Consider the following 57226-nt stretch of genomic DNA (forward strand, 5'->3'; position numbering starts at 1 on the left):
GAGTCTTGCTCAAACGCGCACCGAACGCACACTGAACGAATTCTTCCGGTCACTCTTGGCGATTGCGGAGTTGGCCGATTGTGGCGCCCCGATGGCTGGTGCCTCTCCGTATAACGCCAGGGAACCGAGGGTTACATGACGTGGACCTGGCGTCCTGCTGGTGAGGAGATGTCCGTCGTGCGGCCGAGTGTGCCGGAAAGGGCGCGGCTCGGTCGCGGCGTCTCGACCGGAAACCGCCGCTTCCGGCGGGCGTGCCCGGGCTGTCGGCGCTCGGGAAATGTCTGAGATGTCATGGCTTGTCGGATCGGACGGGCGGCGGCGGGGCGGCGGTGCGACCCCGCGGGCGTCACAGATGCGGGCTGCCGTGCACCGGCGGCGACAGATCCGCGCCGCGACTCGGGCGGCGGCCGCGCAGTACCGCGGCCACCATGGTGATCACCGTGCCCGCGACCGCCCAGGCGGAGAGCACCAGCAGCGGGCCGGTCACCCCGTTGCCCCGGAAGTACGCGATCGAGCGCGCGGTCCAGGTGCCCGCGCCCGGCGGCAGCGCCGGCCCGATGGTCCGCCAGAACTCCGGCAGCAGCGGATAGGGGTACGCGCCGCCCGCGCTCGGATTGCCGAGCACGACCACGAGCAGGATCGCCAGGCCGATGCCGACCACCCCCGCGATCCCCTGGCAGGCGAGCGTCGCCGCCCCGACCGCGAAGACCACCAGCGTGCCCAACCCCCACAACCCCCAGACGCTGCCGGGCAGGGCGTCCAGCAGCGGACCGGCGATGACCGCGCCACCCAGCCCGGTGACCGCCGAGTACAGCGCGAGCGTGCCGAGCCGGAGCGCCGCCCGGCGGGGGTTGGCCGGCCGCGCGCCCGCGCTGACCGCCAGGGCCGCCGCGCACAGGTAGCCGCCGACGCACCAGCCGACCACCAGGTAGAACGAGGTCAGGCCGCGCGCGTCGCCCTGGCTCACCCGGGCGACGTCGAGGGTGCGCACGGTGCGCCCCCGGGCCTTCTCCGCCGCGCCGACGGTCGCCTGGACCGCCACCGAGAGGGAGGCGCCCGACCCGCTCGCGACGAACAGCCGGTCGGTGGTGCCGCCGGGGTCGGCGACCAGCGCCGCGTCGAGTTCCCGGTGCCTGATCTTCCGCACTGCCGTCTCCGGAGTGCCGACCACGCGCGCGTCGAACGGCTCGCCCGGCAGCGCGTTGAGGTCGCGCGCCAGCCGGGCGGCCGCCGGGCCGGGCGCCACGGCGGCGATGTCGACGCGGTGCGGCTTCGGGTGGTGGAAGGCGCCCACGTAGGAGGTGATGAAGGCCAGCTGGAGCAGGAGCACGCCCAGCACCAGCAGGGCGGCGCGCGGCGTCACCCCGCTGCCGTCGTCGGCGTGCCGCCAGGAGCGATGGGTCGCGTGGTTCGTGGGGATCATCCGTCGCTCCTCGCCGGGCGCCGACCTGTGTGGTCTCCACATCGTGTGCAGCCGGAGGCGGGCCCCGCAGGTGGCGCGGGCCGTTCAGGCGACGCCCGACCGCGCGTATCGTACGAACGTTCGAAACTTGGTCTATGGTGGAGACGGGGACACGGACAGGGCCGGTCAGGGGGTGGACAGGGCAAGGAGCGGGAGGCGCGGATGCCGGACTTCACACATCTGCACACCGCCTCCGGGTTCTCCCTGCGCTACGGCGCCGCGCACCCGGAGCGGCTGGTGGGGCGCGCCGCCGAGCGGGGCATGGACGCGCTCGCGCTGACCGACCGCGACAGCCTCGCCGGGGCGGTCCGCTTCGCCAAGGCGGCCGCCACCGCCGGGATCCGGCCGCTGTTCGGCGTGGAGCTGGCGGTGGCCGAGCCGCCGGCGCCGGACGGCGCCCAGCGCCGCCGCACCCCGGTGCGCGGCGGCGCGTTCATCGACGAGTCCACGCAGCGGGTGACCTTCCTGGCCCGCGACGGCGCGCCCGCCTGGGCCGCGCTGTGCGGACTGGTCTCCGCCGCGCACGCCAGCCCGGACGCCGACCCGCATCCCGGCCCGTACCCGGGCTCCGGCGGCACCGGGGTCGAGGGCGCCCGCCAGGACGGTGGCCGCCCCGGCGCACCCGGCCGCCGGACCGACGCCGACCACACCCGCGCCCGCGCGGCGGCTCCCGCCCGTACCCGCGCGGCGGCTCCCGCCCGTACCCGCCCCGCGGATCCCGCGCGCTGGTCCGCCGACGGGCACCGCGCCGCCTCCGCCCCGCGCACCGGGGCGACCGGTGCCCGCCCCGAGCTGCGCCGGGAGGACCTCGAAAGCGCGGCGGCCGGCGCGCTGGCGCCGCTGACCGTGCTGCTCGGCGCGGACTCCGACGTCGGCCGGGCGCTCGCCGCCGGGCGGCCCGACCGGGCGGAGCGGCTGCTGGCCCCCTGGCGGGATCTCTTCGGTGACGCGCTGCGGCTGGAGGCGTTCTGGCACGGCCGCACCGGCACCGGCCCCGGCTCGCTGCGGCTGGCCGCCCGTACCGTCGGCTTCGCCGCCGACCAGGGCGTACCGGCCGTGCTGAGCAATGCCGTCCGCTACGCCGACCCAGGTCAGGGCCGGGTCGCCGATGTACTGGACGCCGCCCGCCGGCTCGTGCCCATCGACCCGCGCAAGCCCGAGGCGCTCGACAGCGGCGAGGGCTGGCTCAAGGGCGCCGTCGACATGGCGCGGATCGCCGAGCGCGTCGCGGAGGCGGCCGGATTCCGCCGGGACACCGCGCACCGGCTGCTGACCGAGACCGAACGCACCGCCGCCGCCTGCCGGGTCGACCCCGAGGACGACCTCGGCATCGGCAGCATCCACTTCCCCGAGGCCCACCTGGTCGGCGCGGGCCCCGGCGGAGGCGGCCCGGGCGGCTGGGGGAGGACCGCCGAGCGGGTGCTGCGCTCCCGGTGCGCCGCCGCCATGGTGCTGCGCGGCTACGACCGCGACGAGCGGCGCTGGCAGCGGCTGGAGGACGAGCTGCGCACCGTCGAACGGCTCGGCTTCGCCTCGTACTTCCTCACCGTCGCCCAGGTCGTCGACGACACCCGGGCGCTGGGCATCCGGGTCACCGCGCGTGGCTCCGGCGCCGGCTCCCTGATCAACCACCTGCTCGGCATCGCGCACGCCGACCCGGTCGAGCACGGGCTGCTGATGGAGCGCTTCCTGTCGGTGCGCCGCCGAGCGCTGCCCGACATCGACATCGACGTGGAGTCCGCGCGCCGCCTGGACGTCTACCGCGCGATCTTCGACCGCTTCGGTGCGGCGCGGGTCGCGACGGTCGCGATGCCGGAGACCTACCGGGTGCGCCACGCGGTGCGCGACGTGGGCGCGGCCCTGGGGATGGACCCGGCCGAGGTGGACCGGATCGCCAAGTCCTTCCCGCACATCCGCGCCCGGGACGCGCGGGCGGCCATCGCCGAACTGCCCGAGCTGCGCGAGTTGCGGCGGCCGGACGGCTCACCGGCCCTGCCGGGGTCCGCGGGGAGCTCCGGGAACCCTGCGCAGAATCGTTTCGCCGGGTTCTGGGAACTGGTGGAGTCGCTGGACGGGCTGCCGCGCGGCATCGCCATGCACCCCTGCGGCGTGCTGCTGTCGGACGCCGGGCTGCTGGGCCGCACCCCCGTCGTGCCGACCAGCGGCGAGGGCTTCGCCATGTCGCAGTTCGACAAGGACGACGTCGAGGAGCTCGGGCTGCTCAAGCTGGACGTGCTCGGAGTGCGGATGCAGTCCGCCATGGCCCACGCCGCCCAGGAGGTCGAACGCGTCACCGGCCACCCGCTGGACCTCGACGACCCCGCGCAGGTGCCGCCGGGCGACCGCGCGACGTACGAGCTGATCCGGTCCACCGAGACCCTCGGCTGCTTCCAGATCGAGTCGCCCGGCCAGCGCGACCTGGTCGGCCGGCTGCAACCCGAGACCTTCCACGACCTGGTGGTCGACATCTCGCTCTTCCGGCCCGGCCCGGTCGCCGCCGACATGGTCCGCCCCTTCATCGCCGCCCGGCACGGCCACACCCGCCCGCACTACCCGCACCCGCACCTGGCGGAGGCCCTGCGCGAGACCTACGGCGTGGTCGTCTTCCACGAGCAGATCATCCAGATCCTCTCGATCATGACCGGTTGCGAACGGGACATGGCGGACGAGGCGCGCCGCGCGCTCTCCGACCCCGAACGGCAGGGGCGGGTCCGGGCCTGGTTCCACGCGGAGGCCGCGGGGCGCGGCTACTCGCCGGAGGTGCTGGCGCAGACCTGGGAGATCGTCGAGGCGTTCGGCTCCTACGGCTTCTGCAAGGCGCACGCGGTCGCTTTCGCCGTGCCGACGTACCAGTCCGCCTGGCTCAAGGCCCACCACCCGGCGGCCTTCTACGCCGGGCTGCTCACCCACGACCCCGGGATGTACCCCAAGCGGCTGCTGCTGGCGGACGCCCGGCGGCGGGGGGTGCCGATCCTGCCGCTGGATGTGAACCGCTCGGACACCGCTTATCGAATCGAACTGGTGTCTGGTGGAGGGGGTGGGGCTGGTGGATCCGGTGGGCTTGGTGGTTCTGGCAGGCCTGGTGGATCTGGTGGTTCTGGCGGGCCTGGTGGATCCGGTGGGCCTGGCGGGCCTGGTGGGTCGGGCGGCGCGGGCTTCGGGCTGCGGATGGCGCTGTGTGACGTGCATGGCATCAGCGAGGCGGAGGCCGCCCGGATCGCCGCCGGACGACCGTACTCCTCGCTCCAGGACCTGTGGCTGCGCGCCCATCCGGGCCGGCCGGTCGCCGAACGGCTCGCCCAGGTCGGCGCGCTGGACGGCTTCGGCGCCAACCGGCGCGACCTGCTGCTGCACATCGCCGAACTGCACCGCCGGACCTCCTCGCGCGCGGGCGGGGCGCACAGTGGCCAGCTGCCGCTCGCCGAGGGCGGCCCGGCCGCGCCCGCCGGACTCCCCGACCTCGACCCGGCCGAACGCCTCAGCGCCGAGCTCGGGGTCCTCGGCATGGACGTCTCCCGCCACCTCATGGGCGATCACCTGGTCTTCCTGGAGGAGCTGGGCGTCGTCCCGGCGAGGCGGCTGCGTACGGCCCGCAACGGCGAGGCCGTGCTGGTCGCCGGGGCCAAGGCGGCCACCCAGACCCCGCCGATCCGCTCCGGGCGGCGCGTCATCTTCACCACCCTCGACGACGGCACCGGCCTGGTCGACCTCGCCTTCTTCGACGACAGCCACGCCGCCTGCGCGCACACCGTCTTCCACTCCTGGCTGCTGCTGGTGCGGGGTGTGGTCCAGCGGCGCGGCCCGCGCAGCCTGAGCGTGGTCGGCTCGACCGCGTGGAACCTCGCGGAGCTGGTCGAACTGCGGCGCACCGGCGGTCTGGAGGCGGTCGCCGCCCGTCTCGCGGCCCCGGGCTTGGCGGGCGGCCCGGCGGCGGATGGGGAACCGGCCGCCGGCTCCGGCGACGAAGCGGCAGCGGCGGGTACGGGCACGACGGCGCGGCGGATCCATCTGCCTACGGGGTACGAGATGCACCCCTGGGCCGACCTCCGGCCGGCGGGTGAGGGCGCCGCGACGGGGCGCAAGCTGTGGCACTCGAGTCCGGGGAGCGCGGGGCGATGACGTACGGACCAGTTCGGACGGTGCCGGGGCCGGTGCCGGGGCCGGGGCCGTCGGGGGTCGGTCCCACCGGGGCGTCTCCTCGCGCGGTGAAGAACACGGGCCGATCGCTGGATGCGGCTTCGATTACTTCACCGCGCTGCGGGGAGCGCCCCGGTGTCCCCTTCCGCCGGTCCCAGACGGCGGCGCCGGTGGGCCGGTCGGATCTGCCGGAGCCGGCGACCTCGTTGGCTCCGGGGGGTCGTTCGGTACCGCGTCGTGGCCGGCTCAGTGCTGTTCCGGAATCCAGTGGGCCTGGGGCGCGGCTGCCGGTGCGTGGGCGGGGCGATGAGCGGGGGCGCGAGCCGGGGGTGCTGTATGTGCGCTTCCACGCCGCCGACGGGGGCGAGCCCGGGGCGGACACCTATGAGGGGCTGCTCGGGCTGCTCGCCGAGCTGACGCCCGTCGTCGAGGCGCTGCCGCCCGATGCCGCGCTCGCCGATGTCCGGGGCGCGCTGCGCTACTTCGGCCGGGACGCGGCCGGACTGGCCCAGCTGGTGCGGGTCCGGGCCCTGGCCCGGTACGGCGTCGACTGCACGGTGGGGGTGGCCACCAACCCGCTGCTGGCCCGGATGGCCGCCACCGCGCACCTCGCGGAGGGCGGTACGTCGGCGCGCGGCGCGGTCCGTACCGTCCCCGGTGACCCGGAGGCGGTCGCCGCCTTCCTCGCGCGCAAGCCCGCGGCCGCCCTGCACGGGGTGGGGCCGGCGACCGCCCGCGCTCTGTCCGCGTACGGTCTGGACACCGTCGACCGGATCGCGGCGGCGCCGCTGTCCACCCTCCAGCGGATCCTGGGCGCGGCGGTCGGGCGGCGGGTCCACGACCAGGCGCGCGGTATCGACCCCGGTCCCGTCGTGCCCAACGCCCCGGCCCGCTCCATCGCCGCCGAACACCGCTTCGACCACGACGAACTGGACCCCGACCGCCGGCGCCGCGCACTGCTCACCCTCGCCGACCAGCTCGGCACCCGGCTGCGGAGCAGCGGCCGGATCGCCCGTACCCTCACCCTCACCGTCCGCTACGCGGACCGTTCGGCGACCACCCGCTCCCGGGCCCTGCCCGAGCCGACCGCGCACACCCCCGACCTGATCACCGCCGCCTACGCGCTGCACGCCGCGCTCGCTCTTCAGCGAGCCCGGGTGCGGTCGGTGTCCCTGCGCGCGGAGGGGCTCACCGACGCCGGGCGGGCCGCCCACCAACTGGCCTTCGACACCGCCGATGACAAGGCGCGCCGTGTCGAGGCCGCGGCCGACCGCGCCCGCGCGCGCTTCGGCCCCTCCGCGGTCCGCCCCGCCTCCTTCCTGGACGTGGCCTGAGAAACGGGTGTGCCCCCGCTCGCCGTCAGGGCTTCAGGCGGGGGCGGGGGCACCGGAACCGATGACCCGGTTCCTCGATTCCTCGGTTACTCGACGACGAGCTCGACCGGGATGTTGCCGCGGGTGGCCTTGGAGTACGGGCACACCTGGTGGGCCTGCTCGACCAGGCCCTGGCCGGTCGGGCCCTGGAGGTCCTGCGGCAGCTCGACGCGGAGCGTGACCGCGATGCCGAAGCCGGTCTCGTCCTTGCCGATGCCGACCTCGGCGGTGACCGAGATGTCCTTGGTGTCGATCTTCGCCTGGCGGCCGACGACGCCGAGGGCCCCGGCGAAGCAGGCGGCGTAACCGGCGGCGAACAGCTGCTCGGGGTTGGTGCCCTGGCCGTTGCCGCCCAGAGCCGGCGGCGGGGCCAGCGGCAGGTCCAGCTGACCGTCGGAGCTCACGGCCCGACCTTCGCGACCGTTGGCCGTGGCGACCGCGGTGTACAGCGTGTCCATGAAAACCATCCCTTGCGTGCGTCGTCGGATGCGCGTCGTTCTTCGGTGTTCTTCGGTGTTCTGCCGGTCGTGCCCGGGCGGGCCGTGCGGGGTCCGCGGGCTCGCCTCACCAGAAGAGTAGTGCACAACTGAATTGTGCACAACCAAAAGGTAGGCTGGTGGCATGGCACGCCCCTCGGACCCCCTGGCGCACACCCCCGCCCCCTCGCCCGACGACGAGCAGGACCTGCTCCGACTCGACCTGCAGATCTGCTTCGCGCTGCACGCCGCCTCCCGCGCCTTCGGCGGCGTCTACCGCCAGGTGCTGCGCGAGACCGAGCTGACCTATCCGCAGTACCTGGCACTGCTGGTGCTGTGGGAGCACGGCGAGATGCCGGTCAAGCGGCTGGGGGACTTCCTGCGGCTGGACTCCGGGACCCTCTCGCCGCTGCTCAAGCGGATGGAGGCGGCCGGCCTGGTGCAGCGGGAGCGCAGCGCGCACGACGAGCGGTCGGTGACCGTGCGGCTGACCGCGGACGGCGCGGCCCTCAAGGCGGAGGCTCAGGAGATCCCCCGGAAGGTGATCGCGGCGAGTGGCCTGGACCCGCGGGAGCTGATCGACCTGCGGACCCGGCTGCACCGGCTCACCCAGGCGCTCGACTCCGCTCTCGGCTCTCCTCCCGGGTGACGAACGTCGCCCGGTGGTGACGGAATCGGGCCGCGACCGCGGGCGGGGCCCCGTGGGAAGGTGGGCACATGACCGGAGCGAACACCCGTACGTCCGCGCTTCAGCTGATCGAGACCGTCGTCGACCCCGGTACCTGGCGCTCCTGGGACGAACCCGTCGCGATCACCACGGAGGACCCCGACTACCGCGCTGACCTGGAGCGGGCCCGCGAGCGCACCGGGCTGGACGAGTCCGTGCTGACGGGTGAGGGGCGGATCGAGGGCCGCCGGGTGGCGGTCGTCGCCTGCGAATTCCGCTTCCTCGCCGGATCGATCGGGGTCGCGGCGGGGGAGCGGCTGGTACGGGCCGTGGAGCGGGCCACCCGGGAGCGGCTGCCGCTGCTCGCCGCACCCGCCTCCGGCGGCACCCGTATGCAGGAGGGCACCATCGCGTTCCTGCAGATGGTGAAGGTGGCGGCGGCGATCACCGAGCACAAGGCCGCCGGGCTGCCGTATCTGGTGCATCTGCGCCACCCCACGACCGGCGGGGTGCTGGCGTCCTGGGGATCGCTCGGCCATGTGACCGCGGCCGAACCCGGTGCGCTGATCGGCTTCCTGGGGCCGCGGGTGCATCAGGCGCTGTACGGCGAGGAGTTCCCGTCCGGGGTGCAGCTCGCGGAGAATCTGCTGGCCCATGGCCTGGTCGACGCGGTGCTCTCGCCGCGGCAGTTGGCCGACGTGGCGGCCCGGGTGCTGCGCGTGCTCTGCGCGGACGGCGCCGACCGGACGCCGGGGGACGCGGCGCTGCCCGCCATCCCGACGGAGGCGGATCGGCCCGCTGGGGCGGCGGAGGCGGACGCGCCCGCCGGGGAGGCGGCCGGCGACGGGGGAGTGCCGTCCGCGGAGGAGTCGATCCGGCGATCGCGGCGGCCCGAACGCCCTGGGGTGCGCGCCCTGTTGCGTGCCGCCGCCGAGGACGTCACCCCGCTCAGCGGCACCGGCGCGGGGGAGCACGACCCCGGGCTGCTGCTCGCCCTGGCCCGCGTCGGCGGGACCCCCTGCGTGGTGCTCGGACACGACCGCGAGAGCCACGCCACGGACGGCCCCGGCCAGGCGCTGGGCCCCGCGGGGCTGCGCACCGCCCGACGCGGGATGCGGATCGCCGCCGAGCTCGGCCTGCCCCTGCTCACCGTCATCGACACCGCGGGCGCGGCGCTGAGCCAGGAGGCCGAGGAGGGCGGACTGGCCGGGGAGATCGCCCGCTGCCTGGCCGACATGGTGACCCTGCCCGCGCCGACGCTCTGCCTGCTGCTCGGGCAGGGCGCGGGCGGCGCCGCACTGGCCCTGCTGCCCGCCGACCGGGTGCTGGCGGCCCGGCACGCCTGGCTGTCTCCGCTGCCGCCCGAGGGCGCCTCGGCGATCCTCTACCGGACGACGGACCGGGCGTACGAGATCGCCGGACGGCAGGGGGTCCGCTCCGCCGACCTGTTCGACCACGGCATCGTGGACCGGATCATCGAGGAGGACGACACTCCACGCCGCTTCCTGGTCCGTCTCGGCGAGATCCTGGGCGCCGAACTCGCCGCCCTGCGCGCCAGGGACGAGGGCGAACGGCTCGCCGCCCGCCGCGCCCGGCACCGCGGCATGGGCCTTCCGCTGTGACGCATTGACGCGAGGGGGTGAGCTGGGGCGAGATGGAGGGCGACGAAGGGCAGCGGGGTGACCCGGTGGCGGGTGCCGGGGTGACGGAGATTGACGAAGAAGGGCGGGCAAGTTGACGGCGAACCGGGGTCAAACGGGCGCTTGGAACAGACGAATTGACAGAATTAGGCTTGCCTAACCTAGTGTCTGCCCGTGCACGAGAATGATCTCGACTCGGCCCGCCCCCACTCGCCCGCCGCGCCGCGGCGGCTCCATCTCCTCGCACTCAACCCCACCGACTCCGTCACCGAGGGCTTCCTGCCGGCCGCCGCACGACTCGGTCTGGCCGTCACCCTCCTCACCGATCAGCCCGCCGCGCAGACGCGGGCCTGCCGGCGCCACGCCGCCGCCGGTGGGCGCCTCCCCGAACTCGCCATCGAGCACTGCGCGGTACGCGACTTCCGCGCGGTCGTCGACCACCTGGCCGCCGACCCCGGCGGGCCGCCCGACGCGGTGTTCACCAACAGCGACCACCTGCAGACCCAGGCCGCACTGGCCGCGGCCTTCTTCGGCCTGCCGGGCAAGGACTGGCGGGCCGCGCTGCGCACCAAGAACAAGGCCCAGATGCGCCGCACCCTCGCCTTGTGCGGCGCCGACACCATCTGGTGTGCCGAACTCCCGCCCGCCCGGGATCCGGCCGAGCTGATCGCCCTCGGCCCGCCCTTCCCCTGCGTCGTCAAACCCCGCGAGGGCGTCGCCAGCGAGGACGTCCACCTGGTCGCCGACGCCGCCGAACTCACCGCCCGCTGCCAGGAGATCCGCACCCGCCGGCCCAACGAGGCACTCGTCGTCGAGGAGTATCTGGAGGGGCCGCTGCAGACCCTGGAGACCCTCGGCGACGGCCGCACCCTGCACGCCGTCGCCGCCTTCCGCACCGAACTCTCCCCGCCCCCGCACTTCATCGAGGAACGTCTGGTGCTGCTCCCCGAACCACCGCAGCCGCACACCGGGCAGGTGCTCGCCCAGTTACGCGCCCTGGGTGTGGGCTTCGGCGCCTGCCACACCGAGTACGTCGTCCAGGGCGAACGGGCCCGGCTCATCGAGGTCAACTACCGGGCCATAGGAGACCAGTGCGACCTGGTGCTGGCCGAGCTGCTCGGCGTACCGCTCTTCGAGCACATCCTCCGCACCCACCTGGGCGAGCCGCTGCCCGCCGCCCTCGGCGCGCGCACCGGCGTCCGGGCCCGCCTGGAGTACATCACCGCCGACCGTCCCGGCCGGCTCGTCTCGTCACCCGCCGCGAGCGTGCGGGAGACCGGCGGGGTGCGGCTGGACTACCGACCGCTGCGGGAGGCCGGGACCGAGGAGCCGCTCCACCACACCAACCGCGACTTCCTCGGCGTGCTGCGCGCCACCGGCACCGATCAGCAGCGGATCGACCGGGCCGTCGCGGAGTTCCTGGCCGCGAACCGATGGGAGATCGCGCCATGAGCCACCACCCGCCGCCCGCTCCCCGCGTGCCCGCCGTACCCGGTGGGTCTGCCGCTCCCCGCGTGCCCGTCGCTCCCGGCGTACCCGCCGCTCCTCGTGCGTCCGTCGTGCCCGGCGTGTCCGCCGTACCCGACGCGTCCGCTGGTCCCCGCGTGCCCGCTGCCCCCGGTGCGTCCGCCGTACCCGGCACGCGCGCCGCTCGCGGCGCGCCCGACGGCCATGAACGCGCCCTGCTCCGACGGGTCCTGACCGCCCTGCTGCGCGAGGACGCCTACGGGTTGCGCGGCCGCGCCGGAGCCGCGTCGCGCCCGGACGGCGACTGGCTCCGGGTGCCGTTGGACGGCGGCGCCGGGCAGTTGCTGCTGCCGGTCGGCCCGGACGGCTTCCAGAGTGACCTCGCCGTGCGGCGACCGCTCGCCGAGCACCAGCCCGCCGACGGCTCACCCGCCACCACGCTCACCACCCTCGACTCACTCCTCGGGGTGCTGCGGCGCCTCGCGGCACCCGGCGAGCAGGGCCTGTTCGACGCCTTCGCCGGGGAGTGCCGTGCCGAACTCGCCGCCTTACGCAGCCAGGACCGCATCCGCCCCGAGGTGCTGCGCGGGCTCGCCGCGACCTACGGCGACCGGCCCGCGGAGCAGTGGACCGGACCGGCCGGCGCCCTCGCCTACGACACCCTCGCCGCCTTCGCCGGCCACCCCGTCCACCCCACCGGCCGCGTGCGCTCCACCCTCGCCGAGGACCGGCTGGCCGGGTACGCCCCCGAGTTCCACCCCGCCTTCCCCCTGCGCTGGGTCGCGCTGCCGCGCGGCGCGGTCACCCGCGGCCCCGGCCCACTGCCCGAGTGGTGGCCCACCCCCGGCGAGCTGGGCCTGCCCGCCCTGGACCGCGGCCACATCGCGCTGCCGGTGCACCCGCTGACCGTCGACCGCGCGCTCCCGGCGGCGCTGCGCGCGGCCGGGCTCGACACCGCCGCCCACCTCGCCGAGCGGGCCTGGCCCACGGTGCGGCCCACCCTGTCGATGCGGACCGTGGCCCTCGTCCACGACCCGGGCACCCACCTCAAGCTGCCGCTGCCCACCGCGACCCTCGGCGCCCTCAACCGGCGCACCATCAAACCCGGCACGCTCACCGACGGCACGGTGACCCAGCGCCTGCTGGAGACGGTGGCGGCCCGCGAACCCACCCTGGCCCGCAGCCTGCTGCCCGCCGACGAGACCACCTGGCTCCACGCGGGCCAGGAGTTCCTGGCCGCCCTGGTCCGCCGCCACCCGGCCGGAGTCGACCACTGCCGGATCGTCCCCGTCGCCGCGCTGGCCGCCCCGGCGCCCGGCGGCCGGCCGGTCGCCGAAGCACTCGCCGACCACTTCTTCGACGGCGACCCGACCGCCTTCTGGGACGCCTACCTCACCGTGCTGTTCGACGTCCACACCACCCTCTTCGGCTACGGCATCGCCCTGGAGGCCCACCAGCAGAACACCTCCCTGGTCCTGGACCGCACCACCTCCGGCCACCCCCGGCTGCGGCTGCTGGTCAAGGACCACGACGGGCCGCGCGTCCACCCCGGCCGGCTCGCCGCCGCGCTCGGCACCGGCGGCACACGACGGGCCGCCGCGCTCTGCGGATTCGACGACCCCCGGATCCTGGTGGACCGGGACGGACCGCTGGCGGACGTCTTCACCACCATCACGGTGCATCTGTGCGCCGCCGCCCCCGTCCTCGGGCTCGCCACCCCGTCCCGGCTCTCGCCCACCGCCTGGCTGCCGCTGCTCCGCCGCCGGCTCACCGAAGCGGTCGACCGGCTCGACGGCAGGCCCGGCGACCCCGGTGCGGTACTCCGCGCCCGAGTGCTGGACGCGCCGCGGCTGCCGGTCAAGGCGATGGTGACCGCGGGCACCCTCTACCCCAAGCGGCGCTCCGGCGCCGCCGACATCAACAAGCACTACACCAGCGGGCCGAACTACCTGCGGACGGCCGCCCCGTGACGGCCCCCGCGACCAGCCCTCCGCAGGCAACGCCGCCGCTGGCAACGCCCCCGCCCCCGCAGGAGCCCCGTATGCCCTCCTCCCGCACGGCCGTGGCGCACGCCGACCACGTCGTCGCCCACACCCTCCTCAACTGCCTGCTCCGCGAGGTGTCGGGACGGGAACACCAGACGGCCGTCACCGACGGGCATCTGCTGCTGCGTATGCCCTGCACCGGCGTCGTACTCCGCGTCGCGCTGCGCCGCACCTCGCTGATCGGCGCGCACCGGTTCGCCGGGCCGGTGACCGAACAGCGCGCGGACGGCTGGGCCGAGGTGCCCTGGCGGACCCTGGCCGGACACATCCACCGCGAACTGCGGGCGCGCACCGGCGTACCCAACGACGAGTTCCTGGCCCAGGTCGCCTCCAGCCACGCCGGGATCAGCGCCGCCCTGGCCGTGCGGGACGCGCCCCGCGTACCCCGCGCGCCCCGCCGCAGGGCGCCGCACCGGGAGCGCTCCCACACGGGCGGGGCCGCGCCGTCCTCACTGCCGCACGCCGACGCCTACCTCGCCTCCGAGCAGTCGCTCATCTTCGGCCACCGCTTCCACCCCACCCCCAAGGCCCGCACCGGCAGCCCCGAGCAGTGGCGGACCTACGCCCCCGAGTCCGGCGCCCGCTTCCCGCTCCACCACCTCGCGGTGCGCCCCGAGCTCATCCGGGAGGAGGCCGCCACCGATGACGCGCTCGCGGTACTCGACCGGCAGGGCCCGGTGCCGAGCGGCTACCGGCTGCTGCCCGCCCACCCCTGGCAGTACGCCATGCTGCGCGACCACCCCGCGCTGTGCGCGGCGCTCGCCCGCGGCGACATCCTCGACCTGGGGCCCGGCGGCCGCGCCTTCGCCCCCACCGCCTCCGTGCGCACCCTCTACGACGGCCGGGACTTCCTGAAGTTCAGCCTCCAGGTACGCATCACCAACTGCCTGCGGAAGAACGCCGATTACGAACTGACCGGCGCGGTCGCGCTGACCCGCCTGCTGGAGCCGCTGGCCGCCCGCCTCGCCGCACGCTTCGACGGCTGCGAGCTGCTGCGCGAACCCGCCTACCGCACACTCGACCTGGGCACCCGCCAACTCGTCGAGGGCTTCGGCGTCATCGTCCGCGAAGGACTCGCCGTCCGCCTGCGGCCCGGCCTGACCGGGCTGCTCGCCGCCGCGGTGGCCGACGAGTACCCGACCGGGCCGGCCCATGTCTCCCGGCTGCTGGACGGCGCCGGCCCCGAGGAGGCGCTCGCCTGGTGGGCGGCGTACCTGAGGCTGCTGCTGCCGCCCGTGCTGGCCGCCTACTTCGACCACGGTGTGGTCCTCGAACCCCATCTGCAGAACGTGATCCTGGGCGTCGACGCGGCAGGCGCCCCGCGGCAGATCCTCCTCCGCGATCTGGAAGGCACCAAGCTGCTCGCCGGCCACCACGCGGCCGCGCTCGCCGAGCTGCCCGCCGCGGTGGCCGGCCCGCTCACCTACGACCCCGCCCGCGGCTGGAACCGGATCGCCTACTGCCTGCTGGTCAACCATGTCGCCGAACTGCTCGCCGCCCTCGCCGACCTGCACCCGTGCCTGGAGCCCGCGCTGTGGTCCGCGGTCCGCCGGGTGCTGGCCGAGCGCGCCGCGGCCCACGGCGGGCCGGCCGAGCTGACCTCGCTGCTCGCCGGGGCACCGCTGCCGGCCAAGGCCAACCTGCTCACCCGCTGGAGCCGCAAGGCCGACCGCGACGCCGGGTACGTCCGGATCGCCAACCCCTTGGCGCCGGACCTGCTTCGCGAGGCCGCACGGTCCCGCCCCCTGATTCCTTGCCCCTCTCCCACCCCCACCCGTACGCCGAGGAGCACTCAGTGATCACCGAGCCGGTCTCCGCACTCGCCACCACCCTCACCGACGAGCAACTCCCCGCCTACGTCTACGACCTGGCGCACCTGTCCGAGCACGCCCAGGCCGTCCGGGCCGCGCTGCCGCCGCGCGTGGAGCTGATGTACGCGGCGAAGGCCAACCCGGCCCCGGAGATCCTGCGCACCCTCGCGCCCCAGGTCTGCGGCTTCGAGGTCGCCTCCGGCGGAGAGCTGGACCATGTGCGCCGTGCCGCGCCGGAGATCCCCCTCGTCCTCGGCGGCCCCGGCAAGACCGAGGCCGAGCTGCGGCGCGCCCTGGAGCTGGGCGTGCACCGCATCCATGTGGAGAGCGAGTCCGAACTGCGGCTGCTGGACGACCTGGCCCGGCGGCTGCCGGACGGCCGCGGCGCCGATGTACTGCTCCGGGTCAACCTGCCCGCCGACGGTCCCGCCCTGGACGGGGCCGCGCTCACCATGGGCGGCCGGCCCAGCCCCTTCGGGCTCGACCCGGAGCGGCTCGCCGCCTGCCTGCCGCTGCTCGCCGGGCGGCCCCTGCGGCTGCGCGGCATCCACGCCCATCTGGCCAGCGGCCTGGGCGCCACCGCGCAGCTCGCGGTGGCCGAGCGGATCACCGCCTTCGCCCGCGAGATGTCCGACCGGCACGGCCTGGCGCTCGAGGAGGTGAACGTCGGCGGCGGGATGCACGTCGACTACACCCGCCCCGAGGAGCGCTTCGACTGGGCGGCGTACGGCGCCGGGCTGGCCGCGCTGGCCGACCGCCACCCGGAACTGACCCTGCGCATCGAACCCGGCAGGTCACTGACGGCCTACTGCGGCTGGTACGTCACCGAGGTGCTGGACGTGCGGCGCAGCGGCGGCGAGGCCTTCGCGGTGGTGCGCGGCGGCACCCACCACCTGCGCACCCCCGCGGCCAAGCAGCACGACCAGCCCTTCACCGTGCTGCCGCGCGAGGGCTGGACACGGCCCTGGCCCCGACCCGGCGCGCACGGTGAACCGGTCACCCTGACCGGCCAGTTGTGCACGCCGAAGGACGTGCTGGCCCGCCGGGAGCCGGTCACCCGGATGCGGGCCGGCGATCGGGTCGCCTTCGCGCTGGCCGGCGCCTATGCCTGGAACATCTCGCACCACACGTTCCTGATGCACCCGGCGCCCGACTTCTACTTCCTGGGTTAGAGGGGGTCCGGTGGGCCGGTGGCTCACCGGGGAGGCCGGTCAGACGGCCAGCTCGCGCACGTACCGCCACTCCGCGGCCGCGGGACGGAAGCCGAGCCGCTGGTTGATCGTCAGCATCGGGGCGTTGCCGGTGTCATTGCCCGCGAACGCCTCGGTGCAGCCGACGGCCCGGGCCCGGTGCAGGGTGTGGATCTTGGCCAGGGTGGCCAGCCCGCGCCCGCGATGGGCGGGCACGGTGCCCGTCCCGCCCGACATCAGCCGCCCCCGGTCGTCGGTGCGGGCGATGCTGTAGGCGGCGATCACCCCCTCGACCAGCACGAAGGAGGTGAGCTCGTGGTCGCGGTCAGGCCGCCCCCAACTCGTCGCCAGCCACCGCTGGTACGAGCCGGCCTCGGCGCTGACATCGCCCGGCTCGTCCCGCCCGGCCTCGGCCTCGGCGGCGTGACACACCCGCGGGTCGTCGGCGAAGTCGGTCCCCGGGCGCACCTCGACCCCGGCCGGCAGCGGTTCCAGCGGCGGCAGCCGGTCCGCCGTCAGGTCCAGCCGCAGGAAGCGCGAGGCGCGACCGCGCCGGTATCCGCGCCGCTCCGCGAAGGTGGTGCTCGGCCTCTCGTCGAGCGTCCGGGTGTAGACGGTGTGCGCGCCCAGCCCGGCGAGGTGCTCCTCGGCACTGTGCAGCAGGGCGGTGCCCACGCCCTTCCCCCGGTGCGCGGGGTGCACCTGCACCTCGGCGAAGGACTGGCCGGGCACACTGCTCCCGGTGAAGACTCCCGTGGGCGCGGAGCCGACGACGACCCCGTCGGCCTCGGCGACGAGCAGCCGGTGACGCTGCTCGGCGGGTGCCGTGTCCACCTCCCAGGCGACGCCCTCCGCGGTGGTCACCAGATACGGCCAGGCCGCGCGGCGCGCCTCGGCGACCGCTTCGGCGTCCGACGCGCGGAAATCGCGCACGATCAACGTCATGACGTCGGAGATTACGGGCTGGTACGGCCCGGCGCCGCTCGTTTTCCGCCAACGGTGATCGCTTCGGCCAACGGGCCGCCGCGCGCCCGGGCGTGTCCCGGCCGAGCCGGTCCCGGAGCGGTCGCGCGGGGGGAGACAATGGGTGGGACAGAACCGCACGTCGTTGGAGTGCCCGTGGCTGTGCAGATCACCGTCGACCCGCGGTCGGCGACCGCGCCGTTCGAGCAGATCCGTGCCCAGATCGCCGAGCAGGCCAGGTCCGGCGCGCTTCCGGTGGGCCACAAACTGCCCACCGTCCGCGGCTTCGCCGAGGAACTCGGGCTCGCCGCGAACACCGTCGCCAAGGCCTACCGGGCGCTGGAGGCGGACGGGGTGATCGAGACCCGCGGACGGCACGGCACCTTCGTCGCGGCCGCGGGGGACGCCGCCGCGCGTCAGGCCGCGGAAGCGGCGGCGGCGTACGCGCAGCGCGTCCGGCGGCTCGGTCTGGACCGGTCCGCCGCGCTCGCCGCCGTGCAGGACGCGCTGCGCGCCGCCTACGAGGACGCGGCCGACTGAGCGTGCTCAGTGCCGCGGCCCAGCGGGCGCAGGCCGCCGCGGCCCGGTCCGCTCCAGGAAGCGCAGCAGCACGGCGTTGAACTCCTCGGGCCGCTCCAGGTTGGGCATATGGGCCGCCCCCTCGATCACCGCCAGCTCGGCGCCCCGGAGCAGCCGCCGCATGGTCTCGGCGTCCCGCGGCGGGGTGAACTCGTCGTCCCGGCCGACCACGATCAGCGCGGGTGCCGCGGCCTGCGCCAGCACCGGCCGGTAGTCGGGCCGGGCCGCGCGCCCGCGCAGCGCCGCGGCGGCGCCCTCCGGCGAGGCGGAGCCCATCATCAGCCGCACATGGGTGGCGACATCCGGCAGCTCCTCGATGGTGGCGGGCGCGACCATCCGGGCCAGCACCTCATCGGCGTACGGGGCCATGCCCTCCCGTAGCAGCCGGTCGGCCATGGCATGGCGCGCGGCCCGGCCCTCCTCGGTCTCCGGCTCGGCGGAGGTGTCCGCCAGCAGCAGCCCGCGCACCCGGCCGGGGAAGAGGCGCTGGAACTCCATCACGATCTGACCGCCCATCGACAGACCGCCGATGACCACGCCGTCGATGCCGAGGTGGTCGAGCAGCGCGGCGAGGTCGGTCGCGAAGACCGACAGCGGGGTGGTGCCGGGCACCACCTCGGACTCGCCGTAACCGCGCAGGTCGGGGGCGATCACCCGGCGCCCGGCGCGGGCGGCCTCGGCGATCTGCGGCCGCCACATGGACCGGTCGAAGGGGTGCCCGTGCACCAGCAGCAGGGGTACGGCGTCACCCGTCGGCCCCTCGTCGTCGTAGCCGATCGTGATGCCGTTCACCAGCGCAGTGCTCATCAGATCCCCGTTTCTCCGGCCCTGTTGATCGCGATGCTAGGTCGGTGCATCATGCGAGTGCAATAAAAACATTGCCCTCGGTGCAATGTGGGGTGTGCCCGCGAAGCGCCGCGGGGGAGCGGACGGTGGAGGACCGACGATGGAGGATTACCGACGGACGGCGGACGCGGTGGCCGCGGACATCGCGGGCGGCCGGCTGCGGCCCGGTGACCGGCTGCCCACCCAGCGCGCGTTCGCCCGCGCGCACGGTATCGCCAACTCCACCGCGAGCCGCGTCTACCGCGAACTCGCCCGGCGCGGACTGGTCACCGGTGAGGTCGGCCGCGGCACCTTCGTCCGCGCCGACCCACCGGCACCGGGCCCCGCCCTCGCCGAGCCCGCCGCACAGCGGATCGACCTGGAGCTCAACTACCCGGCCGCCGACGGCCAGTTCGACCTGCTCGCCGCGGGGCTCGCGCCGCTGCTGCGCCCCGATGTCCTGGCCGCGTCACTGCGCCCGGTCGGCGCGACCGGCACCCCGGCGGCCCGCGAGGCCACAGCCGACCTGCTGGCCCGGCCCGGCTGGCGGCCCGACCCGGACCGGGTGCTGTTCGCGGGCGGCGGCCGCCAGGCCATCGCCGCCGCCCTCTCCGCACTCGTCCCGGCCGGCGGCCGGCTGGGCGTCGAGGAGCTGACCTACCCCGTGGTCAAGGCCGTCGCGGACCGGCTCGGCGTCACGCTCGTCCCGCTGGCCACCGACACCGAGGGCCTGCGCCCCGACGCCCTCGCCGCCGCACACCGCTCCGCCCCGCTGCACGCCGTCTACGTCCAGCCGACCCTGCACAACCCGCTCGCCGTGACCATGCCCGCCGACCGCCGCGCCGAGCTCGCCGACACCCTGCGCCGGCTCCGGCTGACCGCCGTCGAGGACACCATCTGGGCCTTCCTGCACGACGGTCCGCCACCCCTGGCCGCGTTCGCCCCCGACCGGACCGTGCTGGTCGACAGCCTCTCCAAGCGGCTCGCCCCGGGCCTGAGCACCGGCTTCGCGGTCGTCCCGCCCGGTCTTACCGACGAGGTCGCCGCCGCCCTGCGCTCGGGGGCGTGGGGCGCCACCCGCTTCGCGCTGGACGCCGCGACCCGCTGGATCGGCGACGGGACCGTGGCTCGCACGGTGGCGGCCAAGCGCGCCGACGCCGCCGACCGGCAGCGGCTCGCCGCCGGCCGGCTCACCGGATTCCCGCTCCGCGCCGACCCGCACTCCTACTTCTGCTGGTGGGAGCTGCCCGCGCCCTGGCGTGCCGAGACCTTCGTCGCCGCGGCCGCCCGCCACGGCATCGCCGTCACCCCGGCCGCGGCGTTCGTGGTCGGCACCGGCCGCGCCCCCTCGGCCGTGCGCGTCGGACTGGCCTCACCGCCGCGCGAGGTGCTCCGCTCCGCGCTGGACACCCTCGCCGCACTGGCCCGCCGCACCCCGGAGGACACCGCCCCGGACTGACGGCGGCCGAACTGGGATGCTGAGGGAGCCCGGACCGATCCGCGGATCGCCGCCCCCGTCCCCGCAGTCCCTCAAGGAGCACCATGACCAGCAGGAAAGCCCTCGTCCGGCGGCCCAGCCCGCACCTGGCCGAAGGACTGGTCACCCATATCGAGCGCACCCCGGTCGACGCCGCGCTGGCGCTGCGTCAGTGGCGGGAGTACGTGGCGGCGCTGCACGCGCACGGCTGGGAGACCGTGGAGGTGGCCCCGGCGGACAACTGCCCGGACAGCGTCTTCATCGAGGACACCATGGTCGTGTACCGGAACGTGGCGCTGATCGCCCGTCCCGGCGCCGCGTCCCGCCGGGCGGAGACGGCCGACGCGGAGGAGGCCGTGACCGCCCTGGGCTGCTCGGTCAACCGCGTCCGGGAGCCGGGCACCCTGGACGGCGGCGACATCCTCAAGATCGGCGACACGATCTACGTGGGACGCGGCGGGCGCACCAACGCCGAAGGGGTGCGCCAGCTGCGCGCGGCCTTCGAGCCGCTCGGCGCCCGCGTGGTCGCCGTCCCCGTGAGCCGGGTCCTGCATCTGAAGTCGGCGGTCACCGCCCTCCCGGACGGCACGGTCGTCGGCCATCCGGCGCTGGTCGACGACCCCGGTGCCTTCCCCCGCTTCCTGCCCGTGCCGGAGGAGTCCGGCGCCCATGTGGTGCTGCTGGGCGGCGGCCGGCTGCTGATGGCCGCGAGCGCCCCGCGCAGCGCGGAGATGTTCGCCGACCTCGGCTACACGCCGGTGCCGGTGGACATCGGCGAGTTCGAGAAGCTGGAGGGCTGTGTGACCTGCCTGTCGGTGCGGCTGCGGCACCTGTACGCGTAGGGAGACCCCCTGGGGGCACCCCCCCTGACCGGTGACCGCCGGCTGTGGGCGGTCACCGGCGGCCGGGCCAGGGGCCCGTCCCGGTCACTGGTGGCCGGGTCGGACGGGGCAGTGCACGGCCTTGTTCCACATCGCCAGCAGACCACCCGGATTCTTCTTCCAGATCCAGGCGTGCAGGTCGTAGTGGACCGGCATGGTGGGGCTGTGGCCCGGCATCGGGCCGTCGAGGCCGCGGCCGAAGACGTGCGGGCGGTCGTCATCGGTGTTGACGTTGTTGTCCCGGTCCAGGACGACCCACTCCACGGCCGCCAGCTGCTCCTTTCCGTTCTTGTCCGGGGCGTAGACGAGCATCGCGGGCTTGGTCAGGTCGGTGGAGCCGAAGTACTCGTCCTTGATGTAGTGGTAGCCCATGTCGCCATCCATCGAGCGCGTGCACAGGGAGTTGCGCACATAGCCCTCCGCGATGGCCCGCTTCGGGTCGCGGAAGCGGGCGGACGCCTTGCGCGCCACGGCCATGTCGTGCTTGACGCGGTCGTGGTGGTGACCGGTGTACTCCCGGTCCCCGTGGTGCGGGCCAGGCGTGGCATGTGTCGCCGGGCCGGTGACGAGCGTCAGCGAGGCGAGGGCGGTCACGGCGAGCGGGGCAGCCAGGTGGCGTGCGCGCATGTGCGGCTCCTGTTCCGGTGAGGTGTCGAACAGCAGCAGCCTCTCCGCGCCGCCGCCGCCCCGCACCCGGGAATGGGCCGTTGGCGTGCACGATCGTCCGGCCTCAGAGGTAGAGCCCGGCGTCCGCGTGCCCAGGCTGCGGCGGCACCGAGGCCGGGCCGGTGCCGCGCCGCAGCGCGAACAGCTCGGCGAGCGTGGCGCCGTCGCGGCCGATGCCCTCCTCGTGACCCAGCCAGCCGACCGCCTCGGCGCGGGTCAGGGAGCCCACCTCGATCCGGGCCAGACAGCGGCCCGGGCGGACCACGGCCGGGTGCAGCCGCTCCAGGTCCTCATTGGTCGTCACCCCCACCAGCACATTGCGCCCCTGTCCCAGCAGCCCGTCGGTGAGGTTGAGCAGCCGGGACAGCGCCTGCCCCGCCGTGTGCCGGGCCTCGCCGCGGATCAGCTCGTCGCAGTCCTCCAGCAGCAGCAGGCGCCAGCGACCACCGCCGCTGCCCCCCTCGTCCTCGCCGATGGCGATGTCCATGAGGTAGCCGACGTCGTTGAACAGCCGCTCCGGGTCCAGCACGCAGTCGACCTGGCACCAGTCCCGCCAGGAACGGGCCAGGGTGCGCAGCGCGGAGGTCTTGCCGGTGCCGGGCGGGCCGTGCAGGAGAAGCAGCCGGCCCGCGATGTCGTCCGGGGTGACCTTCATCAGCCGGTCCATGGCATCGGCGACCGGCGCGGTGTAATTGCCGCGGATCTCCTCCCAGGTGCCGGCCGAGATCTGCCGGGTGGTGCGGTACGGGCCGCGGCGCGGGGAGACGTACCAGAAGCCCATCGGGACGCTGGAGGGCTGCGGCTCCGGCTCGTCCTCGGCGCCGTCCACGGCCTGGTTGAGCACCTGCTCGGCGAGCTCCTCGCCCACCGCGGTCACGGTCACGTCCGCGCCGCGGTTCCAGCGCGACACCAGCACCGTCCAGCCGTCCCCCTCGGCCAGGGTGGCGCTGCGGTCGTCGTCGCGGGCCGAGCGCAGCACCTGGGCGCCGGGCGGCAGCAAGGTCAGCCCGGACTTGACGCGGTCGACGGAGTGGCTGCGGGCGTAGGGCTGCTCACCGGTGGCGAAGCGCCCCAGGAAGAGGGCGTCGACGACATCGGACGGCGAGTCGCTGTCGTCCATGGAGAGCCGGATCGGGAGGGACTTCTCGGCCGGGGTGCTGGGCAGGGTCTGCCTCCTGGGGTCGGATCCGCGGTCGGCGCACATACCCGCCATGATCCGTCAACCGGTCCGCCCGCGTACATCTTTTTACGGCCCGATGGCTCACTCGGCGTACCCACGGGCACACCGTGCGTCCGCCGGCGGCCGGGCTGGGCCGGGCCGGCCGGGAGCCGGCCGGGCCGGGACACGCCGCAGGGCCGTACGGAACGGGGGCCCTCCGCTCCGTACGGCCCGCCGCGCGCGGCTGCTCAGACCGTCAGGCCAGCCATCCGGCCGGGCGTCAGGGGACGATCTTCAGCAGCTTGTTGGGCGAGCCGCTGCCGGGGTTGCTGACCTTCCCCGAGGTCGCGCCGTTCACCAGCGCCGACGCCACCTGGGCCGGCGTGGCGGTGGGGTGCCCGGCCAGGTAGACCGCGGCCGCGCCGGTGACGTGCGGGGTGGCCATCGAGGTGCCGGAGATGGTGTTGGTCGCCGTGTCCGAGGTGCGCCAGGCCCCCGTGATGCCGGAACCGGGCGCGAAGAGGTCCAGCCGCGATCCGTAGTTCGAGTAGCTGGCACGGGCGTCGCTGCTGGTCGTGGCGCCGACGGTGATCGCCTCGGGGACGCGGGCGGGGGAGTAGTTGTTCGCGTCCGCTCCGGAATTGCCGGCCGCCACCGCGTAGGTGACGCCGCTGGCGATGGAGTTCTTCACCGCGTTGTCGAGGGCGGTGCTGGCGCCGCCGCCCAGCGACATGTTGGCCACCGACGGGCCGCTGTGGTTGCGGGTGACCCAGTCGATGCCCGCGACCACCTGCGCGGTGGTGCCCGAGCCGCTGTTGTTCAGCACCCGGACGGCGACGATCTTCGCCTTCTTGGCGACGCCGTAGCTGGTACCCGCGGAGGTCGAGGCGACGTGCGTGCCGTGGCCGTTGCCGTCCTGGGCCACGCTGTCGTTGTCCACCGCGTCGTAGCCGTTGACCGCCCGGCCGCCGAAGTCGCTGTGGCTGATCCGGACGCCGGTGTCGATGACGTAGACCGTGGCCCCGCTGCCCGCGCTGTCGGGGTAGGTGTACTTGCTGTCCAGTGGCAGGCTGGTCTGGTCGATCCGGTCCAGGCCCCAGGACGGCGGGTTGGTCTGGGTCGCGGTGGCCCGGACCCGGGTGTCCTGGATGACCTGGTCCACCGCCGGGTCGGCGGCGAGTCTGCGGGCCTGCTCCTCGGAGAGGTGGACCGCGTAGCCGTTCAGCGCGGCACGGTAGGTGCGCTCCACCGTGCCCCCGTATCGGGATATCAGGTCGCGGCCCGCGGCCGAAGCGGACTTCAGACCTGCGCTCTTGCTCAGCGTGACGATGTAACTGCCCTGGACGGCGTCGGGGGAGCCGGCGCCGACGATCGTGCCCCGCGCGGGCGCGGCGGCGTCCGCGGGAAGCGCGGTGACCGCGCCCAGCACGGTGGCCGCGGCGACCGCGACCAGCGCCGCGGACCGCCGGGCGGTACCGGCCTTCGTGCCCTTGGTGCCCTTGGTGTTACGCAACACTGTCATCGCGAGGGTCCTCCTCCTCGGTGACGCGCCGTGGTGCGCGCGTATGTGGGGGGCTGGTCGCGCACCGGTCGTGCGCGTGTCGTGTACATGTCCAGGATTCCTCAAGTCGCGGACCGCCAGACCTGATTGGTTCAAGATTTTCCAATCAACCCGCATAGATCAATGGATTCGGCGGGATGACATAGCCATGTCATGTCGTCGCAACACCGATGCGACATGACGCGCACAAAGAACCGAAATGCCCAGGTGTGCCGGGCAATCCGCCCGCAACACAGCCAGCAGAGACCCTGATCAGGGAGGTTCGATGAAACTGCCCCGCATCATGCCGCGGCTCATGGCCGTGGCCAGTTCTCTCATCCTCGGTTCCGCCCTCGCCCTCACCGGAGCGAGCACCGCCCAGGCGTCGGAGACGAGCGCGGGACCCGCGTACGTGGCGCTCGGTGACTCCTACTCATCCGGCGTCGGCGCCGGCAGCTACGACAGCTCCAGCGGCGACTGCAAGCGCAGCACCAAGGCGTATCCCGCGCTGTGGGCCGCCGCGCACGCCCCGTCCAGCTTCAGCTTCACCGCCTGCTCGGGGGCGAAGACCGGTGACGTGCAGGCCAAGCAGCTCGGCCCGCTCAACACCGGCACCGGGCTCGTCAGCATCAGCATCGGCGGCAACGACGCGGGCTTCTCCGACGTCATGACGACCTGCGTGCTCAGCTCCGACAGCGGCTGCATCGACCGCATCAACCAGGCCCGCGAGTTCGTCAGCACCACGCTGCCCGGCAAGCTGGACACCACCTACGACGCCATCCACGGCAAGGCGCCCAACGCCCGGGTGGTGGTGCTGGGTTACCCGCGCTTCTACAAGCTCGGCGGCAGCTGTGTGGCGGGCCTGAGCGAGACCAAGCGGGCCGCCATCAACGACGCCTCGGACTACCTCAACTCCGTCATCGCCAAGCGCGCCGCGGACCACGGCTTCACCTTCGCGGGCGTCACCTCGTCCTTCACCGACCATGAGATCTGCTCCGGCGACGCCTGGCTGCACAGCCTCAACTGGCTGAACATCGGTGACTCGTACCACCCCACCGCGACCGGCCAGGCCAAGGGCTATCTGCCGGTCTTCACCTCCGCCGCCTGAAGTTCCACCTCACTTCCACCTCACTTCCGATCGAGTCCGAACCGCCCACGCGACCAGCACCAGCCCGCCGTGAGGCCCCGTACGTCGGCACCGGGGCCTCCTCACCGGCACACCTGTCCGTGGGACGTGCGGTCAACGCCCTTGACCGCGCGGTGAATCCACCACCTTGGATGCGCGGGTGACGATTCGGGGAGGTAGGGTTACTCTGCCCGGGGCGGGTGCCCTCGACGGGTGGGGAGTGTCATGGAGCAGATAACGATTCGGAGCAGGCCGAGAGTGCCTGCCGTCAACTGCGGGAGCGGTGCGTCCAGCGCGCGCCTCGACCGCCATCTCGCGGTGCTGGGCGGCCCTGCCGTCCCGCGGCGGGAGGCGGAGGGGGCCACCGTGCTGATGCAGGAGCTCACCGCCCGCGACCACAAGCGCATCACGGAGAGCCGTAGCGCCAGGGTCTCGCTCTTCGCACCGCTGCGGCGGCTGCGGCGTTCCCTGTTCGGCAACCACGGCTGAGGCCGGCGGCCCCACCGCCGGCGCGACGGATTCCCGACCCCACCGCCGTCCTCACTCTCCCGCGGCGGACAGCCGCCGGAGAGTGAGGACGGACACCCGCCACCCCCTCAGTGCGCGTCCACCGTCACCGTGAAGGAGAAGCGGTCCCCCCGGTACCGGATCCGGGCCACGTCCACCGCCCGCCCGCTCTCGTCGTAGGTCACGCCCGTGTAGTGCAGGATCGGGCTGAGCAGCGGGATCTCCAGTAGCCGGGCCGTCTCCGGATCGGCCAGCCGGGCCTCCACGGTGTCCGTGATCCGGCTGATCCGCACCCCCACCTCGTCCCGCAGCACCTTGGTCATCGGCCAGCGCGCCAGATCGGCCAGGTCGATGCGGTCGGCCAGCTCGGGACGGACCAGGTTCTCCGCCCAGTTGGTCGGCTCGCCGCTGCGCTCGTCGGACCGCAGCCGCCGGAAGGACATCGCCTCCTCCAGGTCGGGGAAGTGCTCCGCCAGCTCGGCCGGGACCGGCCGCGGCCCGTGGCCGAGGATCTCGGTGCGCTCGCCCGACTGCTGGGCCACGATGGCGTCCACCGAGCCCAGCAGCCGTACCGGGGAGCCGCGCCGCGCGCTCGGCTCGATGAACGTGCCTCGCCGCCGGTGCCGGCTGATCAGGCCCTCGCTCTCCAGCTCCTTCAGCGCCTGGCGCATGGTGAGCACGCTGACCCCGTAATGCTCCGCCAGCCGGTCCTCGGTCGGCAGCCGCAGCGGCTCGTGCGGCCGGCGGCCCAGTATCGAGGCGCGCAGCGACTGCGAGACCTGGTACCACAGCGGCAGCTTGCGGTTGAGCGCGAGTGAGTCGGGGGCGAAGGTGGTCACGGCGGCCTCCGGTCACGGATCAGGGACGGAAATGGCGCTCCAGACCCTGCCACACGTCGTCGTAACGCGCCTGGAGATGGTCGGCTTCCGCCGCCTGGCGGGTCAGCGCCACCGGCCAGCGGGTCTCGAACATGAACGCCAGTCCGTCGTCGATCTTATGCGGCGCCAGCTCCGCCGCACTGGCCCGCTCGAAGGTCTCCCGGTCGGGCCCGTGCGCCGACATCATGTTGTGCAGCGAGCCGCCGCCGGGGACGAAACCTCCCTTGCCGGCCGTCTTGGCGTCGTACGCCCCCTCGATCAGGCCCATGTACTCGCTCATCACGTTGCGGTGGAAGTACGGCGGCCGGAAGGTGTCCTCGCCCACCAGCCAGCGCGGCGCGAAGACCACGAAGTCCACGCCCGCCAGACCCGGGGTGTCCGAGGGCGAGGTGAGGACGGTGAAGATCGACGGGTCCGGGTGGTCGTAGCTGATGGACCCGATGACGTTGAAGCGGCGCAGGTCGTAGACGTACGGCACGTGGTTGCCGTGCCAGGCGACGACGTCCAGCGGGGAGTGGTCGTAGGTCGCCGACCACAGGTTGCCGCAGTACTTGTTGATCACCTCCACCGGGCGCTCCACGTCCTCGTAGGCGGCGACCGGCGCGAGGAAGTCACGGGCGTTGGCCAGGCCGTTGGCGCCGATCGGGCCGAGGTCGGGGAGGACGAAGGGCTGGCCGTAGTTCTCGCAGACATAGCCGCGGGCGAACCCGTCCAGCAGCTCGACGCGGAACCGCACACCGCGCGGGATGAGCGCCATCTGGCCCGGTTCGGCGCTCAGCACGCCCAGCTCGGTGCGGAGCAGCAGCCCGCCGCGCTCGGGCACGATCAGCAGCTCGCCGTCGGCGTCGCTGAAGACGCGGTCGGTCATGTCGGCGTTGGCGGCGTAGAGGTGGATGGCCATGCCGGTGCGCTGGGTGGCGTCGCCGTTGCCGCCCAGCGTCCACAGCCCGGCGAGGAAGTCGGTGGACTCGGCCGGCTCCGGCAGCGGGTCCCAGCGCAGCCGGTTGGGGTCGGCGACGCACTCGGTGAAGGGGGCGCCGCCCAGCTCGCCGTTGGCGACCCGGGTGAACGGCGGGTGCGCGGCGGACGGGCGGATCCGGTACAGCCAGGAGCGGCGGTTGTGGCTGCGCGGCTCGGTGAACGCGCTGCCGCTCAACTGCTCGGCGTAGAGGCCCAGCGGGGCGCGCTGCGGCGAGTTGCGCCCGATCGGCAGCGCGCCGGGAACGGCCTCGCTGCTGTGCTCGTTGCCGAACCCGGAGAGGTATTCCAGCGCCTTCGCCGTCTGCCTCGCCTGCTCGTTCCCGCTGCCCGTGCCGCTCATCGCGTACTCCCGCCGCTCCAACGATTCCTATAGAAGACCATAGGAATAGCGGAGCCGCGCGTCAACGATTCCGCCGGGACCAGGCAGGATGGGGGGCGTGTCCACGCCCACATCGCACCTCCGCCGCGTGCCGGTCCAGCGGCGCAGCGCAGAACGCCTCGGCCGGATCCTCGACGCCTGTGCCGAACTCCTCGACGAACTGGGGTACGAGGAGCTGACGACCAGGGCCGTCGCCGAGCGCGCCGCCGTGCCCATCGGCTCCGTCTACCGCTTCTTCGACAACAAACGCGCCATGACCGAGGCGCTCGCCCGCCGCAACCTCGACGAGTACACGGCCCGGATCGAGGCCCGGCTCGACGCCGCCGAGGCGGCCGGTGAGCCGGCCGACTGGCGCGCGGTCATGGAGGTGGTGGTCGACGAGTACCTGGCCATGAAGCGCGGTGCGCCGGGCTTCGGCCTGGTCGAATTCGGCATGCCGCTGCCCACCACCGCGCCGCCGGACCAGCCCAACCACCTGGTCGCGGACCGGCTGCTCGGCCTGCTCGCCGCCCGCCTGGGGCTGGACGAGTCCGAGGAGCACCGCGACCGGGTGCGGGTGACCATGCTGATCGCGGTCGAGACCGCCGACGCGCTGCTGCGGCTGGCGTTCCGGATGGCTCCCGACGGTGACCCGGTGGTGGTGGCCGAGGCCAAGGAGATGCTCCGCGGCTATCTGGCGCGCGTGCTGGACTGAGACGGGCCCGGGGCGGGTCCGGCGGGGCTGCGGCGGTGCGCGCCGCCGGCCGGTTCCGGCGCGGCATACCGCGCGGTATGGTCGGGGCGATCGCGCGTCACCGTTGCCGTCACCGTCCCCGGGAGGGACCGATGAGCCGTACCGCCCTGCGCATCTGCCCGCTCTGCGAGGCCACCTGCGGGCTCACCCTGACCATCGAGGCGGACCAGGTCACCGGCGCCCGCGGGGACCGCGAGGACGTGTTCAGCCAGGGCTTCATCTGCCCCAAGGGAGCGGCCTTCGGAGAGCTCGACGGCGACCCGGACCGGCTGCGCGGGCCGCTGGTGCGCCGCGACGGCCGGCTGAGGGAGGCGGGCTGGGACGAGGCGTTCGCCGCGGTCCAGGCGGGGCTGCGGCCGGTGCTCGCCGAGCACGGGCCGCAGGCGACCGGGGTGGTGCTCGGCAATCCCAACGTGCACACCATGGCAGGCGGCCTCTACCCCGCCCTGCTGATCGGCGCCCTGGGCACCCGGAACGTCTTCACCGCCAGCACCCTGGACCAGATGCCCAAACACGTCTCCAGCGGACTGCTCTACGGCGACGCGAACGCCCTGCCGGTGCCCGACCTGGACCGCACCGACCACCTGCTGGTCATCGGCGCCAACCCGCTCGACTCCAACGGCAGCCTGTGCACCGCGCCGGACTTCCCCGGCCGCCTCAAGGCACTCAAGCGGCGCGGCGGCCGGCTCACCGTGATCGACCCGCGCCGCACCCGCACCGCCCGGCTGGCCGACCGGCATGTGGCCGTCCGGCCCGGCTCCGACGCGCTGCTGCTCTTCGCCATGGTGCAGGTGCTCTTCGCCGAGGGCCTGGCCGACCCGGGCGAGGCGGCCGGCCACCTCACCGGCGTCGAGGAGGTCCGGCGGCTGGCCGCCGACTTCACCCCCGAGGCGGTCGCGGACGCCTGCGACGTGCCCGCCGAGGAGATCCGCACCCTCGCCCGCGAGCTGGCCGCGGCCCGAAGTGCCGCGGTCTACGGGCGGATCGGCAGCTGCACGGTGGAGTTCGGCACCCTCACCAGCTGGCTGGTGGACGTGCTGGCCATCCTCACCGGCAACCTCGACCGGCCCGGCGGCATCATGTTCCCGCTGTCGGCCACCGCCCGCGCCGAGCGGCCGCCGCGGCCCGGCAAGGGCTTCGCGCTCGGCCGCTGGCACAGCCGGGTCAGCGGCCACCCGGAGGTGAAGTCCGAACTGCCCTGCGTCGCGCTGGCCGAGGAGATCGACACCCCCGGCCCGGGCCGCATCCGGGCGCTGGTGGTCGCCGCCGCCAACCCGGTGCTCTCCGCGCCCGACGGCGACCGGCTCGATCGCGCCCTGGCCGGACTCGACTTCATGGTCAGCGTCGACCCGTACCTCAACGAGACCTCCCGGCACGCGCACGTCGTCCTGCCGCCGCCCCCGCCCGCCCAGAGCCCGCACTTCGACTTCGCCTTCAACGCGCTGGCCGTCCGCAACCAGGTCCGCTACACCCGCGCCGCCGTCCCTCTCCCCGACGGCCGGCCGGACGAGGCGGAGATCCTCGCCCGGCTGGTGCTGTGCGCCGCCGGACAGGACGGCGCCGACCCCGGGCTCGTCGACGCCGGGGTGATCGACCACACCCTTGCCAAGGCCGTCGCCGACCCGCTCTCCCCGGTGCACGGCCGCGACCCGGAGGAACTGCGCGCCGCGCTCACCGGGGCGGACGGCGCCGAGCGGCGGCTGGACCTGATGCTGCGGCTCGGCCCCTACGGCGACGGCTTCGGCGCCGCCCCCGAGGGGCTCGGCCTGGAGCGGGTCCTCGCCCACCCGCACGGCATCGACCTCGGGCCGCTGCGCCCCCGGATCCCCGCGCTGCTGAAGACCCGCAGCGGGACCGTCGAGCTGTGCCCGGAGCCGATCGCGGCAGACGTGCCCCGGCTGCTCGCGGCCCTGGACGCGCGGGCCGCCGGGCCGGTCCTCATCGGCCGCCGGCATCTGCGCTCCAACAACTCCTGGCTGCACAACGTCCCGGCGCTGCGGGGTGGCACCAACCGCTGCACCCTCCAGGTGCACCCCGACGACGCCGCCCGGCTCGGCCTGACCGACGGCGGCCGGGCCCGGGTCAAGGGCGACGGAGGCGAGCTGGAGGTCCCCGTGGAGGTCACCGACACGGTGCGCACCGGAGTGGTGAGCCTGCCGCACGGCTGGGGGCACGACCGGCCCGGCACCCGGACCCGGGTCGCCGCGAGTGACCCGGGCGTGAACGTCAATCAGCTGCTGGACGGTTCACGGATCGACCCGCTGTCGGGTACCGCGGTGCTCAGCGGCTACCCCGTCCAGCTCTCGCCCGTCCCCTGACCGACGCGCCGCCCCGATCCTTTGACCCCTCGCCTGAGCTGGGGTTTTGCGCTTATTGCTCACGCGTCAAGGTCTTGTTGCGCCCACATCGAGGCCCCTAACGTCGCCCCGACCGCCGCCCCCCGGTGGAGTTCAAGGGTGAACGTGAGGTAACCGTGATGCTGACAATCCTCGGATTCGTCATGATCGCCACCTTTCTGGTGCTGATCATGATGAAGAAGATGTCCCCGATGGCGGCGCTGGTGCTCGTCCCCGCGCTGTTCTGCGTCCTGGTCGGCAAGGGAGCACACCTCGGGGACTACGTCCTCGACGGTGTCGGCAGCCTCGCGCCGACCGCCGCGATGCTGATGTTCGCCATCATCTACTTCGGCGTGATGATCGACGTCGGGCTCTTCGATCCGGTCGTCCGCGGCATCCTGCGGTTCTGCAAGGCCGACCCGATGCGGATCGTGGTGGGCACCGCCGTACTCGCCGCGATCGTCTCGCTCGACGGCGACGGTTCCACCACCTTCATGATCACCGTCTCGGCGATGTACCCGCTCTACCGCCGGCTGAACATGAGCCTGGTGGTGATGACCGGCGTCGCCGCCATGGCCAACGGCGTGATGAACACCCTGCCGTGGGGCGGTCCCACCGCCCGCGCCGCCACCGCGCTGAAGCTCGACGCCAGCGACATCTTCGTGCCGATGATCCCGGCGCTCGCGGTCGGTCTGCTCTTCGTCTTCGTCCTCGCCTACGTCCTCGGCCTCCGCGAGCGGCGGCGGCTGGGCCTGATCGACGTCGACGAGGTGACCCTCGGGACCGGTCAGGTGCCGGTGCGGGCCGGCTCGGGCGCCGCGCGGGGCGGTGCCGCCCTGGCCGGTGGCGGCGCGGGCGGCGCGGTGCCGGACGGCCCCGCGTCCGGCGGCGGCCGGACCGGCACCGATGAGGGTGCGGACGGGGTCCTTGAGGGCGGGGCCGGTGACGACGACGGCTTCCAGGGCCTGGACCCCCACCGCCCCACGCTGCGCCCCCGGCTCTACTGGTTCAACGCCGCGCTGACCGCCGCCCTGCTCACCCTGATGATCACCGAGACGCTGCCGATCCCGGTGCTCTTCCTGCTCGGCGCCGCCATCGCGCTCACCGTCAACTTCCCCCACATGCCGGAGCAGAAGGCGCGGATCGCCGCTCACGCCGAGAATGTCGTCAATGTCTCGGGTATGGTCTTCGCCGCCGCCGTCTTCACCGGAGTGCTCACCGGCACCGGCATGGTCGAGCACATGGCCCGCTGGCTGGTCGACGGCATCCCGGACGGGCTCGGTCCGCACATGGGCATCGTCACCGGCGTACTGAGCATCCCGCTGACCTACTTCATGTCCAATGACGGCTTCTACTTCGGCATCCTGCCGATCCTCGCCGAGGCGGGCGCCGCGCACGGCGTCGACTCGATGGAGATCGCCCGCGCCTCACTCGTCGGCCAGGCGCTGCACATGTCCAGCCCCCTGGTCCCGGCGGTGTACGTGCTCGTCGGCATGGCCAAGGTCGAGTTCGGGGACCATACCCGCTTCACCGTCAAGTGGGCGGCGCTCACCTCGCTGGTGGTGCTCGGCGCCGGGCTGCTGTTCGGCATCATCTGAATTCGCCCGGATGGTCGCCCGAGGGTGCGCGGCGCTATGCGCTGATTGAGGGATAATCGGGTATTTATTCCGTTCGACCGTTTCCGCTCCCTGCCCGCGTGACACCTAGTCAGTGCAGTGCGGTACGCCGCACCGCACCGACGACACCCCCACGGGCTTGAAGGAGCACTCGCGTGTCCACCTCAGTACCCCTTCCCATCCTCGGTGCCCGTCCGGGCGCGGCGGTCCTCGCCGCTCTGGCCTGTTCCGGCGCCGCCCTGATCGCCGCTCCGGCCGCGGTCGCCACACCGGGTGATCACGGCGACGTCAAAGTACGCAGCGTCGGCACCCCGATCTCGTCCCCGCGGAACGAGACCCGGGTCTGCGACTTCTACCTGGCCGGGAACGACTTCGACTCGGTGCAGGAGCTCACCTGGGCGATCGTCCCGCAGGGGCGGAGTGCCGAGACCAGTGGCCTGTCGGGCGGCATCAGCCTGGCCGGCGGCCTCGGCCGCACCGAGGAGCTGTCGCTGCCGAACGGGCTGTACAAGCTCACCTGGAACATCGAGGGTGCGGGGGGCGCGGGCAAGCAGAAGCTGTTCACCGTGGACTGCAGCAGCAAGGGCGCCCCGGGCGCCAGCTCGGCCCCGGCGGCTCCGTCCGACGACGCGGAGGTCAACCCGGAGGCCGGCCGGGAGCCCACCGACGAGGCGCAGAGCGCGCCCCGGGCCCCCGACGAGGCCGAGACCGACGACCAGCGGACCCATGACGCCGAGGACATCCCGGGCGCCGACGGACCGGAGACCTCCGGCACCGACCGCGCCGCCGACGACGAGGTCGTGGCGGAGGACCAGCAGGCCCAGGCCGCGGCCGACGAACGGGCCGCGAGCCGCGACCGGGCCGAGGCGCCGAGTGGCGCGGTGGGCGCCGGCGGTGGTGGTGTGGCGGACCACGACAAGGACGACGGCGGCCTGTCGGGAGCCGTGATCACCGGAGCGGTGGCGGCCGGTGCGGCGGGCGCGGCCGGGCTGTTCCTGGTGCGCCGAGCCCGTCGTCGCAACCATGGCACCGTCTGACCGGGGGCCTGCCCCGCGCTTGAAGGATCGCGCCCTCCGTCTGCTGCTGACGGTGGGCGCGATCCTGGCACTGGCGGCGGGCGGCTGGACGCTCTACCACGCCTCCTCCGAGGGCGCGCCGGCCGACGCCCGTCCCGTCCTGCCCGCCCATCCACCGATGCCGTACTCGCCCGCGATCACCATCTCCATCCCCGACCTCGCCCTGGAGGCGCCGGTCACCGGCGTCGGCGTGGACCCGCAGGGCCATCTGGAGCCACCGCCGGTGAACGATCCGCGGCTGGCCGGCTGGTACGAGCGCGGACCGGCGCCCGGTGAGCGGGGCACGGCGGTGATCGTGGGGCACCGGGACACCCTCACCGGGCCCGCGGTCTTCCTCAATCTGGGGCAGCTCGATCCCGGAGACGTGGTCAAGGTGGCCCGCGAGGACCACCGGACGGCCGTCTTCACCGTCGACGCGGTGCGCACCTTCGCCAAGGAGGCGTTCCCCGACTCTCGGGTCTACGGCCCGACCGAGCGCCCCGAACTGCGGCTGCTCACCTGTGGCGGCACCTTCGACCGGGCACACGGCTACGCGGCCAACATCGTGGTGTTCGCGCATCTCACCCGCGACGAACCCACCGCCGGGGTGACGTGATCGAGGGCACCCCGGCGCCCTCTGGCACCAGAAAACTACCGGCGTTAGTTTGGCCGGTGACACAGGTGTCGCGCGGGAGGGGGACCATGAGCGTCCACGACGGGATGTACATCGACGGGCAGTGGCGGAAGGCCGCCGGCCCGGACACGATCGAGGTCGTCAACCCCGCCGACGAGCAGGTCATCGGCCGGGTCCCGGCCGGCACCGAGAGGGACGTCGACGCCGCCGTGCGCGCGGCGCGTGCGGCCTTCCCCGGCTGGGCGGCCACTGCGCCCGCCGAGCGCGCCGCCCGCCTCACCGCGCTCCGCGAACGCCTCGCCGCCCGGCGCGAGGAGATCGCCGAGACCGTGAGCGCCGAGCTCGGCGCCACCCTGGCCTTCGCCCAGGCCGTCCACGCCGACCTGCCGATCGCGGTCACCGGTTCGTACGCCGAGATCGCGGCCACCCACTCCTTCGAGGAGAAGATCGGCAACTCCACCGTGCTGCACGAGCCGGTGGGCGTGGTCGCGGCCATCACCCCCTGGAACTACCCGCTGCACCAGATCGTCGCCAAGGTCGCCCCGGCGCTCGCGGCCGGCTGCACCGTCGTCCTCAAGCCCGCCGAGGACACCCCGCTGGTCGCCCGGATCTTCGCCGAGGCGGTGCACGAGGCCGGCCTGCCGGCCGGGGTGTTCAACCTCGTCACCGGCCTCGGCCCGGTCGCCGGCCAAGCGCTGGCCGAGCACGACGGCGTCGACCTGGTCTCCTTCACCGGCTCCACCGCGGTCGGCAAGCGCATCGGCGCGATCGCCGGCGGCGCGGTCAAGCGGGTGGCGCTCGAACTGGGCGGCAAGTCCGCGAACGTGATCCTCCCGGACGCCGACCTGGAGCGCGCGGTCAACACCGGCGTCGCCAACGTCTTCCGCAACTCCGGCCAGTCCTGCAACGCCTGGACCCGGATGCTGGTGGACGCCGACCGCTACGAGGAGGCGGTCGAGCTCGCCGTGCGGGCGACCGCGAAGTTCCGGCCCGGCGACCCGCGCGATCCGCAGACCCGGCTCGGCCCCGTCGTCAACGCCGGCCAGCGCGACCGGGTGCGCGGCTACATCGAGCGCGGTGTCGCCGAGGGCGCCCGGCTGGTGGCGGGCGGACCGGAGGCCCCCGAGGGCCTGGAGCGCGGCTACTACGTCCGGCCCACGGTCTTCGCGGACGTCACGCCCGAGATGACGATCGCTCAGGAGGAGATCTTCGGGCCGGTCGTCGCGATCATGAAGTACACCGACGAGGACGACGCGCTGCGGATCGCCAACGGGACCGTGTACGGACTGGCGGGCGCCGTCTGGTCGGCGGACGAGTCGGCCGCGGTCGCCTTCGCCCGCCGCCTGCACGCCGGCCAGGTCGACATCAACGGCGGACGCTTCAACCTGCTCGCCCCCTTCGGCGGCTACAAGCAGTCCGGCGTGGGCCGGGAGCTCGGCGTCCACGGGCTGACCGAGTACCTCCAGACCAAGTCCCTCCAGCTCTGAGGAGAAGCACATGGTCCGCGCCGCCGTCCTGCCCGCCGTGGGCGCCCCGCTGAGGATCGCCGAGATCGAGCTGCCCGCCCCCGGCCCCGGCCAGGTCCGGATCCGGCTGGCCGCCGCCGGCGTCTGCCACTCCGACCTGTCCCTGTCCAACGGCACGCTCCGCCAGCCGGCCCCCGCCGTCCTCGGACACGAGGGCTCGGGCACCGTGACCGCCGTCGGCGCGGGGGTGACCTCGGTGTCGCCGGGCGACCAGGTCGTCCTCAACTGGGCACCCGCCTGCGGCGCCTGCCACTTCTGCGGACTGGCGGAGCCCTGGCTGTGCGCCGAGTCGGGTGCCGCCGCCGAGCATCCGTACGCCCGCCTCGCCGAGGACGGCAGCGATCTCTACCCGGGCCTGGGCACCGCGGTCTTCGCCGAGGAGACCGTCGTCCCGGAGCGTGCGGTGCTGCCGCTGCCCGACGGGGTGCCGCTCGCCGACGCCGCGCTGCTGGGCTGCGCGGTGCTCACCGGATACGGGGCGGTCCACCACTCCGCCCGGGTGCGCCCCGGCGAGTCGGTGGCGGTCTTCGGCGTCGGCGGGGTGGGCCTGGCGGTGCTCCAGTCGGCCCGGATCGCCGGTGCGGACACGATCGTCGCGGTGGACGTCTCCCCGGCCAAGGAGGAGCTGGCCCGTGCCGCCGGCGCCACCGAGTTCCTGGTCGCCGGCGAGGACTTCGCCAAGGAGGGCCCCAAGCGGATCCGCCGGCTCACCGGCGGCCACGGCGCCGATGTGGCCATCGAGTGCGTCGGCCGGGCGGAGACGATCCGGACCGCCTGGTCCTCCACCCGCCGCGGCGGGCGGACCACGGTGGTCGGCATCGGCGGCAAGGACCAGCAGGTCGCCTTCTCGGCGCTGGAGCTGTTCTACTTCGGCCGCACGCTGGCCGGCTGCGTCTACGGCGACAGCGACCCGGCCAGGGACCTGCCCGCCATCGCCGGGCACGTCCGCGCCGGACGGCTGGACCTCGGCGCGATGGTCACCACCCGGATCGGCCTGGACGGCATCCCGGCCGCCTTCGACGCCATGCTGGCCGGGCGCGGCGGCCGCGCGCTGGTGGTCTTCTAGAGGGTTTCCGGCCGGGTCCGTGCCACGCGCTCGAACTGCAGCGCCAGCCCGTCCAGCAGGGCGGTCAGCCCGGTCTCGAAGGCGCCCTGGTCCACCTGCCGCTCACGCTCCGCGAGCAGGTGGGCCCGGCCCAGATGCGGGTAGTCGGCGGGGTCGTAGGCCGTCGGGTCGTCGACGAATCCGCGCGCGAACGAGCCGAGCGCCGAGCCGGCGACGAAGTAGCGCATCAGCGCGCCGATCCGGGTGGCGTGGGCGGGTGGCCAGCCCGCGTCGACCATGCCGCCGAAGACCGCGTCGGCCATCCGGAGTCCGGCCGGGCGACGGCCGGGCCCCTGGGCCAGGAACGGCACGATGTGCGGGTGCTCGGCGAGCGCCGCCCGGTAGGAGCGGGCCCACTCCAGCAGCGCGGCGCGCCACTGGGTGCCCCCGTCGAACATCGACAGGTCGACCTGGGCCACCACGGTGTCCGCGACCGCGTCGAGGATCTCGTCCTTGGTCGTGAAGTGGTTGTACAGGGACGGGCCGCTCACCCCCAGCTCGGCGGCGAGCCGCCGGGTGGAGACCGCCTGCAGCCCCTCCGCGTCCACCAGGGCGAGCGCCGCCCGGACGATGCGGTCCCGGCTGAGCAGGGGCTTTCGGGGGCGTGCCATGCGCGACATGGTAAGGGCTCACGGCCGAAAACTAACGGCGCTCGTTTACGGCCGAACCGCTGCGGGAAAGCCAGCGGGTCTAAGCGCTTGCTCACCCTCCGTGTAGGGTGTCCGCCATGAGTGCGGAGGCGAACAAGACCGAGGACACCGGGTCGTGGGCCGACATCACCCCTGACGCGGCCCGGCGGCTGGTGATCGCCGCCGTCGCCGCCTTCGCCGAGCGCGGCTATCACGCCACCACCACCCGGGACATCGCGGGCCGCGCCGGGATGAGCCCCGCGGCCCTGTACATCCACTACAAGACCAAGGAAGAGCTGCTCTTCCAGATCAGCGGCGTCGGCCACCAGCTCGCCCTGGGCATCGTCCGGGAGGCGGCGGACGGCGGCGGCAGCCCGGCCGAGCGGCTCGCCGCCGTGGTGCGCTCCTTCGTGCGCTGGCATGCCGAGCACCACACCACCGCGCGAGTGGTCCAGTACGAGCTGGGCGCGCTCAGCGAGGAGCACTACACCGAGATCGTCGCGCGGCGGCGGGAGATCGACGGGGCGGTGCGCGCCATCCTGGAAGAGGGTGTGCGCGCCGGGGACTTCGACGTCCCGGACGTGCCCGGCACCACCCTCGCGGTGCTGTCGCTCTGCATCGACGTGGCGCGCTGGTTCACCGCCGAGGGCCGCCGCACCCCCGACGAGGTCGGCCGGCTCTACGCCGACCTGGTGCTGCGCATGGTCGGCGCGAGCGCGGCCTGACGCGCGGTCGCGTTCCCGGCGTTGGTCAGAGCGTGAAGCGGCTGACGGACTCGGCCACGCACACCGGCTTCTCGCCGCCCTCCCGCTCCAGCGTGACCACGGTCGTCAGCTGGACGCCGTCGCGTACCTCCGCGACCTCCGCGATCCGCGCGGTGGCCCGCAGCCGGGAGCCGACCGGCACCGGGGCGGGGAAACGCACCTTGTTCACCCCGTAGTTGACGCCCATCCGCACCCCCTCTACGCGGACCAGCTGGGGGGTGAAGAGCGGCAGCAGGGAGAGCGTCAGATAGCCGTGCGCGATGGTGGTGCCGAACGGGCCCGCGGCCGCCTTCTCCGGGTCGACGTGGATCCACTGGTGGTCCCCGGTCGCCTCGGCGAACAGATCGATCCGCCGCTGGTCGATCTCCAGCCAGTCGCTGGGGCCGATCTCCTGGCCCACCGCGGACCGCAGGTCGTCGAGCGAGTGGAAGATCCTGGGCTCTGCCATGTGGTGCCTCCCCGGCGGATTCTCACTAAGCGCTTGCTCAGGATGCTGAGGAGTCGCCCGCCTGTCAACGCCGCAACGGCCGTTCACGTCACAACGGCCGCTGAGGAGTCCCGATCGTGCGCTGGGCCGCCGCCCCGCCGCGTCCACCGTCGGCAAGCGGCGGGGCGTGGCGGCCGGTCAGATGGTCGCGTAGCCAGTCGCGTAACCGGGCGCGAACCTGGCGGCGGTCAGCGCCGCGGGCGTCAGCAGCGCGAGCGGCACCACGATGCCGCAGCCGGTGCACACCGGACCGGCCGCCGGGCAGCGGTCCAGGTCCTCGCGCCAGATGATGCGGTCCTCCGCGCAGATCGGGCACGCGGTGTCCGGCCCGGACTCCATCGCCGCGACCATGCGCCGCAGCACGGCGGCCAGCCGGCCGCGGGGGTGTGCCACCGGGCTCTCGCAGGGGACGATGTCACAGCCGCCCCAGGTGTGCAGGTGCCATTCGTCGACGGCGTTCGGCTGCCGGATGCCCAGGTGCTTCTCCTGCCGGCGGCGCGCGGCGAACTCCGCCTCGTACTCCAGCCACACCGCGCGGGCTTCTTCCAACTCCTCCAGCGCGTGCACCAGTCGCGCCGGATCGGGGTCCCGGTCCTCCGGGGATATCCCGGCCCGGGTGCACAGATGGTGCCAGGTCGCCCGATGCCCGTAAGGCGCGAACTTCTCCAGGCACTTGCGCAATGCCGTGCGCCGCTGGGCGACATGTCTGTGCGGATCGCGTACCTCTCGCGCGAGCGCTCTGAAACCGGCCACTGCATCCCACCTCCGCTGGTGCGGATCCGACTTCTTACGGAATGGACGTAAGGCACCGCCCGAAGGATCCCTCGCCACTCAGGGCTGTCTCATGCGCACCGGTTTCCGGCGGATTCGTGTCGGACGCTCCCGCCCGGGCTCCGCACGAGGTCCGGCCGAGACCCGCACCGAGCTCCGGCCGGGGTCCGCGCCGAGGTCCACACCGAGGTCCACGCCCCCTTCCCCGGTACATACCGACCGCTTAGTATGCGTCGGCAGTGGAGTCCAGGCAGGGGAGAGCCGACAGATGAAGACCTTGCGCGGTGCGGGAGTCGTCGTGACCGGAGCGGGCGGCGGCATCGGGGCCGCCCTCGCCCGCCGCTTCGCGGCCGAGGGTGCCCGGGTCGTGGTGAACGACCTCGACGCGGCGAAGGCCCGCGAGGTCGCCGACGAGATCGGCGGCACCGCCGTCCCCGGCGACGCCTCCCGCATCGTCCCCGAGGCCCGCGACGCGCTCGACGGCACCATCGACGTCTACTGCGCCAACGCCGGGGTCGCGCCCGTCGGCGGACCGGAGGCCGCCGAGGAGGTCTGGGCGAGCGCCTGGGACGTCAACGTCATGGCCCATGTGCGCGCCGCGCACCAGCTGCTGCCCGCCTGGCTGGAGCGCGGCGAGGGCCGCTTCGTCGCCACCGTCTCGGCGGCCGGCCTGCTCACCATGGTCGGCTCCGCGCCGTACAGCGTCTCCAAGCACGCCGCCCTCGCCTTCGCCGAGTGGCTCTCCGTGACCTACCGGCACCGCGGCATCCAGGTGCACGCGATCTGCCCGCAAGGGGTCCGCACCGACATGCTGCGCGCCACCGGCGCCACCGGTGAGCTGGTGCTCGCGCCGACCGCCATCGAACCCAAGGACGTCGCCGAGGCGCTCTTCGCCGGCATGGCGAAGGACCGCTTCCTGATCCTTCCGCACCCCGAGGCGGGCCACTTCTACCAGGCCCGCGCCACCGACACCGACCGCTGGCTGACCAGCATGAACCGCATCCAGCAGAAGCTGGAGGAGGATGCCGGGTGACCGGGAGTACCGGCCGCTCAATCCTCTGACGGACGTCCGTACCATCGCACCCGCCACCACGTCGCGGCCGAAGGGCCGGACCCGCACCGCGGCGCACCTACGGCAGACAGGGGCCCACCGTGACGTCGTACCAGGACAAGCCCTGGCTCGCGCAGCTCAACGCGGCGCAGCGCGAGCCGGTCCAGGCGCGCCCGAGCGTGCTGCACGCCTTCCGGGACGCGGTCCGCGCGGTGCCCGACCGCACCGCGATCGCCTACTTCGACGGACGGCTGAGCTATGCCGAGGTCGACGCCCTCACCGACGCGGTGGCAGGGCATCTGGCGACGCGCGGCTTCCGGCCCGGCGACCGGCTCGCCCTCATGCTGCAGAACACCCCGCACTACGTCCTCGCCCTGCTCGGCACCTGGAAGGCCGGCGGCACGGTGGTGCCGGTCAACCCGATGTACAAGGCCGGCGAGCTGCGCCATGTGCTGCACGACGCCGGCGCCACCGCGCTGGTCTGCTCCGACCACGCCTGGCGGGAGTACGTGGGTCAGGTGGCGGCCGGTTCACCGGTGCGGCTGGCCTTCACCGCCCGCGACCGCGATTTCCAGACCCGGGACGACGAGCGGGTACTGCGGCCCCGGACACCCGACGCCACCGACGAGGGCGCCCAGGCCCGGGATGCACAGAACGGCGCTGCGGAGGCGGGTGCCGGGGCCCGGGTCACGGAGGCCCGGGTCGGCAAGGCCGGCGAGCCCGAGGATCTGCTCACCGTCGCCCGTGGCACCGCCCGCCCGCCGGCCGACTCCGCGGTCTCCGCCGACGGCATCGCCCTGATCAGCTACACCTCGGGGACCAGCGGCGTCCCGAAGGGCGCCACCAACACCCACGCCAACCTGGCCTACAACGCCGACCGGCAGTGGGTGGGCCACGCCCTGCCGGACGGCTCGACCTACTTCGGCCTCGCCCCGCTCTTCCACATCACCGGCATGGTCTGCCAGCTCGGCACCTGCTTCGCCGCCGCCGGCACCCTCGCGCTGGCCCACCGCTTCGAGCCCGGCGTCGTCCTCGACGCCTTCCTGGAGCACCGCCCCGCCTACACCGTCGGCCCGTCCACCGCCTTCATGGCCCTGCTGGCCCAAGCGCACGCCGGGCCGGACCACTTCGCCTCCTTCCGGATCATCTCCTCCGGCGGCGCACCGCTGCCGCCCGCCCTGGTGGAGCGGTTCCGCGAGCGGTTCGGCCGCTACCTCCACAACGGCTACGGCCTCACCGAGTGCTCGGCACCCTGCGCGAGCGTGCCACCGGGCGTCGAGGCCCCCGTCGACCCGGTCTCCGGCACCCTGGCGGTCGGCGTGCCCGGGCCGGACACCCTCGTGCGGATCATCGACGAGGCGGGGGCGGACGTGCCGATCGGCGAAACCGGCGAGATCGCCGTCCGCGGCCCCATGGTGGTGCCCGGCTACTGGCGGCGCCCGGAGGACACCGCGGCCGCCATGCCGGGCGGGGAGCTGCGCACCGGCGACGTCGGCTTCATGGACCAGGGCGGCTGGCTGTACGTCGTCGACCGCAAGAAGGACATGATCAACGCCTCCGGCTTCAAGGTCTGGCCGCGCGAGGTCGAGGACGTCCTCTACACCCACCCGGCGGTCCGGGAGGCCGCGGTCGTCGGGGTCCCCGACCCGTACCGCGGCGAGACCGTCAAGGCGTACGTCAGCCTGCGGCCGGGGGCCCACGCGGCGCCCGAGGAGCTCAGCGCCTACTGCCGGGACCGGCTGGCGGCGTACAAGTACCCGCGGGTGGTCGACGTCCTCCCGGAGCTGCCGAAGACGACCAGTGGGAAGATCCTCCGACGGGAACTGCGTTCCCGAGAGTGACCAGACGGAACGAGAGAAGAGGTGGCGACGATGGCCAGAACGACGGAGCGCGGTCCCACACCGGTGCCGCAACGGCTGCTGGCCGCCGCCACCCGCCTCTTCGCCGAGCAGGGCTACGACCGCACCTCCGTGCAGGAGATCGTCGAGGCGGCCGGAGTCACCAAGGGCGCCCTCTACCACTACTTCGGTTCCAAGGACGACCTGCTGCACGAGGTGTACGGCCGGGTGCTGCGCCTCCAGCAGGAGCGGCTGGACTCCTTCGCGGACGCGGACGCCCCGGTCGAGGAGCGGTTGCGCGCTGCGGCCGCCGACGTCGTCGTCACCACGATCGAGAACCTCGACGACGCGATGATCTTCTTCCGCTCCATGCACCACCTCAGCCCCGAGAAGCACAAGCAGGTGCGGGCCGAGCGGCGGCGCTACCACGAGCGCTTCCGGGAGCTGATCGAGGAGGGCCAGCGCTCCGGGGTGTTCAGCGACGCCACCCCGGCCGACCTGGTGGTGGACTACCACTTCGGGTCGGTCCACCACCTGGGCACCTGGTACCGCCCGGACGGCCCGCTCACCCCGCAGCAACTGGCCGACCACCTGGCCGACCTCCTCCTCCGCGCCCTCCGCCCGTAAAAAATCCAGCCCCTCCGGCGAGGAGCGGGTCCGGCAAATCCGGTGGGTCCGGCAAATCCAGCCCCTCCTGGGGGCACCTCCCAGCGGTAGCTGGGGGAGTTTGAGGAGCGGGGTCCGGGGCGGAGCCCCGAAAGCCCGCCGCAGGCGGCCCAAAGCAGCCCAGCCGGCCCACCCCGCCCCGCTCCGCCACACCCCTACGCGTACCGCCGAAGCTCCCGCCGCGCCAGCGACCGCTGATGCACCTCGTCCGGCCCGTCCGCGATCCGCAGCGTGCGGGCCGCCGCCCATAGCTCGGCCAGCGGGAAGTCCTGGCTGACCCCACCCGCGCCGTGCAACTGCACGGCGCGGTCCAGGATGCCCACCACGGTCCGCGGCGTGGCGATCTTGATGGCCTGGATCTCCGTGTGCGCGGCCCGGTTGCCGACCGTGTCCATCAGCCAGGCCGTCTTGAGCACCAGCAGCCGCAGCTGCTCGACGGCGACGCGGGCGTCCGCGATCCACTCCTGGACCACGCCCTGGGCGGCCAGCGGCTTGCCGAAGGCGGTACGGGCCACCGCGCGGCGGCACATCAGCTCGATCGCGCGCTCGGCCATGCCGATCAGCCGCATGCAGTGGTGGATCCGGCCCGGTCCGAGCCGGGCCTGGGCGATGGCGAACCCGCCGCCCTCCTCACCGATCAGGTTGGTGGCCGGGACCCTGACCCGGTCGAAGACCACCTCGGCATGGCCGCCGTGGTAGTGGTCCTCGTAGCCGTAGACCCGCATGGCCCGGCGCACCTCGACGCCCGGGGTGTCGCGCGGGACCAGGATCATCGACTGCTGGCGGCGCGGGTCGGCGCCCTCGGGGTCGGTCTTGCCCATCACGATGAAGATCGCGCAGTCCGGGTTCATCGCGCCGGAGATGTACCACTTGCGGCCGGTGATGACATAACTGTCGCCGTCCCGCTCGATCCGGGTCTCGACGTTGGTCGCGTCGGAGGAGGCCACGTCCGGCTCGGTCATCGCGAACGCGGACCGGATCTCGCCCGCGAGCAGCGGCTCCAGCCACTGCTTGCGCTGCTGCTCGGAGCCGAACTCGGCGAGCAGCTCCATGTTCCCGGTGTCCGGCGCGGCGCAGTTGAGGGCGGTGGGTGCCAGCTGCGGGCTGCGCCCGGTGATCTCGGCGAGCGGGGCGTACTGCAGGTTGGTCAGTCCGGCTCCGTACTCCCGGTCCGGGAGGAAGAGGTTCCACAGGCCCTGGCGGCGGGCCTCGGCCTTGAGCTCCTCGACGACGGGCGGGGTGTCCCAGGGGGAGCCCAGCGCCGCGCGCTGCTCCTCGGCGATCGCCTCGGCCGGGTGGACGTGCTCGTCCATATAGGCCAGCAGCCTGGCGCGCAGCTCCTCGGTGCGGGCGTCGAATGCGAAGTCCATGGGGGCGTCAGCTCTCCTGAAGGGTGGTGAGACCGTTGCGGATGAACACCGGGACGAGGGCACCGATGCGGTCGAATCCCGCGCCGACGGTCTGGCCGAGCGTGAAGCGGTAGTGGATGCCCTCCAGGATCACCGCGAGCTTGAACCAGGCGAAGGCGGTGTACCAGGCGATGTCCGAGACGTCCCGGCCCGAGCCGGCGGCGTACCGCTCGATCAGCTCGGCGGGGCTGGGGTGGCCGGGTGCGCCGGCGGTGGTGGAGACCGGCGACTCGGGGAGGTCGAGGGGCCGGCTGTACATCACCAGCAGGCCGAGGTCGGTCAGCGGGTCGCCGAGGGTGGACATCTCCCAGTCGAGGATCGCCTGGATCCGGTCCCCGGCGCCGACCAGCACGTTGTCCAGCCGGTAGTCGCCGTGGATGACGGTGGGCGCCGGGGACTTCGGCAGGGCCGCGCCCAGTGCGGCGTGCAGCTCGTCGATGCCCGGCAGCTCGCGGTTCCTCGAGGCCGTCAGCTGCTTGCCCCAGCGGCGCAGCTGCCGCTCCAGGAAGCCCTCGGGCCGCCCGAAATCGGCGAGACCGGCCGCGGCCGGATCGACCGCGTGCAGTGCGACCAGGGTGTCCACCAGTCCCAGCACCACGCCCCGGGTGCGCTCCGCGCCCAGCGGGGCGAGCTGATCGGCCGTGCGGTACGGCGTGCCCTCGACGAACTCCATGACGTAGAAGGGCGAGCCCAGGACGGAGTCGTCCTCGCACAGCAGCACCGGCTCCGGTACCGGCACCGGCGTCGGGTGCAGCGCGCTGATGACCCGGTGCTCACGCGCCATGTCGTGCGCGGTGGCCAGCACATGCCCGAGCGGGGGGCGGCGCACCACCCAGCGGCCGGTGCCGTCGGTGACCCGGTAGGTGAGGTTGGACCGGCCGCCCTCGATCAGCTCGGCGGTCAGCGGCCCGCTCAGCAGCCCCGGACGCTCCCGGTCCAGATGGTCGCGGAGCCGCTGGGGATCGAGACCGGGGGTCTGACGTGCCGGGGCCGGTGCGTCAGGGGTGCCATGGTTCATCGAGTTCTTCCTCCGGACGGAGTGGGACGACGGCTCAGCACATGATGCCGACCAGTCGGTATGTCCGTCCAGTGGGTCTCCGGTCACCTGCCGCACGGAACGTCGGCGGCCGTCCGGCGGAGATCCGGCCGCACCCCGGCACGGTCAGGGCGCGGCTCGGCGCGGCCCGGCTCGGTCCGGTGCGGGAGAGGGGTGCGCGGGGCGCCGGGCGGTGGTCAGACGGTGCGCTCCATGGACGGGCGGAGCCGGCTGAGCAGCGCGAACAGGGTCGCCCGCTCCTCGTCGTCCAGGCTGTCCAGCGCGGTGTGCGTCGCCTGCATCTCGGTGCGCACCTCCAGGATCGTCTCGCGCCCCTTGTCGGTGATGACCACGTTCTTCACCCGGCGGTCGGCGGGCGAGGGCTCGCGGCGCACCAGGCCGCGGTCCTCCAACCGGTCGACGATGCCGGTGATGTTGGAGGCGTCGCAGGCCAGCCGCTCGGCCAGGCCGCGCATGGCCACCGGCCCGCCGCGCACCTCGACGAGCACCTTGGCCTGGGTAACGGTCAGACCGTGCGGTGTCGCCGCGGCAGCGAAGTCACGCCACTGGGCGATGCCGATCGCGGCGAGCAGCTCAAGGAGCTCGAGCTTGGCGGGGGCATGCGGGGTGCTGGCGCTCATATCTCAACCCTACGCAAAGTAATTCAGGGATTCAATCATTAGCTTGACTACCTCAACCTTTGATGTCTACCGTTAGTCGAGTTGCTTGATGACGTCAAGCATCCATGTCGTGAAGTAACCAGAAGGACAGCCACCCTGATGAGCCAACCAGCCGCCCCCACGGCTACCGAGGGACGCAAGGAGACGGTGATCGTCTTCGCGCTCAGCCTCGCCGCCATGGTCGTGTCGATGATGCAGACCCTGGTCGTCCCGATCCTCGGGCTGATCCAGAACGATCTGCACACCACCTCGGCCAACGTCAGCTGGGTGACCACCGCCACCCTGCTCTCCGCCGCGGTCTTCACCCCGCTGCTCGGCCGCTTCGGCGACCAGCACGGCAAGAAGCGCACGCTGGTCGGCGTACTGATCGTCATGGTCGCCGGCTCGGTGCTCGCGGCGACCACGCACTCCCTGACCTGGCTCATCGTCGGCCGGGTCCTCCAGGGCGCCGCCACCGCGATCTTCCCGCTCGCCCTCTCCGTGCTCCGCGAGGAAGTCCGCCCGGCGAAGCTCCCCGGCGCGATGGCCCTGGTCAGCGGCACCCTGGCGTTCGGCAGCGGCATCGCGCTGGTCGCCGTCGGACTGCTCACCTCCGGCGACAACCCGGACTACCGCAGCGCCTTCTGGCTGGCCACCGGACTCGCCGTGGTGGCCCTGCTGGCCGTGGTCTTCCTGGTGCCGGCCACCCGCGAGACGACCGGCGGCCGCACCGATGTGCTCGGCGCCCTCTCCCTCGGCGCCACCCTCGTCCTGCTGCTGCTCCCCATCACCCAGGGACACGAGTGGGGCTGGACCAGCGGGCGCACCCTCGGCGGCTTCGCCGGCGCCGTGGTCATGGCGGTCGTGTGGGTGATCGTGGAGCGGAAGGTGCGCGAGCCGCTCGTCGACATGCGGATGTTCACCCATCCCCCGGTGCTCTTCGCCAATGTGGCCGGTCTGCTCGTCGGCTTCGGGATGTTCGCCCTCTTCATCGGCGTCTCGTTCCTGGTCCAGATGCCGTCCAAGCTGATCGGATACGGCTTCGACGCCTCCGTGCTGCGCGCCTCGGTGGAATTCCTGCTGCCCAGCACCGTGGTCTCGCTGCTCTCCGCGCCGGTCGGCGGCCAGCTGGTGCGCCGCCACGGGCCGCGGCTGGTGCTGATCATCGCCTCGGTCGTCGGCACCCTCGGCTTCGCCTGGGTCGCCCTGGACCACAGCCACACCGTCTCGGTCATCGGTGCCGGCATGCTCGTCGGCGCGGGCATCAGCTTCGGCTACGCCGCGATGCCGGCGGTGATCGTCGCCAGCGTGCCGCCGCACCAGACCGGCATCGCCAACGGCATCAACTCCATCGCCCGGTCCACCGGCAGCGCCATCGGCAGCGCCATCGTGACCACCGTGCTCGCCTCCAAGAGCGTCGAGCACCTGCCGCCGGGCGTTCCGGCCCTGCCCGCCGAGTCCCAGTTCACCCTGAGCTTCGTCCTCGCCGGTGCGGCGTTCGCGCTGGTCGCGCTGGTCGCCGGATTCGGGCTGCGGAAGATCCACACGCACCGGACCGTCGAGGCGAAGGCCGAGGCGGCACCGGCCGCCGAGCCCGCGTCCGCCGACGCCTGACCCTCCCCGGGCCCATCCGTGGGCCCGTCCCCCGGCGGGAGGCGAGCCGTACCCCCGACACGGCCCGCCTCCCGCCTTCCGCTTTTCTCTTCCAGCGGTGAGGCGGCGGCGCCGACCATACGGCCGCCGACCGTACGGCCGCCGGCCGGGGACGCGGCCCCGGTGTCAGAGGAGGACGGCCGCGCCGAACACCGCCAGCGCCACGGTGCACCCGGCCGCGACCATGGCCGCCCGCGGGGACAGCGCGGGCGGCCGCGGCGTGTCCAGCGCGCTGATGCGGCGGTGCGCCGCTCCCCAGAATGCCGCCCACCCCAGCGCGATCAGCGACATCACCAGCAGCGGGCCCGGCCGCGCCCCGTCCTGCAGCGCCTGCCGCGCCCCCAGCCCGCACGCCACCGCGCAGGTCAGCGTGGTGCGCCGCCAGGCCAGCCGGGTCCGCTCGGGCTGGAGCCCCGGATCGCGCCGCGCCTCGCCCACCGTCAGCCGGTCCAGCCGAAGGCGACCACGACCACCATGGCCAGCGCCATCACCCCGACGGCCACCCCCACCGCCGCCGGGAAGCGGGAGGCCGGCAGGTCCTCGCCGCGCCGCATCGCCCGCTCACAGCGCACCCAGTGGTTGACCGCCCGGATCGCGCACAGCGCTCCGCCCGCCAGCAGCACCACCGCCAGCGTGACCCGCAGCGGCCGACCGGTGTCGGTCAGGAACTGGTCCACCGCGAACCCTCCGCCCACCAGCGCGAGCGCGGTGCGCAGCCAGGCCAGGAAGGTCCGTTCGTTGGCAAGCGAGAAGCGGTAGTCGGGGGTGTCGCCCTCCTCGCGGATCCGCGCGGGCGCGAACCACAGCCGCACCGTCGCCGCGGCGGAGCGGACGGCGCTCCGGAGGGTGGCGGGGGCGGATCTCACCGGATGGTTCACGGGACGTGGTTCTCCCGCCGCTCCGCATCACGCCAGGCCAGCAGCCGCCGGTACCCCTCCAGCCCGTCCGGCACCCACTTCCACTCGCCGAGCCGCCGGGCCACCTCCTCCTCGGTCAGGAAGGCGTGCCAGGCGACCTCCTCGGCCTGCGGGTGGACCGGCAGCTCGCAGCGGACCTGGTAGACCCGGCTCCACCAGGTGTGCTCGGGCGCCTCGTAGAGGAAGCCGAACAGCGGCTCGGGCGCGGGTAGCCCGGACACCCCGAGCTCCTCCTCGGCCTCGCGCAGCGCCGCCTCGTCATAGGACTCACCCGCGCCGACGACCCCGCCCACGAACATGTCGTACAGCGAGGGGAAGACCAGCTTCCGCGCGGTGCGGCGGTGCACGAAGATCCGCCCCTCGGCGTCCCGCGCTAGGACGAACACGCACCGGTGCCGCAGCCGCCGCGCCGTCGCGTCGCCGCGCCGCGCCTGCCCCACGACGCGGTCCTGCTCGTCCACGATGTCCAGTAGCTCGTCGGCCGAGCGCGGCATTGGATCAGACATGAGGTCATACAAACAGATCGCCGAAGCCGGTACGGAGGCCGACACAAAGCACCGCAGGGAGGTTGACGCCATACCGGCCGGTAGGCAGGATCGCCCCACAACGGCGGCCGCACACCCGGGTGCGCTCCCGGTGAGCCCTGGCAGGGATGGCAGCGCATGTCCTACGACGCGGATGTGATCGTGATCGGAGCGGGGCTCGCGGGACTCGCCGCCACCGCCGAGCTGGCCGACGCCGGACGCAGCGTCATCCTGCTGGACCAGGAGCCCGAACAGTCCCTCGGCGGCCAGGCCCACTGGTCCTTCGGCGGCCTCTTCCTCGTCGACTCGCCCGAGCAGCGCCGGCTGCGGATCCGCGACAGCCACGAGCTGGCCTGGCAGGACTGGCTGGGCACCGCCGCGTTCGACCGCGAGGAGGACCACTGGCCGCGCCGCTGGGCCGAGGCGTACGTCGACTTCGCGGCGGGCGAGAAGCGGTCCTGGCTGCACCGCCAGGGCGTGCGCTTCTTCCCCGTCGTCGGCTGGGCCGAGCGCGGCGGATACGACGCCACCGGCCACGGCAACTCGGTGCCCCGCTTCCACGTCACCTGGGGGACCGGTCCCGGGATCGTGGCCCCCTTCGAGCGGCGGGTGCGGGCCGCGGTCGCCCGCGGCCTGGTCAGCCTCCGCTTCCGGCACCGGGTCACCGGGCTCACCCGCACCGCCGGGGTCGTGGACACCGTCAGCGGCGAGATCCTGGAGGCGAGCGACGCCGAGCGCGGCACGCCCAGCAGCCGGGACGTCGCCGGGGCCTTCGAACTGCGCGCGCAGGCGGTGATCGTCACCTCCGGCGGCATCGGCGGCAACCACGATCTGGTCCGCCGCAACTGGCCGCGGCGGCTCGGCACCCCGCCGGAGACCATGATCTGCGGGGTGCCGGCGCATGTGGACGGGGCGATGCTCGGCATCGCCGAGGCGGCCGGTGCGCGGCTGATCAACCGGGACCGGATGTGGCACTACACCGAGGGCATCCAGAACTGGAACCCGATCTGGCCCATGCACGGCATCCGCATCCTCTCGGGCCCCTCACCGCTGTGGTTCGACGCCCGCGGCAGGCGGCTGCCGGTGCCGCTCTTCCCCGGCTTCGACACCCTGGGCACCCTTGAGCACATCATGCACACCGGTCACGACCACACCTGGTTCGTACTGAACCAGAGGATGATCGAAAAGGAGTTCACCCTCTCCGGCTCCGAGCAGAATCCCGATCTGACCGGCAGGAGCGTGCGCGAGGTGCTGGGCCGCGCCCGGGGCGGGACGCCCGGCCCGATCCAGGCGTTCGTCGACAACGGCGCGGACTTCGTGGTGGAGCCGACGCTGACCCGGCTGGTGCGCGGGATGAACGAGCTCACCAAGGAACCGCTGGTGGACGAGGCCGAGCTGCACCGCGAAATCGTCGCGCGGGACCGCGAGGTCGCCAACCCCTTCAGCAAGGACCTCCAGGTCACCGCGGTGCGAGGCGCCCGCAAGTACCTCGGGGACCGGTTGATACGGACCGCCGCGCCACACCGTCTGCTCGACCCCGCGGCCGGCCCGCTGATCGCCGTACGCCTGCACATCCTCACCCGCAAGACCCTGGGCGGGCTGGAGACCGACCTGTCCGCACGGGTGCTGACCGCGGACGGCGATCCCCTGCCCGGCGTCTACGCGGCGGGCGAGGCGGCCGGATTCGGCGGTGGCGGGATGCACGGCTACCGCTCGCTGGAGGGCACCTTCCTCGGCGGCTGTCTGTTCTCCGGGCGGGCGGCGGGCCGCGCCGCCGCCGAGGCCATCGGCTGACCGATGCTCCCAAGCGCGGACCCGTCGGACACCCCCTAGGACTCCAGCGCGGCCCGCACCCGGCGCGAGGCGGTGAAGGCGTACAGATCCAGCACGCCGGGCGGGTCGGCGAGTCCGGGCCCGCCCGCGCGGATCCATGCCGCGATGTCGCCGAGCACGTCCTCGTCGTTGACCAGTCCCAGCCACACCGGGCGGCCCCCGGCCGCCCGGCCCGCCGCCGAGGGAGACACGACCATCACATTGGCCTGGTCGCAGACGTCGAGACAGTCCGAGGCGCGGACCTCGGCGGCGCCGCCCAGGGCGGCCCGGAGCCGGGGCAGCTGCCCGGCATGGTCGACGCCGGGAATCTTCCGTGCATCGCCGCAGCAGCAGCCGCGACAGACCGTCACCCGGCAGGGAGCGGTGGATTTGCTGGTCACCGCGCGATCCTAGAACGCCCCCCGCCCGGACACGCGAACGGGCCGCGGGAGATCCTCCCGCGGCCCATTCCGATGGCGCGTCAGCCCATACGTCCAGCGCGCTGTCTCACTTGTTGATGCAGACGTTGCCGAACGCGGGGTTCAGCAGGGCGATGAAGCCGTCGACGGTGTTGCCGCAGACGTTGATCGGGACGTGAATCGGCACCTGAACGACATTGCCGCTGATGAAGCCCGGCGAGCCGACGGCCACACCCTTGGCGTACGCGCCGTGGTCGCCGCCGCCGTGCCTCCCGTTCTTCCCGTTCCCGTTGTTCTTGGTGCGAGTCTTGGGCTTGGCTACCTTGACTACCTTGGCAACCTTGACTGCCTTGGTCGCCTTGGTCTGGGTTTGGGCCTTGCCGCCGTCTTGGACGCTCGCCGCGGCGACGCCGGCTCCGCCGACGATGAGGGCGCAGCTGGCGGCGGTGATCCCCGCAGCCCGGACGATTCGGTTCATCGCCAGATTCCTTTGCGTGTTGCGAATGGGGCAACTTTTCCAACGAGCCGAATCGGCCCAGGGTGCGGACAATCACCCGATGGCAGCATTCACCGGTCTCGGCAGTTCCATACTTCGGGTACCGCAAAGCCCGAATGGGCGAGAAACGTACGAGAAAAACACCGCACCGACCCGGGGGCGGCGGGCCGCGAATTGCCGGTGAATCCGGATACCGCGCGGCGCGCCGTCAGACACTGCACACCGGGTCCTTCTCGGTGGCTTGCGGATCGAGCCTGGGAGCCCCCGGTGCCACCGCCCGGGTGATTTCCCGTGCCCGGGCCATCCGCGCCACCCCGTCGTCCGGCGGTCCCGGGTCCTCGGTCGCGCGGGAGGTCGCGCGGCGCAGCCCGGGGCTGATGTCCCGGATGGCCGGCGGCCCCGGGGGAGCGGTCCGCCGGCCTCCCTCGCGGTACTCCTCGGCGTACCAGACGGCCAGCGGCATCAGGCACAGCGCCAGGGCGAGCGCGGCCCAGACCACCATCGCGCCCTGGGAGTGGCGCAGGGCGAAGGAGGCCAGGATCGACCCGCCGAAGACCACCGCCCACAGCAGGTGGATCCGGAAGGTGGCCGGCCGGTCCGGGCTGGCGGAGTCGCCCTTGGGCGTCACCACGAAGCGGCTCTTGCGGCGCAGTGCCGCGTCGAACAGCGACTTGGCGTAGATCGGCGCGGAGAGCGCGGACAGCAGCATGCCGGCGGCCCCGGAGGAGCCGGCCGGTTCGTGCGGGCTGACGTTGTGCCGTCTGTTCCAGACGTAGAGCCCGATCTGCAACGCGGCAGCGTCGCCGTAGAGCATGAGCCACACCTCGGGGGCGATGTGCACGCCGGCCGCGCCGATGGCGAGGAAGAGCAGGCAGGACAGGGCGGACAGCACCCAGTTGAGTGCGGTCATGGGGTAGTAGGCGACCATCAGGCCGTAATTGAGCAGCCGCCCCGGAGGCAGACTCCAGGCGCCCTTCCAGAACTGCTTGAGCACCGTTTCGTAGGTGCCGCGCGACCACCGCATCTGCTGCGTGAAGAAGTCGGTCCAGGACGACGGGCCCTCGCCCACCGCGAGCACGTCCGGTGTGTAGACCGAGGCCCATTTCCGGCCGGTCGCCGGATTCCGGTGGCGATGCAGCTCGAATCCGGTGGCCATGTCCTCGGTGATGGAGTCGTACAGCCCGCCGATGCCCTTGAGGGCACTCACCCGCACGGCGTTGTTGGTACCGACGAACATGGCTCCGCGATAGGCGTTGCCGGCCCGTTGGATCAGTGCGTGGAAAAGGAACTGCTGACTCTCCGCGGCCTTGGTGACGGGTGCGTGGTAATTCCCGTACACCTGCGGCCCGACGACGAACGCGACATCCGGGTCCCGGAAATAACCGAGCATACGCTCCAGGAAGTTGGGCAGCGGGACATGGTCGGTGTCCACGCACGCCATGAAGTCGTAGCCGCTGCCGTGCGCGTCGAGCCAGGCGTTGTAGTTCCCGTGCTTGGTACGGGCGCGGAAGGGGCCGGCCGGCTGATTCCATTTCTCGACTCCCTTGCGGGAGAAGTGGTGCACGCCCAGTCCCGCGCAGAGTTTCTTGACCTCGTCGTCGTTCCCCTCGTCGAGCAGCCAGATGTCCAGCTTCCCGTCGTGCCGCAGCCGGGTGGCCCCGCGCAGGGTGGCGCGCACCATCTCCAGCGGTTCCTTGCCGGGCACGAAGGAGGTGAGGAAGGCGACCCGGGTCCCGGGCTGGGGCGGCACCGGCACCGGGTCGCGCGCCATCAAGGTGGCGTGCGCGTTGGAGACCACCGTGAACAGCCGGAACGATTCGATCAGTCCGATCGAGGCCAGTATGACCAGGTCGGCCACGTGCTCCCAGCCGGTCACGCCGGGCCGCTGCACCCAGTGCGCGGGTTGCAGCAGCCAGATGAGCAGCAACCCGGAGAACAGCGGCGCGGCGCACAGCAACAGGACGGCACGCAGCCAGTGCGGCTCCTGGGCGATCAGACTCCGGAACCTCACGCGGTACGGGACTCCCGGCTCCGGTTCCCTCAGCGGGCCTGCCAACTGGCTGTAGCGGTCGTACGCGTAGGCGGGCCCGGCGGGCGCGGAGGAGCCCTCCGCGCTGGCGTTGAGGGGGCTCGGCGACGTCATCAGGTCCACTCCCGCAGTGCTGTGGGGGTCGGAGTCTCACGCGGCGATCACCCGAATGGAGGAGATCGTCGGGTGGTCGCCCGAGATGAGAAGGTAACAATCATGCAGGACACACTTGGGCAAATCGGATGTTCGGCGCGTCTTCGTTCAATTCAGAAGAAATGGCCACCCCGACGGGGCACCCCGGCAGGCCATCCGGGCGCGTCCTGCGTGATTTACATCCCGTCATCTGTCATGGTCTTGGGCGGTTCACAAGGCGGGCACCACCCACCGAGCCCAGCAGCGGAGTGACGCGATGAGAGTCCTGCACGTCATCAGCGGGCTCGGTGCCGGCAGCGCCGAACAGCAGCTGCGACTCCTGCTGCGCCACCTCCCAGTGCGCTGCGACGTCGTCACCCTCACCGACCCCGGTGCGGTCGCCCACGGAATCCGCGCCGACGGCACCCCCGTCACCCACCTCGGCATGGCCGGCGGACGCGACCCGGGCGCCCTCCTCCGGCTGGTGCGGCTGATCCGCGCCGGCGGCTACGACCTGGTGCACACCCACCGGTACCGGGCCTGTCTGTACGGACGGGTCGCCGCCCGGATCGCCGGCATGCGCGCGGTCATCGCCACCGAGCACTCGCTCGGCGCCACCGCCATCGAAGGCCGGCCGCTCACCTGGGCCACCCGCGTCCGCTACCTCGCCTCCGAACGGCTGGGCTCGGCGACCGTCGCCGTCTCCGCCACCGTCGCCGACCGGCTGCGTGCCTGGGGCGTGCCCAGCGAGCGGGTGCACCTCATCCCGCACGGCATCGACGCCCGCCACTTCCGCTTCGAGCCCGCCGCCCGGTCCGCCGCGCGGTCGCGACTGGACCTGACCGCACCGGACTTCGTCGTCGGCGGCGTCGGCCGGCTGACCCGGGCCAACCGCTACGACCTGCTGCTGCGCGCCGTCGCCGCCGTCCCCCAGGCCCGGCTGCTGCTCATCGGCGACGGCCCCGAGCGCCACCGGCTGCGCGCTCTGGCCGTCGCCCTCGGCGCCGGCGACCGGATCCGGCTGCTGGGGGAGCGGGACGGGGCCGTCGAGACCGCGGGGGACCCGCCCGCCGACATCCCCGGACTCCTCGCCGCCATGGACGTGTTCGTCTCGACCGCACCCGAGGGCATCTTCGGTCTCGCCGTCGTCGAGGCCCTCGCCGCCGGCCTCCCGGTGCTCCACGCCGCCTGCCCGGCCGTCGACGAACTGCCGCCCGACGCCGCGCCCGGCGCCCGCCGCATCGCCCCCGACGCCCATCTGCTCGCCGCCGCGCTGCGCGAACACGCCACCGCCGGGGCCCCGCGGCTGCCCGTCCCGCCGGCCGTCGAGCGCTACACCATCCAGCGCACCGCCCATCGTCTGATGGCGCTCTACGACCGCACCGCCACCCACGGCCCGGACGGCTGCGCGCGCGGGCCGGCGCCCGCCACCCCGCAGAGGCCGTTCCCCGCCCTCTCCGACCCCCGGCGCTGACCGGCGGCCCGCGCCCCGGCCTCGACGGAGCCCCGGGGGGTGCTGCAAGACTGGCCGGGTCCCACCGAAGGAGCACCGGTATGTCCATGGTCCGCCAACTCCGCAGGGCGGTGCGGCTGCCCCTGCGGCGCCGCCGCGTCGATCTCAGCCACCCCGCCCGGTCCCCCCTCGGCACGGCCGTGGTCAGCTGCGTGGCGTATCTGGACGGCGTGCGGCAGGAGGGCGACTGCCCGGCGGCGGAGGCGCTCGGTTACGTCCGCAAGGCCGACGGCGGGTTCGTCTGGATCGGCCTGCACGAACCCACCGACCAGGAGTTCGCGGGCATCGCCGAGCTCTTCGGGCTGCACCCGCTGGCCGTGGAGGAGGCCGTCCACGCCCACCAGCGGCCCAAGGTGGAGCGCTACGACGACACCCTGTTCGCCGTCTTCAAGACCGTGCGCTACGTCGATCACGACCGGCTCACCGCCACCAGCGAGGTCGTGGACACCGGCGAGATCATGGTCTTCACCGGCTCCGACTTCGTGATCACCGTGCGACACGGCCGGCACGGCTCGCTGGGGCCGCTCCGCGAGGAGCTGGAAGCCGCCCCCGAGCAGCTGGCCAAGGGGCCCGCGGCGGTGCTGCACGCGATCGCCGACCACGTCGTCGACGACTACCTCGCGGTCACCGACGCGGTCTGGTCCGACATCGACCAGGTGGAGACCGAGGTCTTCGCCCCGCAGTCCCCGCACGGCGCCGACCCGGGGCGCATCTACCAGCTCAAGCGCGAACTGCTGGAGCTGAAGCGGGCGGCGGCGCCGCTGGACCGGCCGCTGCAGATGCTCGCCACCCAGCCGATGCGCCTGGTCGACCCGGAGATCCAGACGTACTTCCGGGACGTCGCCGACCACCTGGCGCGGGTCTCCGAGCAGATCGCCGCCTTCGACGAACTGCTCAACTCCATACTCCAGGCCCATCTCGCCCAGGTGACCGTCGCGCAGAACGAGGACATGCGCAAGATCACCGCCTGGGCTGCGATCATCGCGGTCCCCACCATGGTGTGCGGCGTCTACGGCATGAACTTCGACCACATGCCGGAGCTGCACTGGAAGTACGGCTATCCGCTGGCCCTCGCCGTGATCGCCGTCCTCAGCGCCACCATCCACCGGGGCTTCCGCCGCAACGGCTGGCTGTGACCCCCGCGACGCCAGGCCCCCGGCCTCCCGGCCACCCCGCTGAACATCTCG

Annotated in this window: 48 protein-coding genes and 1 pseudogene; 28 read left to right on the forward strand and 21 right to left on the reverse strand. The window is 73.5% G+C overall.

Translation table 11 applies throughout. From position 1 onward, the window contains the following. Positions 1-346: 346 nt before the first annotated feature. On the reverse strand, positions 347-1423 hold the full coding sequence (locus tag AC4BDD_RS24080) for a DUF3533 domain-containing protein (protein WP_490687545.1): 1077 nt from the start codon (positions 1421-1423) through the stop codon (positions 347-349). A 201-nt stretch (positions 1424-1624) separates the two neighbouring features. On the opposite strand from AC4BDD_RS24080, the gene AC4BDD_RS24085 reads away from it, so the two are divergent. Continuing rightward, complete coding sequence (locus tag AC4BDD_RS24085; RefSeq protein ID WP_490687546.1) at positions 1625-5581, forward strand: DNA polymerase III subunit alpha; 3957 nt, start codon at positions 1625-1627, stop codon at positions 5579-5581. 356 nt (positions 5582-5937) lie between these two features. Continuing rightward, a complete protein-coding gene (locus tag AC4BDD_RS24090; protein ID WP_490687547.1) occupies positions 5938-6933 on the forward strand; it encodes a DNA polymerase Y family protein in 996 nt (331 codons plus the stop codon). Positions 6934-7019: 86 nt separating this feature from the next. Here the strand turns inward: AC4BDD_RS24090 and AC4BDD_RS24095 are convergent, their stop codons facing one another. Further along, positions 7020-7430 carry an organic hydroperoxide resistance protein gene (locus AC4BDD_RS24095; RefSeq protein WP_490687548.1) on the reverse strand — a complete coding sequence of 137 codons (411 nt, stop codon included), beginning with the start codon at positions 7428-7430 and terminating at the stop codon, positions 7020-7022. Between the two features lie 163 nt (positions 7431-7593). Between AC4BDD_RS24095 and AC4BDD_RS24100 the strand changes: the two genes are divergently transcribed. From AC4BDD_RS24100 to AC4BDD_RS24125, 6 genes are all read left to right on the forward strand, one after another. Further along, positions 7594-8097, forward strand: a complete 504-nt coding sequence (locus AC4BDD_RS24100; RefSeq protein WP_490687549.1) for a MarR family winged helix-turn-helix transcriptional regulator — start codon at positions 7594-7596, stop codon at positions 8095-8097. Positions 8098-8165: 68 nt separating this feature from the next. After that, entirely contained in the window at positions 8166-9737 is a 1572-nt protein-coding gene (locus AC4BDD_RS24105; protein ID WP_490687550.1) for a carboxyl transferase domain-containing protein, read from the forward strand. A 192-nt stretch (positions 9738-9929) separates the two neighbouring features. Next, positions 9930-11207 carry an ATP-grasp domain-containing protein gene (locus AC4BDD_RS24110; protein ID WP_490687551.1) on the forward strand — a complete coding sequence of 426 codons (1278 nt, stop codon included), beginning with the start codon at positions 9930-9932 and terminating at the stop codon, positions 11205-11207. A gap of 152 nt (positions 11208-11359) precedes the next feature. Next, positions 11360-13192 carry an IucA/IucC family protein gene (locus tag AC4BDD_RS24115; RefSeq protein ID WP_490687552.1) on the forward strand — a complete coding sequence of 611 codons (1833 nt, stop codon included), beginning with the start codon at positions 11360-11362 and terminating at the stop codon, positions 13190-13192. Positions 13193-13263: 71 nt separating this feature from the next. Then, positions 13264-15066, forward strand: coding sequence for an IucA/IucC family protein (locus tag AC4BDD_RS24120; RefSeq protein ID WP_490687553.1), 1803 nt, complete (start codon positions 13264-13266; stop codon positions 15064-15066). Beyond that, a complete protein-coding gene (locus AC4BDD_RS24125) occupies positions 15066-16250 on the forward strand; it encodes a type III PLP-dependent enzyme (RefSeq protein ID WP_490691923.1) in 1185 nt (394 codons plus the stop codon). The genes AC4BDD_RS24120 and AC4BDD_RS24125 overlap by 1 nt, the downstream gene beginning before the upstream one ends. Before the next feature lie 39 nt (positions 16251-16289). On the opposite strand, the gene AC4BDD_RS24130 is transcribed toward AC4BDD_RS24125, so the two are convergent. Then, a complete protein-coding gene (locus tag AC4BDD_RS24130) occupies positions 16290-17213 on the reverse strand; it encodes a GNAT family N-acetyltransferase (protein WP_490687554.1) in 924 nt (307 codons plus the stop codon). Positions 17214-17387: 174 nt separating this feature from the next. Between AC4BDD_RS24130 and AC4BDD_RS24135 the strand changes: the two genes are divergently transcribed. Further along, positions 17388-17771: a GntR family transcriptional regulator gene (locus AC4BDD_RS24135; protein WP_490687555.1), complete on the forward strand. Its 384-nt coding sequence runs from the start codon at positions 17388-17390 to the stop codon at positions 17769-17771. 6 nt (positions 17772-17777) lie between these two features. Here AC4BDD_RS24135 and AC4BDD_RS24140 read toward each other — a convergent pair whose 3' ends face one another. Continuing rightward, entirely contained in the window at positions 17778-18617 is an 840-nt protein-coding gene (locus AC4BDD_RS24140) for an alpha/beta fold hydrolase (protein ID WP_490687556.1), read from the reverse strand. A gap of 139 nt (positions 18618-18756) precedes the next feature. Here AC4BDD_RS24140 and AC4BDD_RS24145 point away from each other — a divergent pair, with 139 nt between their 5' ends. Both AC4BDD_RS24145 and ddaH read left to right on the forward strand, forming a co-directional pair. Next, on the forward strand, positions 18757-20094 hold the full coding sequence (locus tag AC4BDD_RS24145; protein ID WP_490687557.1) for an aminotransferase-like domain-containing protein: 1338 nt from the start codon (positions 18757-18759) through the stop codon (positions 20092-20094). Between the two features lie 83 nt (positions 20095-20177). After that, a complete protein-coding gene (gene ddaH / locus AC4BDD_RS24150) occupies positions 20178-20954 on the forward strand; it encodes a dimethylargininase (protein ID WP_490687558.1) in 777 nt (258 codons plus the stop codon). Between the two features lie 84 nt (positions 20955-21038). Here the strand turns inward: ddaH and AC4BDD_RS24155 are convergent, their stop codons facing one another. The 3 genes from AC4BDD_RS24155 to AC4BDD_RS24165 all read right to left on the reverse strand — a co-directional run bounded on the left by AC4BDD_RS24155 (position 21039) and on the right by AC4BDD_RS24165 (position 24340). Further along, on the reverse strand, positions 21039-21620 hold the full coding sequence (locus AC4BDD_RS24155) for a hypothetical protein (protein WP_490687559.1): 582 nt from the start codon (positions 21618-21620) through the stop codon (positions 21039-21041). A gap of 103 nt (positions 21621-21723) precedes the next feature. Then, positions 21724-22779, reverse strand: coding sequence for a DUF5925 domain-containing protein (locus tag AC4BDD_RS24160; RefSeq protein ID WP_490691924.1), 1056 nt, complete (start codon positions 22777-22779; stop codon positions 21724-21726). A 319-nt stretch (positions 22780-23098) separates the two neighbouring features. Further along, positions 23099-24340, reverse strand: coding sequence for a S8 family peptidase (locus AC4BDD_RS24165; protein WP_490687560.1), 1242 nt, complete (start codon positions 24338-24340; stop codon positions 23099-23101). Positions 24341-24662: 322 nt separating this feature from the next. Between AC4BDD_RS24165 and AC4BDD_RS24170 the strand changes: the two genes are divergently transcribed. Both AC4BDD_RS24170 and AC4BDD_RS24175 read left to right on the forward strand, forming a co-directional pair. Further along, positions 24663-25466 (forward strand): SGNH/GDSL hydrolase family protein, encoded by an 804-nt coding sequence (locus AC4BDD_RS24170; protein ID WP_490691925.1) that lies wholly within the window; start codon positions 24663-24665, stop codon positions 25464-25466. A 243-nt stretch (positions 25467-25709) separates the two neighbouring features. Next, positions 25710-25973 (forward strand): hypothetical protein, encoded by a 264-nt coding sequence (locus AC4BDD_RS24175; protein ID WP_490687561.1) that lies wholly within the window; start codon positions 25710-25712, stop codon positions 25971-25973. Between the two features lie 107 nt (positions 25974-26080). Here AC4BDD_RS24175 and AC4BDD_RS24180 read toward each other — a convergent pair whose 3' ends face one another. Then, entirely contained in the window at positions 26081-26830 is a 750-nt protein-coding gene (locus AC4BDD_RS24180; RefSeq protein ID WP_490687562.1) for a GntR family transcriptional regulator, read from the reverse strand. A 19-nt stretch (positions 26831-26849) separates the two neighbouring features. Next, positions 26850-28190 carry a homogentisate 1,2-dioxygenase gene (gene hmgA / locus AC4BDD_RS24185; protein ID WP_490687563.1) on the reverse strand — a complete coding sequence of 447 codons (1341 nt, stop codon included), beginning with the start codon at positions 28188-28190 and terminating at the stop codon, positions 26850-26852. A gap of 88 nt (positions 28191-28278) precedes the next feature. Between hmgA and AC4BDD_RS24190 the strand changes: the two genes are divergently transcribed. The 7 genes from AC4BDD_RS24190 to AC4BDD_RS24220 all read left to right on the forward strand — a co-directional run bounded on the left by AC4BDD_RS24190 (position 28279) and on the right by AC4BDD_RS24220 (position 37195). Continuing rightward, a complete protein-coding gene (locus tag AC4BDD_RS24190; RefSeq protein ID WP_490687564.1) occupies positions 28279-28923 on the forward strand; it encodes a TetR/AcrR family transcriptional regulator in 645 nt (214 codons plus the stop codon). A gap of 131 nt (positions 28924-29054) precedes the next feature. Further along, complete coding sequence (locus AC4BDD_RS24195; RefSeq protein WP_490687565.1) at positions 29055-31280, forward strand: molybdopterin oxidoreductase family protein; 2226 nt, start codon at positions 29055-29057, stop codon at positions 31278-31280. A gap of 158 nt (positions 31281-31438) precedes the next feature. Next, a complete protein-coding gene (locus AC4BDD_RS24200; RefSeq protein ID WP_490687566.1) occupies positions 31439-32896 on the forward strand; it encodes a CitMHS family transporter in 1458 nt (485 codons plus the stop codon). 173 nt (positions 32897-33069) lie between these two features. Beyond that, positions 33070-33951 carry a hypothetical protein gene (locus tag AC4BDD_RS24205; RefSeq protein ID WP_490687567.1) on the forward strand — a complete coding sequence of 294 codons (882 nt, stop codon included), beginning with the start codon at positions 33070-33072 and terminating at the stop codon, positions 33949-33951. Next, complete coding sequence (locus AC4BDD_RS24210; protein WP_490687568.1) at positions 33938-34585, forward strand: class F sortase; 648 nt, start codon at positions 33938-33940, stop codon at positions 34583-34585. Before AC4BDD_RS24205 ends, AC4BDD_RS24210 begins: the two co-directional genes overlap by 14 nt. Positions 34586-34671: 86 nt before the next feature. After that, positions 34672-36090, forward strand: coding sequence for an aldehyde dehydrogenase family protein (locus AC4BDD_RS24215; RefSeq protein WP_490687569.1), 1419 nt, complete (start codon positions 34672-34674; stop codon positions 36088-36090). A gap of 10 nt (positions 36091-36100) precedes the next feature. Next, positions 36101-37195, forward strand: coding sequence for a Zn-dependent alcohol dehydrogenase (locus tag AC4BDD_RS24220; RefSeq protein WP_490687570.1), 1095 nt, complete (start codon positions 36101-36103; stop codon positions 37193-37195). Here AC4BDD_RS24220 and AC4BDD_RS24225 read toward each other — a convergent pair. Continuing rightward, positions 37192-37845 (reverse strand): TetR/AcrR family transcriptional regulator, encoded by a 654-nt coding sequence (locus tag AC4BDD_RS24225; protein ID WP_490687571.1) that lies wholly within the window; start codon positions 37843-37845, stop codon positions 37192-37194. The genes AC4BDD_RS24220 and AC4BDD_RS24225 overlap by 4 nt on opposite strands. Before the next feature lie 116 nt (positions 37846-37961). Between AC4BDD_RS24225 and AC4BDD_RS24230 the strand changes: the two genes are divergently transcribed. Beyond that, a complete protein-coding gene (locus AC4BDD_RS24230) occupies positions 37962-38588 on the forward strand; it encodes a TetR-type transcription factor C-terminal domain-containing protein (RefSeq protein ID WP_490687572.1) in 627 nt (208 codons plus the stop codon). A gap of 25 nt (positions 38589-38613) precedes the next feature. On the opposite strand, the gene AC4BDD_RS24235 is transcribed toward AC4BDD_RS24230, so the two are convergent. After that, the gene (locus AC4BDD_RS24235; RefSeq protein WP_490687573.1) at positions 38614-39075 is read right to left on the reverse strand and encodes a MaoC family dehydratase; all 462 of its coding nucleotides are present in this window, start codon (positions 39073-39075) and stop codon (positions 38614-38616) included. Positions 39076-39252: 177 nt separating this feature from the next. Further along, positions 39253-39867 (reverse strand): hypothetical protein, encoded by a 615-nt coding sequence (locus tag AC4BDD_RS24240; protein ID WP_490687574.1) that lies wholly within the window; start codon positions 39865-39867, stop codon positions 39253-39255. A gap of 286 nt (positions 39868-40153) precedes the next feature. Between AC4BDD_RS24240 and AC4BDD_RS24245 the strand changes: the two genes are divergently transcribed. The 3 genes from AC4BDD_RS24245 to AC4BDD_RS24255 all read left to right on the forward strand — a co-directional run bounded on the left by AC4BDD_RS24245 (position 40154) and on the right by AC4BDD_RS24255 (position 43401). Then, the gene (locus AC4BDD_RS24245; RefSeq protein ID WP_490687575.1) at positions 40154-40918 is read left to right on the forward strand and encodes an SDR family oxidoreductase; all 765 of its coding nucleotides are present in this window, start codon (positions 40154-40156) and stop codon (positions 40916-40918) included. Positions 40919-41037: 119 nt separating this feature from the next. Next, complete coding sequence (locus tag AC4BDD_RS24250) at positions 41038-42777, forward strand: AMP-binding protein (RefSeq protein WP_490687576.1); 1740 nt, start codon at positions 41038-41040, stop codon at positions 42775-42777. 30 nt (positions 42778-42807) lie between these two features. Then, a complete protein-coding gene (locus tag AC4BDD_RS24255) occupies positions 42808-43401 on the forward strand; it encodes a TetR/AcrR family transcriptional regulator (protein WP_490687577.1) in 594 nt (197 codons plus the stop codon). Positions 43402-43595: 194 nt separating this feature from the next. On the opposite strand, the gene AC4BDD_RS24260 is transcribed toward AC4BDD_RS24255, so the two are convergent. The 3 genes from AC4BDD_RS24260 to AC4BDD_RS24270 form a co-directional block, all read right to left on the reverse strand. Further along, on the reverse strand, positions 43596-44810 hold the full coding sequence (locus tag AC4BDD_RS24260; RefSeq protein ID WP_490687578.1) for an acyl-CoA dehydrogenase family protein: 1215 nt from the start codon (positions 44808-44810) through the stop codon (positions 43596-43598). Positions 44811-44817: 7 nt separating this feature from the next. Then, positions 44818-45867 (reverse strand): phosphotransferase family protein, encoded by a 1050-nt coding sequence (locus AC4BDD_RS24265; protein WP_490687579.1) that lies wholly within the window; start codon positions 45865-45867, stop codon positions 44818-44820. A gap of 215 nt (positions 45868-46082) precedes the next feature. Beyond that, positions 46083-46526 carry a MarR family winged helix-turn-helix transcriptional regulator gene (locus AC4BDD_RS24270; RefSeq protein ID WP_490687580.1) on the reverse strand — a complete coding sequence of 148 codons (444 nt, stop codon included), beginning with the start codon at positions 46524-46526 and terminating at the stop codon, positions 46083-46085. Between the two features lie 138 nt (positions 46527-46664). Between AC4BDD_RS24270 and AC4BDD_RS24275 the strand changes: the two genes are divergently transcribed. Further along, the gene (locus tag AC4BDD_RS24275) at positions 46665-48158 is read left to right on the forward strand and encodes an MFS transporter (protein ID WP_490687581.1); all 1494 of its coding nucleotides are present in this window, start codon (positions 46665-46667) and stop codon (positions 48156-48158) included. Between the two features lie 165 nt (positions 48159-48323). On the opposite strand, the gene AC4BDD_RS24280 is transcribed toward AC4BDD_RS24275, so the two are convergent. From AC4BDD_RS24280 to AC4BDD_RS24290, 3 genes are read right to left on the reverse strand one after another with little or no spacing between them, the layout of a single operon-like run. Beyond that, positions 48324-48635: a DUF202 domain-containing protein gene (locus AC4BDD_RS24280; protein WP_490687582.1), complete on the reverse strand. Its 312-nt coding sequence runs from the start codon at positions 48633-48635 to the stop codon at positions 48324-48326. A 2-nt stretch (positions 48636-48637) separates the two neighbouring features. After that, positions 48638-49063, reverse strand: a complete 426-nt coding sequence (locus tag AC4BDD_RS24285; RefSeq protein ID WP_490691926.1) for a YidH family protein — start codon at positions 49061-49063, stop codon at positions 48638-48640. A gap of 8 nt (positions 49064-49071) precedes the next feature. Beyond that, entirely contained in the window at positions 49072-49620 is a 549-nt protein-coding gene (locus tag AC4BDD_RS24290) for an NUDIX domain-containing protein (protein WP_490687583.1), read from the reverse strand. A 156-nt stretch (positions 49621-49776) separates the two neighbouring features. Between AC4BDD_RS24290 and AC4BDD_RS24295 the strand changes: the two genes are divergently transcribed. Further along, positions 49777-51432, forward strand: coding sequence for an FAD-binding dehydrogenase (locus AC4BDD_RS24295; protein WP_490687584.1), 1656 nt, complete (start codon positions 49777-49779; stop codon positions 51430-51432). A gap of 35 nt (positions 51433-51467) precedes the next feature. Here AC4BDD_RS24295 and AC4BDD_RS24300 read toward each other — a convergent pair whose 3' ends face one another. From AC4BDD_RS24300 to AC4BDD_RS24310, 3 genes and pseudogenes are all read right to left on the reverse strand, one after another. Then, positions 51468-51851, reverse strand: coding sequence for a (2Fe-2S) ferredoxin domain-containing protein (locus AC4BDD_RS24300; RefSeq protein WP_490687585.1), 384 nt, complete (start codon positions 51849-51851; stop codon positions 51468-51470). A 106-nt stretch (positions 51852-51957) separates the two neighbouring features. After that, positions 51958-52116: pseudogene (locus tag AC4BDD_RS24305) on the reverse strand (chaplin); the annotation flags it as partial. Positions 52117-52573: 457 nt separating this feature from the next. Next, entirely contained in the window at positions 52574-54508 is a 1935-nt protein-coding gene (locus AC4BDD_RS24310) for a glycosyltransferase family 2 protein (RefSeq protein WP_490687586.1), read from the reverse strand. 295 nt (positions 54509-54803) lie between these two features. Here AC4BDD_RS24310 and AC4BDD_RS24315 point away from each other — a divergent pair, with 295 nt between their 5' ends. Together AC4BDD_RS24315 and AC4BDD_RS24320 are read left to right on the forward strand one after the other, a co-directional pair. Then, positions 54804-56000, forward strand: coding sequence for a glycosyltransferase (locus AC4BDD_RS24315; RefSeq protein WP_490687587.1), 1197 nt, complete (start codon positions 54804-54806; stop codon positions 55998-56000). An 80-nt stretch (positions 56001-56080) separates the two neighbouring features. After that, on the forward strand, positions 56081-57175 hold the full coding sequence (locus tag AC4BDD_RS24320) for a magnesium and cobalt transport protein CorA (protein WP_490687588.1): 1095 nt from the start codon (positions 56081-56083) through the stop codon (positions 57173-57175). Positions 57176-57226 lie beyond the last annotated feature (51 nt).

The organism is Streptomyces sp. JLBT605 (assembly GCF_058215555.1).

Coding starts and splice junctions, on each gene's coding strand:
- AC4BDD_RS24080 (WP_490687545.1), bottom strand. CDS start 1,423: ATGATCCCCACGAACCACGCGACCCATCGCTCCTGGCGGCACGCCGAC.
- AC4BDD_RS24085 (WP_490687546.1), top strand. CDS start 1,625: ATGCCGGACTTCACACATCTGCACACCGCCTCCGGGTTCTCCCTGCGC.
- AC4BDD_RS24095 (WP_490687548.1), bottom strand. CDS start 7,430: ATGGACACGCTGTACACCGCGGTCGCCACGGCCAACGGTCGCGAAGGT.
- AC4BDD_RS24100 (WP_490687549.1), top strand. CDS start 7,594: ATGGCACGCCCCTCGGACCCCCTGGCGCACACCCCCGCCCCCTCGCCC.
- AC4BDD_RS24105 (WP_490687550.1), top strand. CDS start 8,166: ATGACCGGAGCGAACACCCGTACGTCCGCGCTTCAGCTGATCGAGACC.
- AC4BDD_RS24120 (WP_490687553.1), top strand. CDS start 13,264: ATGCCCTCCTCCCGCACGGCCGTGGCGCACGCCGACCACGTCGTCGCC.
- AC4BDD_RS24130 (WP_490687554.1), bottom strand. CDS start 17,213: ATGACGTTGATCGTGCGCGATTTCCGCGCGTCGGACGCCGAAGCGGTC.
- AC4BDD_RS24140 (WP_490687556.1), bottom strand. CDS start 18,617: ATGAGCACTGCGCTGGTGAACGGCATCACGATCGGCTACGACGACGAG.
- AC4BDD_RS24145 (WP_490687557.1), top strand. CDS start 18,757: ATGGAGGATTACCGACGGACGGCGGACGCGGTGGCCGCGGACATCGCG.
- ddaH (WP_490687558.1), top strand. CDS start 20,178: ATGACCAGCAGGAAAGCCCTCGTCCGGCGGCCCAGCCCGCACCTGGCC.
- AC4BDD_RS24155 (WP_490687559.1), bottom strand. CDS start 21,620: ATGCGCGCACGCCACCTGGCTGCCCCGCTCGCCGTGACCGCCCTCGCC.
- AC4BDD_RS24160 (WP_490691924.1), bottom strand. CDS start 22,779: ATGGACGACAGCGACTCGCCGTCCGATGTCGTCGACGCCCTCTTCCTG.
- AC4BDD_RS24165 (WP_490687560.1), bottom strand. CDS start 24,340: ATGACAGTGTTGCGTAACACCAAGGGCACCAAGGGCACGAAGGCCGGT.
- AC4BDD_RS24170 (WP_490691925.1), top strand. CDS start 24,663: ATGCCGCGGCTCATGGCCGTGGCCAGTTCTCTCATCCTCGGTTCCGCC.
- AC4BDD_RS24175 (WP_490687561.1), top strand. CDS start 25,710: ATGGAGCAGATAACGATTCGGAGCAGGCCGAGAGTGCCTGCCGTCAAC.
- hmgA (WP_490687563.1), bottom strand. CDS start 28,190: ATGAGCGGCACGGGCAGCGGGAACGAGCAGGCGAGGCAGACGGCGAAG.
- AC4BDD_RS24190 (WP_490687564.1), top strand. CDS start 28,279: ATGGGGGGCGTGTCCACGCCCACATCGCACCTCCGCCGCGTGCCGGTC.
- AC4BDD_RS24195 (WP_490687565.1), top strand. CDS start 29,055: ATGAGCCGTACCGCCCTGCGCATCTGCCCGCTCTGCGAGGCCACCTGC.
- AC4BDD_RS24200 (WP_490687566.1), top strand. CDS start 31,439: ATGCTGACAATCCTCGGATTCGTCATGATCGCCACCTTTCTGGTGCTG.
- AC4BDD_RS24210 (WP_490687568.1), top strand. CDS start 33,938: ATGGCACCGTCTGACCGGGGGCCTGCCCCGCGCTTGAAGGATCGCGCC.
- AC4BDD_RS24215 (WP_490687569.1), top strand. CDS start 34,672: ATGAGCGTCCACGACGGGATGTACATCGACGGGCAGTGGCGGAAGGCC.
- AC4BDD_RS24220 (WP_490687570.1), top strand. CDS start 36,101: ATGGTCCGCGCCGCCGTCCTGCCCGCCGTGGGCGCCCCGCTGAGGATC.
- AC4BDD_RS24225 (WP_490687571.1), bottom strand. CDS start 37,845: ATGGCACGCCCCCGAAAGCCCCTGCTCAGCCGGGACCGCATCGTCCGG.
- AC4BDD_RS24230 (WP_490687572.1), top strand. CDS start 37,962: ATGAGTGCGGAGGCGAACAAGACCGAGGACACCGGGTCGTGGGCCGAC.
- AC4BDD_RS24235 (WP_490687573.1), bottom strand. CDS start 39,075: ATGGCAGAGCCCAGGATCTTCCACTCGCTCGACGACCTGCGGTCCGCG.
- AC4BDD_RS24245 (WP_490687575.1), top strand. CDS start 40,154: ATGAAGACCTTGCGCGGTGCGGGAGTCGTCGTGACCGGAGCGGGCGGC.
- AC4BDD_RS24255 (WP_490687577.1), top strand. CDS start 42,808: ATGGCCAGAACGACGGAGCGCGGTCCCACACCGGTGCCGCAACGGCTG.
- AC4BDD_RS24260 (WP_490687578.1), bottom strand. CDS start 44,810: ATGGACTTCGCATTCGACGCCCGCACCGAGGAGCTGCGCGCCAGGCTG.
- AC4BDD_RS24265 (WP_490687579.1), bottom strand. CDS start 45,867: ATGAACCATGGCACCCCTGACGCACCGGCCCCGGCACGTCAGACCCCC.
- AC4BDD_RS24270 (WP_490687580.1), bottom strand. CDS start 46,526: ATGAGCGCCAGCACCCCGCATGCCCCCGCCAAGCTCGAGCTCCTTGAG.
- AC4BDD_RS24275 (WP_490687581.1), top strand. CDS start 46,665: ATGAGCCAACCAGCCGCCCCCACGGCTACCGAGGGACGCAAGGAGACG.
- AC4BDD_RS24290 (WP_490687583.1), bottom strand. CDS start 49,620: ATGTCTGATCCAATGCCGCGCTCGGCCGACGAGCTACTGGACATCGTG.
- AC4BDD_RS24295 (WP_490687584.1), top strand. CDS start 49,777: ATGTCCTACGACGCGGATGTGATCGTGATCGGAGCGGGGCTCGCGGGA.
- AC4BDD_RS24310 (WP_490687586.1), bottom strand. CDS start 54,508: ATGACGTCGCCGAGCCCCCTCAACGCCAGCGCGGAGGGCTCCTCCGCG.
- AC4BDD_RS24315 (WP_490687587.1), top strand. CDS start 54,804: ATGAGAGTCCTGCACGTCATCAGCGGGCTCGGTGCCGGCAGCGCCGAA.
- AC4BDD_RS24320 (WP_490687588.1), top strand. CDS start 56,081: ATGTCCATGGTCCGCCAACTCCGCAGGGCGGTGCGGCTGCCCCTGCGG.